We start from the raw sequence: 52836 nt of genomic DNA, 5'->3' as shown, positions 1-52836 counted from the left end.
CGGCCACCGGCCGCAATCCGCGCCGCGCAGCTTCCACTCGCGGCCGTCGCCGCGTAGGCTTCAGATCGGTGTCTCACAATCTGCGGGCGGTACACGGGTTTCCCAATGTCCGGAGACGAGCAGGATCGCGCGAGGGCGCGCCGGCAGCGAGACGGACAGGGTCTGCAGGAACCGACCCAGGCTGGTCCAGACCTGGCGCGGGTCGTCCATGAAGAAGCATGGCCCGCCACCATGGGGGATGAACAAGGTCGGCTGTTTTGCGGCGGGGGCAGGCATGGGTTCCTGTGGGCTCCTCGGACGTCTCTCCTGTGCAAATGACGATAAGCCTATCCAAAAACCGCGATAACCATGTCAATTCGAACATGAGCATGAACCCAGAGTGTGAAATCCCATGCCGGATCGTCTGACGGGCCTCGAAACCTTCATCAGCGCAGTGCGTCTCGGCAGCCTGTCCGCCGCGGCGCGGAGCCTGGGCATCTCGCCGACGATGGCGGTCAGGCATCTGGAGGCGTTGGAAGCCCGTCTCGGCACCACCCTGCTGCTGAGGACGACGCGGCGGCTGTCGCTGACGGAGGCCGGCCGCCATTTCCTCGAGAGGTCGGAGCGCGTGCTGAGCGATCTGGCTGAGGCCGAGGCCGAGGCGTCCGCGGTCACGGTCGCGGTGGAGGGACCCTTGCGGGTCACCGCCCCGGCGGTGTTCGGCATGATGCATCTCGCCGACATGCTGCCTGGCTTCACCGAGCGCTATCCGAACGTGAGCATCGAACTCGGCCTGAACGACCGCGTCGTCGATCTGCTCGACGAGCGCTGGGACATGGCGATCCGGATCGGTCATCTCGACGACAGCACGCTGGTGGCGCGCAAGCTCGCCGACATGCGCCTTGTCCTGTGCGCGGCCCCCGCCTATCTGCGGCGGCGGGGAACGCCGCGCCTGGCGAGCGAGCTCGGCGGTCACGACTGTCTGGGCTATGTGCTTTCGGAACGGACGTCGCCTTCGCTGTGGCGGTTCGGACGCGACGGCAGTATGCGCGTCGCGGTGCGCGGGCCGCTGGCGGCCGATAACGGGCATGTGCTGATGACGGCCGCGATCGGCGGGCAGGGCCTGCTCTACGGTCCGCGATTTGTCGCCGCCGATGCGCTGAGGGCCGGCCAGCTGGTCGAGATCGTCATCGACGTACCGCTAGCCGACATGGGTGCGGCCTACGCCGTCAGCCACCCGACGCGTCGGCCCACCGCCCGGCTGCGGGCCTGGATTGACTATCTTGCGGAGCGGGTCCGGGCGGCGGCCGCAGACTGGTGACGGGCGCAGGGGACCGGCCGCCAGAGCGACGCCGGCGGCACCGGATTTCACCATCATGATATGATTTTGATGGTGAATCGGATTTGAATTCGCCCGGCGGCATCTCCCACCGACCAGATCCTCCACACCAATCCAGTCTGCCAGCGATCCGCCAGGTCATCCTTGACCACATCCTTGGGTCGTCACGCGCACCATGCCTCACTGCGGCAGGCGGCTCTATCCGCCCTCGTCATGAAAAGTGCCGAATTCGTGCTCGCTACCGTGCCCTGGATCTCTCACGGGAGCCCGCGAGATCCATGTCATCCAGCCGGCTTCATATGTCGTTGATTCGCGTATTGTGCGAATACGGCTTGACCGGACTCTCTATTTATACCATATCACGCCTCAATAGTGAGGAGAGTCCAGGTGAACGATGCTGTGAAGGCGGGGGCATACCTGCATCACATGGTCCTGCGCAGTCCCGATCCGGCAAAAATGGCGGTCTTCTATGCCGACGTGATGAACATGCCCGCCCGGCAGGAGGGCGATGTCTGGATCTGCGAAGGGCCGATGCGGCGGATGGCCTTCATTGCCGGTGACCGGGGTCTGGCATCGGCGGGATTTGCCTGCCGCGATGCGGATGCGCTGGCCATGATGCGCGCGCGCGTGGAGGCCGAGCAGCTGGAAATCCTGCCGCCCGAGGGCCACTGGTTCGGTGACGAGGCGTTCGGCGTGCGCGACGACGACGGCAATCTGGTCGTGTTCGGGCTGTCCTCCCATCAGACCGCTTCGAAAGGCGTGCGTGGTCCGCTGCAACACCTCACGCTGGCCTCGCGTGATCCCGATGCGATCGAGGGATTCTACGTCGGCAAGCTTGGGTTCATCACCAGCGACTACGCGCGGGCTTCGGACGGACGTACGCTTGCGCTCTGGACGCGCTCCAATCACGAGCATCACACGCTGGCCTGCTTCCGTCGTGGCCGCCAGGGCATCGACCATTTCAGCTTCGAGGCGGGAGACTGGTCGGTGCTGAAAGAATGGTGCGATCGCATGGGCGAACATCACGTTCCCATCGTCTGGGGGCCGGGACGCCATGGACCCGGCAACAACCTGTTCATTTTCGTCGAGGATCCGGATCGCAACTGGATCGAGATCAGCGCCGAGCTGGAGGTCATCTACGACAGGCCCAGTCACACCTGGCCGGCCGAGGATCGCACCCTGAACATGTGGGGCAAGGCGATCTACCGCGACTGACGCGCGATGGGGATCAACCTGCGCGCATCGCGCGCGGCAGCAGGACGGAAACGACAGTCATGAAATTTGCCAGTGTCACCATAGCCGGGCGACCGAGCTGGGGGATCATCGAGGACAATACCTTCTGCGATCTCGGCGCGCTGCTTGCCCATCGCGTGCCCGACCTGAGTGCAGCCATCGCCACGGGCGATCTGAAGGCGCTGGCGATGCACAAGGTCGAGGCGCATCGCTATGACGTCGGGGATCTGGCGTGGCTACCCGTCATACCCGAGCCGTCGAAAATCATCTGCGTGGGCCTGAACTATGAAAAGCACCGCAAGGAAACGGGACGCGCGGAAGTTGCGCATCCGACCATCTTCCTCCGCGTCGCCGACAGCCAGACGGGCCATGGCTGTCCGATCCTGCGTCCGAAGGTCTCGACACAGCTCGACTACGAAGGGGAGCTCGCGGTGATCATCGGCAAGCCCGGGCGCTATATTCCAGCCGCCGAGGCCTGGTCGTATGTCGCCGGCTACAGCTGCTACAATGACGGCAGCATCCGTGACTGGCAGTGGCACACGCATCAGTTCAGCCCCGGGAAGAACTTTCCGCAGACGGGCGCCTTCGGGCCGATGCTGGTGACGCCCGACGAGGTCGGCGATCTCGCATCCCTGCGCCTGCAGACACGTCTGAACGGGGAGGTCATGCAGGACGCCGTCTTCGGTGACATGATCTTCGATATTCCGACGCTTATCGAATATGCCTCGTCATTCACGCCGCTGGCGCCGGGTGATGTCATCGTGAGCGGCACGCCGGGCGGGGTGGGTGCCAAGCGCAAGCCGCCCGTCTGGATGAAGCCCGGCGACGTCGTCGAAGTCGAGATCGACCGGGTCGGCCTGCTGATCAACACCATCGCCGACGAGTAAACACGAGCTCACCGCCGTTGTGCGGGAGGTGCATATGCTGGCCACTCATCATTACGACGTCATCGTCATCGGCAGCGGGCCTATCGGCTTGGCCCTTGTCAATCTGCTCGGCTGCTACGGCGTGCGATGTGCCATCGTGGAACGCAATCTGACCACGGTACAGGAGCCCCGCGCCGTCTCGATCGACGATGAATCCCTCCGTACGCTGCAGAATATCGGCATCGTCAACGAGGTGCTCGAGCACGTTGTTGCCGGCTATGGATCGATCTACTACGGCCCCGATCGCAGGCCGTTCGTCAAGGTGGAGCCGACAGGGCGACCGTATGGTTATCCACGGCGAAATGCGTTCCGCCAGCCAATCCTCGAACAGCAGTTGCGTGACGGCCTGTTGCGCTTCTCGCAGGTCGATCGGCTGTATGGCTGGACGATGGAAACATTTGAGGAAACTAGCGACGGCGTTGTCGTGCATCTCGAAGACGTCGGTGGCAGCACAAAAATCATTAAAAGCGCCTATATCGTAGGCTGTGACGGTGCGTGGAGCAAGGTGCGCGAGAAGCTCGGCTTCCAGCTGCGGGGAACGACGTTCGAGGAGCGCTGGCTGATCGTCGATCTGGAAAACAACACCAACACCATCAAGCACACCGAAGTCTACTGCGACCCGTCGCGGCCCTGCATCACGCTGCCGGGCCCCGACCGGACGAGGCGGTTCGAGTTCAAGCTGCTCAACGGAGAGAGCGATGCGGACCTCCTCGCGCCCGAGATGGTAGACCACCTGCTGCGCAGTCACGGTGCCGATCCCGGCGCGACCTTGCGTCGCAAGGTCGTCTATCGCTTCCACGCACGGGCCGCATCGTCGTGGTCGCGTGGCCGCGTGTTCCTGGCCGGCGACGCCGCGCATCTGACGCCGCCTTTCGCGGGGCAGGGCATGAACAGCGGCTTGCGCGACGCCCAGAATCTCGCCTGGAAGCTCGCCGCCGTCACCCGGGGCGTTCTTGGTCCGGGAGTGCTGGCGACATATGAACGGGAGCGGTCCCGCCACCTGTGGGAGATGATCCGTCTAGCCCTGCGCATGGGTAAGATCATGTCGCCACGTTCAAGACTGCACGGTCTTGCGACACGAAGCGCGTTTCGTGCGCTCGCGATCTGGCCCAAGGCGCGCGACTATGTCGCTGAGATGAAGTACAAGCCCAAGCCGTTCTTCGCCGAAGGCTTTATCCTTGCCGATGACGGTGCCGGTCTGGTCGGTCGGTTGATCCCACAACCCGAGATCATCACGACCGACGGGCAACGTTGCCTTCTTGACGACGTGCTGGGTGACGGATTCAGCCTCGTCCTGCGCGACGCCAATGCACTTGCCGGTCTGGTCGCGCTGGACCAGCCGGTCTGGTCGAAGCTTGGTGTTCGGCGCATCGCCCTGCTTCCTGCCGGCGCGCCGCCGCCCGACAGCCGTCTTGTCGCGGGCTCGGGCGTCACCGTCATCCTCGAACCTGGCGACACGGAACCCCGGGAGGCGGAACTGCCTTCCGGCGTGGCCTTGCTGCTGCGTCCGGACCGCTATGTCGCGGCTCGTGTCGTGCTGACACACGCCGACGCGATCGCGCGCCAGGTCGAGGCCCTTGTTGCCTCGACCTGGGCCGCCTCGGAGTTGTCGTCGACGGTCGATGACGTCCAGGTCGAGGGTGTGCCTGCTCCGGCTGCCAGCATGTCGGTAAGTTGACAACAGCAAAGAAGATGATCCGGGCGCAACCGGACTGAACACCAAGGAGAGCGTCATGAATGTCCATGTCGAACATTTACACCCGCGCCGTCCGGAACAGGCGGTGATCGAAACCAAGCTGCTGATCGGCGGTCGCTGCGTGAGCGCGCGGGACGGTGCGGTCGCGTCGCGCGCCAATCCGGTTTCCGGCGACATAGTGACGCGCTTCGCGGCGGCGACGCCGGACGATGCACGCGCCGCGGCCGATGCCGCGCAGGCGGCTTTCGAGAGTTGGTCGCAGACAGGACCTTCCGAACGGCGCCGGCTGCTGTTGCGCGCGGCCGACCTCCTCGATGCAAGCTGCGACGAGTTCATCCGGCGCGCCGCGTTGGAGACAGGTGCCACCGCCGCCTGGATCGGCTTCAATGTTGCCGAATCCGCCAACGTCCTGCGCGAGGCTGCGGGGATGACGACGCACGTCGATGGGCAGGTGATCCCGTCCGACGTACCGGGGGCACTGGTGATGACCGTTCGCCAGCCCGCCGGCGTCTGTGTCGGCATCGCGCCGTGGAATGCGCCGTTGATCCTCGGCGTTCGCGCGATCGCGATGCCCCTGGCCTGCGGCAATACCGTGGTGCTGAAGGCCTCCGAAGCCTGCCCATCGCTGCATATCCTCATCGGGGAGATCCTGGTCGAGGCCGGCCTGGGCGACGGCATCGTGAACGTGATCACCAACGCACCGGCCGACGCCGGCGCGGTCGTGGAGGCGCTGATTGACCATCCGGCGGTCAGGCGGATCAACTTCACCGGCTCGACCAAGGTCGGGCGCATCATTGCCGAGAAAGCGGCGAAGGTTCTCAAACCGGTGCTGCTCGAGCTTGGCGGCAAGGCGCCCATGATCGTGCTCGACGATGCCGATCTCGACGCCGCGGCGGATGCGGCAATCTTCGGCGCCTTCATGAACCAGGGCCAGATCTGCATGTCGACCGAACGTATCGTTGTCGACCAGCGCGTCGCCGATGCCTTCGTCGCGAAATTCGCTGCGCGTACCAACGCACTTCGCGTCAGCGATCCGCTCGTCGGTAAGGCCGAGCTCGGTGCGCTGATCGATCCGAATGCCGCTCGTCGGGTGCACGAGCTCGTCGAGGATGCGCGTGCAAAGGGTGCCTCGATTCCGGCCGGAGGGGCGAGGGACGACGGCACGCTGATGGCGGCCACCATCGTGGATCACGTCCAACCGCAGATGCGCATTTACGGCGAGGAGAGTTTTGGGCCCGTCACCACGGTGGTCAGGGTCAGCTCCGTGGAGGATGCCGTGCGCGTGGCAAATGATACCGAATTCGGCCTGTCGGCGGCGGTGTTCGGACGCGACGTTGCTCGAGCCTGGCAAGTCGCGCGGCAGATCCGTAGCGGTATCTGCCACATCAACGGGCCGACGGTGCACGACGAGCCCCAGATGCCGTTCGGCGGAACCAAGAACTCCGGCTATGGCCGCTTCGGCGGCGCGGCCGGGGTGGCAGAGTTCACCGAACTGCGCTTGCTGTCGATTCAAACAACTCCGCGACACTATCCGATCTGAATCGGCCTGCTGCGCGCGGCGCTCGATGCCGCGCGCGACTACAAAACAATCAAGAAACGTCGGAGGATATCGTGACTCTTCTCGGATCCGGGTGTGGGCGCGTCGTCGGCGCGTGCACAGCCATACTGACCTGCGCGACGGTTGTTCCGGCGGAGGCTCAAACGACGACGGGCGTGACCGCCGCCGCCCCGCTGCCGCTGACGGTGCAATTGTTCTCGGGCAACAATCAGGGGGCGACGAGCTTCTTCGACGGCTTCGGGCCGCAGAAGCCAGGCTTCACGTTTCTCGATTATCTCCACGTCAACGACTTCACCGCCATTCACGATCAGCACGGCGATGACTCGTCGCGGTTCGACCGACCATATATCCAGTCCTACACGAACGTGTTTCATTTCAGCTACGCCTCGCCGCTGAAGGTTCCGGGCGGTCTGCTCGGCGCCGAGGTGCTGGTGCCTGTCGTCGGCCTCGTCTCCGGTGCGGGTGCGGCGGGTCAGAGTCTGGAAGGCAACGGCACCGGCTTCGGTGATGTCACGTTCGGCGTCGTCTATCAGGCGTTTCCGACCCTGGCGGGGCATCGGCCGGTGTTCGACTGGCGATTTGCCTTTGACGTGATCGGCCCAAGCGGTGGTTTCGATCCGTCGAAAGACGTCAACCAGTCTTCTGGCTACTGGACGCTCAATCCCTACCTCGCGATGACCTGGCTGCCGGCTCCGCGCTGGGAGTTGAGCTCGCGGCTGCAGTATTTTCATAATTTCTCGACCGATCACGCGTCGAATCCGCCATCCTTTCCCGGTTTCTCCTTTCGTCACGGCCGGGCCGGCGACGCGATCGAGGCCAATTTCGCCGGCTCCTATGCGGTGTTCGAGCATTTCAGCCTGGGTCTGAACGGCTTTGTGCTGACCCAGGTCCAGGACAACCGGACCAACGGTGTCGCCGTCACCGACAGCCGAACAACGGTGCTCTATCTAGGTCCGGGCTTCTCGACCCAGTTCGGACCGCAGAACAAGCTGAATTTCAACGTCTATGTGCCCGTCGTGACCCGTAACGTGACGTCCGGCATGCAGATCAACATGCAGTATATTCATCCGTTCTGACTGGACTGCAGTTCGGCGATGATCCGCCCGGCTTCGGCGAAGGCGGTGTTGGCGGCCGGTACGCCGGCATAGATCGCCGTCTGCATCAGCACCTCCTTGAGCTCGTCGCAGGTGAATCCGGCCGCGGCGAGCCCGGTACGCACATGCAAGTTGAACTCCTCCCAGCGGCCAAGCGAGGCGGTGATCGCCACCACCAGCAGGCGTCGCGTGCGATCGTCCAGCCCCGGCCGGCCCCAGATCTCGTTCCACGCGACGCGGGTGATCATCGCCTGAAAATCGGCGTTGAACTCGGTCCGACCGGCGAGCGAGCGATCCACCCAGGCGTCGCCCAGCACCCGCCTGCGGTTGCGCAGTCCCGCCTCGAACAGCGCGTCCATCGCCGCGTCTCGCGCTGGATCGGCGCACAGCAGGCCGCGAAGCCCGGCCACCAGCGCGTCCGGCGCCTCGACCGGTGGCAGATGCGCCGAATCGAGCCCGAGATGGCGTGCGCCCGCAATCGCGGCCAACAGCCGCGCGCCATGCGGATCGAGCGGAGTTGAAATGTCGTTCGAGCCGGTGACGACCAGTGTCGGTACGTCGATCGCGCCCAGCCGGTCGATCAACTGCATGTCGCGGATTGCCGCCGCTGCGCCCGCGTAGCCGGCGGAGTTCTGGCGCGCGATCGCATCCTGCATCCCTGCGACGATCTCGGGATGCCGTGCGGCGAAGGCCGGTGAAAGAAACCGCCCCACCGCCATGGCCGCGATCGGACCGGTACCCTGCCGATGTACTGTCTCCACCCGCGCCGCCCATGCCGCCGCATCCATCGTCGCGGAGGTGCAGATCAGCGCCAGCGCCGATACCCGGGCGGGGTGGTCGAGCGCAAGCTGCATCGCCATCATCCCGCCGAGCGACACGCCGGCGATGGCGGCCCGGCCGAGACCTGCGTCCGCCATCACCGCCGCGGTGTCGGCAGCCAGCATCGCCAGGCTGTAGTCTTCGGCCGGCGCATCCGAGGCGCCGTGCCCCCGCGTGTCGATGCGCAGGGTGCGGAACGCCCGCAGCAGCCCCGGCATCGCCGGATCCCACAGGGCATGGTCGGTGCCGATCGAGTTCAGCAGCACCAGCGGCGGCCGATCCGGTGAGCCTTCGAGCCGCCAGTAGAGGCGTACCCCGTCGCGTATCGTGAACGGCAAGGTCAGGATCTCCGAAGGCTGGCCAGCAGGGCGTTGACGATAGCCACGCTCTCGCCGATCTCCGCGTCGAGCCCGCTCGCCTCCAGATTGGCGGCGATCGCAGCCTGATTGACCTCCAGGCCGCCGGCGACGACGGCCATCGCCGCAAGGCTTGCCGAGACCAGGCCGAACAGTTCTGCCAGCACCGGCGCTTCAGCCTGCCAGCCGCCCAGGCCGCGCTCCTGCTCCTGCGGCAGGCCGCCCAGCACAGAGGCGACCAGGCCTGGCGCGCGGATCGCCGCCGAGAGTGCGACCTGGCAGCCGGTCGGGTTGCGCTTGTGAGCCATCGCCGACGAGCCGCCCCGCCCAGCGATCCGTGGCTCCTGTGCCTCGCCGATCGCGTTCTGCGCCAGCAGCGCGATGTCGCGTGCCGGCTTGCCTACGGCGCCGATCAGCAATCCCAGTGCCGAGGCGATGGCGCCGACGCCGACGCGCTGCGCATGCCAGGGTGGCCCGGCCGCGAGTTCCAGCGCGGCTGCCACTCGTTGCGCGATCGCCGCGCCGCGTCCCTGCAGCCCGGCACGGCTTCCCGCGGCACCGCCGAGTTGCAGCCGTGCATGCGTGGCGATCGCGGCATCGAGCTGCGCCCAGGCGAAATCGATCCCGGCGAGCGCCTGCGCCAGCCGCAACCCGAAGCCCACCGCCGTCGCATCCTGCAGCAGCGTGCGGCCGATCGCTGGGCACGCCGCGTGCTCCCGGGCGAGCCCGGCCAGGGCGGCACAAAGCCGTTCGAGATCGGGGAGCAGCACGGCGTGGGCCGCCTTGACCTGGCACATCAGCACGGTGTCGGCGAGGTCCTGGCTGGTCGCGCCCAGATGGACCAGCCTGGCGGCGGGGTGGTCACCGAGGTGCTGGCGCAGACTGGTCACCAGCGGGATCGCCAGCGTGCCGGCGAAAGCGGCCTGTTCGGCCAGTTCGGCGGGGTCGGGCGCGAGCGTGTCGCATGCGGTGCCGATCGCCTGCGCGGCGCTGGCGTCAATCAGCTCTTCGGCGAGCTGGGCGCGGGCCAGGGCGGCCTCGAAGGCGAGCGCGTGACGCAGGACGTGCTCGTCGGAAAAGACGTCGCGCATCGCCGGCGTCGCCCAGGGCCGCATACCGAGATAATGGCTCACAGCGCGAAGAACGCTGTCTCGTCGGCGCCCTGCAACACGATGTCGCGCACCCAGGCGCCGCCGGGATCGCGATGGGCGATCAGCGTGGCGCGTCGCTCGGCCGGGACCGCCGCGAGCACGGGGTCGGTGTCGTTGCCCTCGCCGTCCTCGAAGTAGATCCGCGTCGCCAGCCGGGTCAGCAGGCCGCGGCCGAACACCGAAACCGCAACATGTGGCGCCTGGAGGCTGTTGCCGGGGCCGGGTACGCGGCCGGGACGGATGGTGCGGAAGCGCCAGACGCCGGTCGCATCGGTCGCGGTGCGGCCGAAACCGATGAAATTCGGATCGAGTGGCACCTCGTCTCGCGGGTCTGATGGGCTGGCATAGCGACCGTTCGCATTCGCCTGCCAGATCTCGACCATCGCATCGACCACCGCCTGACCCTCGCCATCGAGCACCCGGCCGCGCAATTCGACCACCTCGCCGAGCGGCGCGGGATGCTCGCGGGCGACGGCCAGCACATAATGCTCGGCCGGAAACAGGTCGGGGCGGGCACCCATCTCCGAGGCCCCCACCAGGTCAGCCGCGCCCTTCCATGGGAGTCCGTAGTGGAAATACGGCCCCACGGTCTGCGACGGCGTCTGTCCGAACAGGGCCGGATCCAGATTGTCCTGCCGGGGTGCCACGTTGCGCGTCTCCAGATCGGGGCTCTCAGTGTGCATGGTCGTGGTCCTCGAACGGTGTCTGCGCGCGTCCTTTCAGAATGATGTCGAACAGATAGCCGAGCGCCCAGTTCGGCACCGTGGTGGCGATGTCGAAGCGCGCCACCAGCCGGTTGCGATAGGGCATCGGTACCGCGTTGGCGATCGGGTCGATCTCGATCAGTGGATCATCGGGAAAATACAACTGCGTGACCAGCCGGGTGGCAAACGCCGGCCCGAGCAGTGACAGATGGATATGTGCCGGCCGCCAGGCATTGCGATGGTTTCCCCAAGGGTAGGCGCCGGGGCGGATGGTGACGAACCGGTAGCGTCCCTCGGCATCGGTGATCGCCCGGCCCGCGCCGGTGAAATTGGGGTCGATCGGCGCGTCCCACTGGTCGCGAATATGGATGTAGCGGCCGGCGGCATTGGCCTGCCAGATCTCGACCACTGTGTTCGGCACAGGCCGGGCGTTCTCGTCGAGCACGCGTCCGCTGACGATGATTCGCTGACCCAGGGGAGCGTCCCTGTGCTGTGTGGTCAGGTCGGCCAGTGCGGTGCCCATCAGCCGCTCCCAGCATCCGGCCGGGCCGGTGACTTCGCTCAGCGTGTATGGAATGCGGATCAGCTCGCGCTGCGGGCTGCGCCTTACCGTCGAACGGTAATCAGCAAACAGCGATGGCGTCGCGCCGGCATCCTCAGGTCTGTAGCCGATGACATCCTGCATGGTGTCCTCCCTCTGCATGTTATCCTGCTTCCTGGGGCGGCTCAGGCGGCCAGCGGCAGGCCGACATAGTTCTCCGCCAGAGCGCGCTGCGCTGCCGGCGAGCCGCTCAGATAGTCCAGCTCGGCGATCTGCACGCGTCGGTCGAAACCGTCCATGTCGGGAAAGCGATGCGTGATCGAGGTGAACCACCACGAGAACCGCTCGGCCTTCCACACGCGCGCCAGCGCCCGTTGCGAATAGGTGTCGATGCCGGCGGACGAGCCGCGATAATGCTCGCCAAGCCCCTCGGCCAGGATCAGCACGTCGGAGACAGCGAGATTCATGCCCTTCGCCCCGGTCGGCGGCACGATATGGGCGGCATCCCCGGCCAGGAACAGCCGGCCCCAGCGCATCGGCTCGCAGACGAAGGCGCGCAGCGGGGCGATGCTCTTCTCGAAGGATGGCCCCGGAGTGACGCGCGCGGCGACCTCCGGCCCGAGGCGCAGGCGCAACTCATCCCAGAACAGCTCGTCGGACCAGTCCTCGATGCGTTCGTTGAGCCCGCACTGGATATAGTAGCGGCTGCGCGTCGTCGAGCGCATCGAGGCGAGAGCGAAGCCGCGCTCGTGATTGGCATAGACCAGTTCGTGGCCGGCGGGCGGCACATCAGCGAGGATGCCGAGCCAGCCGAACGGATAGACGCGTTCGAAGCTCTGCCGCCGCTCAGCCGGGATCGCGCCGCGCGACACGCCATGAAACCCGTCGCATCCGACGACGAAGTCGCAGGCGAGCGTGTGCCGACCGTCGCGATCATTCCAGCTGACGGTTGGAGTGTTCCCCTGCAGACCTTCACAGACGACATCGGCAGCATTCCACACGATCGGCAACTCGCGCGCTTCGGCGGCATCGAACAGATCGCGCATCACCTCCTGCTGACCGTAGACGGTCACCGTTCGGCCGCCGGTCAGCGCAGCCATGTCGATGTGGATCAGCCGGCCGTCGAGGGAGAGATTGGTGCCACGATGCACCTGGCCGTGCTCGCGCAGTCGGGCGTCGATGCCGAGGCGTCGCATCAGATCGACGGTGATGTGTTCGAGCACGCCCGCCCGCACGCGGCCCTCGACATACCGGCGGTCGCGACGCTCGATGACGATGCTGGCGATGCCCTCGGCATGCAACAGATGGGCGAGAAACATGCCGGCCGGTCCGGCGCCGATGATGGCGACCTGGGTGCGCATATTGAACATCCTCCGCGGCGCCCTCGCCGCTCTTTCTCGTTGCTTGCAATTCAGCAGAAAGAGGGTCGCCCAGGAATGGACGCTCGAGCAGAAAACTTGGACTTTTCTGAGGTGAGGTCTATGCCGTGCGGAGCGACAGCGAGATGAGGAGGGCGTACGATGAACGGCGATGGCGCGCTGCCGCTGTTCTACCTTTACGGCGAGCCGCACCGGGCAGTACACGGCGATTTCGTACACATCGAATCTCTCGACGACCGCTCGCGTCCCAGCGAATGGACCATCCACCGGCACACCCATGCCGATCTGAGCCATATCTTCCATATCGCGCAGGGCGGCGGCGTCCTGCACGCCGAATCGGACACGATTACGCTCGCCGCTCCGGCGCTGATCGTCGTCCCGGCCGCCACCGCGCATGGATTCGAGTGGCAGCGCGAATCAACCGGCGCGGTGATTACCCTGTCGACGGCACATTTTCGCCAGATGATCCTCCACGACTCCGAATTGCGAGGGCTGTTCGACGATGTCGCGGTGATCGCCGTCGATGACGCCCTCGCCGCACGACTCGCCCATCGGATCGGCGATCTGCTGGCTGAATATGCCTGGGCCAAGCCGGGTCATCGTGCCGCGATCGAGGCCGGTCTGCTCGATCTGATGGTGATTGCCCTGCGCGGTCTCGATCCGGATGCCAGACGCGACCGCCCGGCGGTCGGGCCGCAACAGGCGCTGGTGGCGCGTCTGCGCGCGCGGATCGAGGAGCGTTACAGGCTGCGCGAGACTGTCGATGCTTATGCCGACGCGCTTTCGGTGAGTGTGTACCAGTTGCGTTCGGCCTGTCTCGCCGTCGCCGGTGCCCCGCCATCAGCGCTGATCGACCAGCGCACGCTGCTCGAAGCGAGGCGGGCGCTGCTGTATTCCAACCTGTCCGTCAAGGCGGTCGCCTACGGGCTGGGTTTCAGCGATCCCGCCTATTTCTCAAGGTTCTTTACCCAGCATGTCGGCCGCTCGCCGCGTCTGTTCCGCACACAGGGCGCGGCAGCCTGACTCTCATTCCCCTGGCACACCCGGCGGCATCTCGGCGACCAGTTGCACTTCTGCGGTTTCGGGCGTGGTCTCGCGCAGCAGCGAGGCGATCACCAGGCCGATCACCATCGCAGCGATGGCGAGCGCAAAAATATGCCCGATGCCCCATTGCGAGGCGACCATGCCGGCGAGCATCGGCGCCACACCACCCCCGAAGATCTCGCCGAAGCCCACCGCCACGCCGCAGGCACTGGCGACCAGGGCCGGGGGCACCGATTCCGCGCTCAAGGGCCCGGTGGTCAGGGTCAGCGCGCCAAAATTGAAAAAGCAGGCGATGGCGAGAAATATGAACACCCAGCCCGGGCTCGAAACCTGCGACAGCGCGGCCACGGCAAGTGCGGTGGCTCCTGCGCTGCCGAGCAGGACGGTCTTGCGTCCGAGCCGATCGGACAGGCCAAGCAGGACGAACGAGCCCAGCGCGCAGCCCAGCCCCATCGCCGAAAGCACGAAGCCCATCTGCTGCATTCCGTAATGCAGCCCGTCGATCAGATAGCTCGGCATCATCGCGGTCAGCACGTTGAGGCAGGTCAGCCAGCAGAACATGCCGAGGATGTTGAGCCGCACGTTCCGATAGCTGTAGACGCTCGGCAGCCTGTGGGCTTCGGGCGTGGGGTCCGCCCGGCGTGTCGCGCTCGAGGCCCCCTTGACGGTGACGGGGTTGCGGATGATCCGCGACATCGCCCAGGCAACGAGCAGGCCGGGGGGCACGACGATCAGGAAGGCATAGCGCCAGTCGAGGACATTGAGCAGTTGTGTGGCAAGGATCGGTGCCAGCGCCATGCCGAACAGTGGCATCGCCGCCTGCTGGACGCCGAGCATCAGCCCGTGACGCTGCGGCTTGGCCGCCTCCACCGTCGCAGCCAGGCTCGACGGCGTGAAGGCGCCCTCTGCGAGCCCCATGACCGCGCGGATCGCCACCAGGGCGAGCAGGCTGGTGGCCAGGCCGCTGAGGCCGGCCAGCAGGGAGAACACCAGCAGAGAGACCACCAGAACCTGTCGATGGCCAATCCGGTCGGAAATACGGCTCGCGACCAGTGCGGCGATGCCCCAGGAGATCGACAATGCCCCGGTGACGAGCCCGAGGTCGCGGTAGGACAGGTGCAGGGCACGCTGTATGACCGGGAACAGCGGCATGATCATGAACCGGTCCAGTCCGACCAGGCCGAAGCCCAGGCAGAGCAGTACGATGGCTTTCTTTTCGTAGCGTGAATCCCACGCCGCTGTGATCTGCATGTTTCTTCCCCGGAGCGTCTCGTGCGGGACGGTTCAAGCGTCACCATTGTCGTTGCACCACGCGTAGAACGGATCGGGCCCAGCAGTCAATAATGGCTTATAATGAGAAAAACATACCTACATACAGACGATAATCGCACCCAGATAGCTATTTAGCCTCAAGCCGCGGATGTTCTCTCGGACGGTCACGACCGAAGGGGCATAGCGGCGGAGCGGGGATGGTGTCCGCAGGTGCCGGCGCTGTCGCGGGCGCCCTCGCAGGCGCCCGCGGGCGGGGACACGAACTCCTAACGGAGCGAGGTGCGCGCGATCCAGTTGCCGTGGAAGCCCAGCGGCACGCGGTGATCGAGCTTGATGCGCGCCACAGGTTCGCCGTCGAAGTCCTGCGCCGCGAGGATTGTCATCTCGCTGGCATTGCGGCGCGGATCGTACCAGATCGCCATGATCCAGCCGTCATCCTCGTCTTCGCCGCCGTCGCGCGGCACGAACACCGGCTCGCCAGGCGTCATTTCGATCTCGCTGGACAGATGCTGGTATTGCGTGCGTCCGGACAGGTAGTCGTGCTTGATGAGGCAGTTGAAACCGTGTGTCTGCGGCCCGGGATTGTGGACGCCGGCCATGTAGCCGTAACGGTGCGGGCGGCCCATCACACTCTCGTTAGGCCGGACGAACTCGGCCGCAAACTCACCGATACGCCGGTCGGAAACCGTTTCCCGTGCGAGATCGATCTCGATCCGCCAGAGCTGCGGGCCGGAGAATGGCGACGGCTTATCGACCAGGGGAAAGGGAAAGAATTCCTCGGGGCGGATGTCTGCGTTCGGGTCGAGCGTCTCGGTCACCGTGGCATCCACGATGATCTTGTCGCCCAGCTCGTAGGCGTTGAGATAATGGTCACAGGTGAACGACCGCGCTTCGAGCCACTTCGCCACGCCCGTCTTGCGATGCAACAGCAGAATGCGGGTCGGGCTGCCGCGATCGAAGCTGAACGCGCTGTTGCCAGCGAGGACCGTGTCGGCCGCATACGGACGCCAGCGGATCGGGCCAAAGAAAAAGACGTAGTAATTCTCGGTAAAGATGAAATCATGCACGAAAGGTGTGATCGGCATCGACGTGCGGACATGGCTGTTGACCTGTCCCATGTTGCCAATCGACATGCACTCGACATACATCTCGTCGTAGTTCAGTCCATAGACGAGCAGGTCGCCAGTCGCCGGATCGACATGCGGATGCGCGGTCAGCATCGACTTGAAGCGTCCGCCGAAATCGAACTTTCCAAGCGTATCGAGCGAGTCCGCGTCGAGGTGCCAATAGAAGCTGTCCGCCTCGTGCATCGTCATCACGCGACCGGCAAGCGAGATGACGTTAATTCCGGCCACGGTCTTGATTCGCGGCGCGCCTGGCGGCAGCGGCGCCTGTCTGACGCCGGAATGCCCGTAGATTCCATTATAGATTGGGCGCCCGGCCGCGCGTTCGAGCTTTAGCCCGTCGGTTTCGACGAAGCGGTTGCAGTAGCCGGCCTTGCCGTCGCGCAGGTGGAAGGCATGTACCATGCCGTCCCCATCGAACCAATGAAACAGATCGGGATTCGCGGGGCGCATGTGCTGGTTGGAGCCGGTGCGGTACAGCGCGCCATCGAGCTCCATTGGAATACGGCCGATGACTTCGAGGCTGCGGATCGAAACCTCGTTGAACAGCGGTTCGAACGGCCCCTGCAGGAACGGGTTCTGCTTGCTCCAGGGCTCCGCGCTCGTGGCCCGCGGTTCGCCAGCTGACAGGCGGGCTGCACCATCCGGCATATGTCTTCTCCTTGAACGTTCGTTTATGATTCTTGGTGCGGTCGCCTCGTTTCTGGCCATGACCGTACAGTCCTGTATCATTGTGGAGGAGCAGTAAGTCAAGTGAAACCCGTCCTCCCTTCCGGTCGCCGTCGCCGCGCGAGCCCGGCGGATAGACGCCGTGACATCCTTCGCATCGCGGCCGCCGCCTTTCTCGATCACGGCTACGCCGACGTCTCGATGGCCCAAATCTCTGCCGAGCTCGGTGGCTCGAAAACCACGCTGTATCGCCTGTTCGCCTCGAAGGCCGACCTGTTCGCCGCCTTCGTGCGGGAGGTGGGCGAGGCGCCGTTCGCAGCACTGGAAGGGTTCCGGCCGGCCGGAACGTCGCTCGTGCGGGATCTCGAGGCACTCGGGGAGGTCTATCTCGATCTCGCGCTGGCTCCTGCGGTGATCGAGGTCAGCCGGCTGGTCGTCGCCGAGAGTCGCCGTCATCCGGACATCGCTCGCATCTTCTGGGAAAACGGTCCTGGTCAGGTGACGACGCATCTCGACCGCAACCTCGCAGGCATTGCCGCCCGGCATGCTCTTGCCGCGTCATGGGACGAGCTTGCCGTCGGCCACTTCAAGGCGCTGTGCGACATGTCCTTTCACGAGCAACTGCTCTGGGGTGTGATTCCTGCGCCCGCAGCGTCCGAACGCGCCCGGGTCGCGTCGCGGGCGGCGGTCGCCTTCCTCGCCGCTTACCCGCCCCGGCTCTCCGATCCGGAGCGTGGCGCGTTGACCGCGTCGGGGGCGCGTGATTGATCGAGGCATGCGTCATCGTCAAAGCATCCGGGCCCTCCCGTCGTGGGCCACCCCTGTCAGCGGAGTTGGTTATGGCCGCGCCTGATCGACTGGTCAGTGTCATCGGATTGTTCACCCTCGAGCGGCCGGTCTGGGGTGTGGATGACGCGGCCGAGGCGCTCGATGTCTCGGTCAGCAGCGTCTATCGCTACTTCGCCACACTGTGCGAGGCAGGCTTCCTCGCCACGGAGACGCCGGGCCAGTACGTGCTTGGGCCGGCCTTCATCCAGTACGACCGGCAGATCCGTCTGACCGATCCACTGCTGGCGGCGGCGCGGCCGGTGATGGCAGATCTCGTCACCTATGCTCCAGACGGCTCCACGGCCGTGCTCGCGCGCGTCTTCGAAGACAAGGTCATCTGCGTGCATCAGGTGGTGGGGCGTGGGCCGCAGCCGCAGGTGAGCTATGCGCGCGGGCGACCGATGCCGCTGTTTCGCGGGGCGACCTCCAAGATCATTCTTGCCCATTTGCCGCCACGGCAACTCAAGCGACTTTACCAGCGCAATGCAGCCACGATCGCGGAGACCGAAATGGGTAGGGACCTGGCGAGTTTCCGTGAGACTCTCGCCTCGATGCGACGAGCCGGAGTGGTCGTCACCCGTCATGAGATCGACCCGGATCGGGTCGGCATCGCGGCGCCGGTGTTCTCCTCGGACCGCCGTATCCTGGGTAGCCTGAGCGTGATCGTCGGCGAAGACGATGTCGACCAGCGGCTTGCCAGGCTACAGGCGCTTACCATCGGGTGCGCGGGAGACATCGAAACCGCCCTCGCGGCAATCAGCCCGAAGGGCAATGCCTCCGGTGCCTCAGAGGCTGTCTGAGAATGTTTGCGAAATGAGGTGACCGGGCACGGTGTAATGTCGTCGTTCCGAGGCTTGGTGGCATAATGCACTGCTGCGCCGCCGTCGTGCGGATCGCATCGGAGCGGCGTGCCGTGGCGATGCCGCCCCAGGTTTCAGCCATCGTCTGGTGACGCCCGACCGCGAACGTGAGGCGCGTGGTTCGGACCACCTCACATCCTGACGTTGTCGTTTGCGTCAGGACGGTGAAGCCGTACATTCCGTTGCGCTCCAATTGTGCGACGGGGCCGAACTCCCAGTCGAGGTAGGCCTACATCGCGGCGGCCGCATTGTCTGTACCTTCATATGGGCGCTTGTAACATCGTCGGAAGGGGACGGGGCTGTCTTTACGTCGAGTCCGGCCTCAAGCCAGCGTCCGGCATCGTGCCAGGCCCGGGTGCCGCCGCCGAGTATCCGTGCCGGGCGGCCGGCGACGATCAGCTCGGCCGCCCCGAACGCGACGTCGATGCCGTCCGGCGAGACCAGCACGACGTCGTCTGCGGGCGCTGGGCACACGCTCGCCGATGGTGCTGCCGGAGGCAGCCAACGAGCGCTGCAAAGATGGGCCTGTCATAGCACCGGCTGCGATGCCATTCTATGTCCCCACGCGACTGTCTACGGCCGCGGTGATGCAGGTGAGAGAATGGTCTTGGTCGTTGTGCGTAAGATGCTTGGCCCGGCGATCGTGCTGGCGTTGTCCGTGACCGCGGCCCGGGCCCAGCCGGCGGGCCCGGCGGATGCTCGCATCCAGCAGATTCTGAGCGTCCTGCGGGAGCGGCCTGACGAGGCGAGCCCGTCCTGCCTCGACAGCCTCAAGGAGATGCATGCGACGGAGGATGCCCTCCAGTCCGCGACATCTCGTGGCAAGTCGTCCGACATCGAGCTTGCGAACGATGTTTTGGAGACCGATTATCAGAATGTGATGCAGGTCTGCGGCGTAGATGCCACACGTGTGTGTCATGTGCCACAGGATGGGAAACTCGGGCAAGCCTGCGCCTCATTGCGGCGCGGAAATTGAATCTCCAAAAGATTACGGGTCGGAAAGACGGTTTGTTTTGCAATTTTGTTAGAGAGAACATATCATGAACTAACGGTGCCAGGAGGCATCGAACGGGCATTGTTTGACCAGCGCAAGGCGCTGCCAGAGCGGCAGCCTCGGTGCGGGAGGAAACAGGATCGCTCGAAAAACCAAATGCTGCTTGTACCGAAACTGACGCTTTGTCAGCATTAGGGCGTCAATCCTAACAGAAGGTTTACGATGCCTCGTCCGCTCGATTGGTCTGTGGAAATGGACGCCAAGCTTGCTGCGCTGCTCGATCACAAAGGCGGCACGATCCGGAAGGCGGCGAGCAATCTCGGCGTCAGCCGGAGCTTCATCCAGCGCCGGGCGAAAATGATCGCCATGAAGAAGCACAGTGACTCGTGCACGCCTGCCCGGCAGGCGGCCGGGGATGCCCCGCTTCCGGTGGGCCATCCGATCAGCTGGGAAGCCCTCATGCGGGCGCCGGCCAGGGTTTGCCTCGGCGCCCTTTGAAACGGGGTAGGTTTCCCACATATTCGATTTGATCATTTCAAAAGCAGTGACGTTCGATCGCCGGAAGTATTCGCCCTTCTCCTTTCAGGGTCATCCTAAAAAAGGGTCGTCATCTTATGGCCTACAATCAGGTCTGCCGCTTTCACTGTGGTGACGTCGTTCTTGTATCGCAAGGAAGATACGTGGTTGTGAAGAACCTCGAGGACGAGGTTCATGTACTGCCCATGCTGTGTGCCCCTCCGCAGCGACATCGCTCGGACATCGTTTCCGAAGACTGGACCGGATACGCGGACCTGCCGATGACATCGCAGGATTTGGTGATCCGCTGTTTTCCGATCTATCGCGTCGCCAAGAGCGCGTGTAGCCGGATCGGTTCGGTGTCGCGCCATCTGCTTGGCCGTGCGCAGCAGGGTCTGCGCATCGAGCTCTCGATGCGACGCTATGAGGACACCGCTGTCCTGGCCAGCAATCTTGTCGCCGCGGCGCACTCAACCGGACGTCGCCACCAGCCGCATCGAGGTGCGTGAGAATGCCGATGACCGGACTTCGCAAGACCGAAGCAAAGGAAGGCGCGATCGTGCGCTTCCTGCAGTCGCTTTCCCGGACCGGCAATGTCGGTCTGAGTTGCCGCGCGGCAGGACTCGCCCGCAAGCATGTCGGCGGACTTCTGCTCGCCGATTCCGACTTCGCCGATGCCTATGCGCAGGCGATGGAGGATGCGCAGGACCTGCTCTATGCAGAGGCGCGTCGCCGCGCGGTGACTGGCATCCTGATCGGTGCAGGCGGCCAGGCGAAGAGCAACAACGGCGGTCGTGTCCGCAAATATAGCGATCCGCTGTTGATGATGCTGATGCGCCAGAGCGGTCCTGTCGCGACCAGGGCCGCTGCAGGCAAGCCGGAGGCTGACGATCTGGGTGCAATCCTGCGCTCGATCGTCAGGGATGAGGATCCGTCTGTCATGCAGTATCCTTCTTGAGCCTGACGCGTCGGCTCACTCCGGCCCAGCACCAGATCTATTCCGCCGGATGGCAGCCGGATGCCCGCTTCCGCGTTGCGGTGTGCGGCCGTCGCTTCGGCAAGGCACTCGACGTAGAAACATTGATTCCGATCCCGGGTGGATTCCGGCGCATGGCGGAGATCGAGGTCGGCGACGTTCTGTTCGATGAGACCGGCGCGCTCTGCCGGGTGACGGCAGTCACTGGGGTGATGCTGGACAGGCCGTGCCGGGAGGTTGCGTTCTCGGACGGTAGCCGGATCGTGTGTGATGTCGATCATCTCTGGCCGGTGACGATCAACAACGCGGTCACCAGGGTGGCCGAGACCGGGGACATCGCAGACATGCTCGACCGTGGCGCATATTGCGCGGTCGCGACGGCGGCGCCGGTGATGCGCCGGAGCCTGAAAGGGCGGCAGCGGGAGCTGAGAAAGGTCATTTGCAGGGATGGCCGGTTCGTGGACGGGCGGATCGTGCTGGACGGTCGGCGACAGGACCTTGTGACACTGGCGGCGTCCTGTGGAGTGGTGGTGATGCTCAAGGGCGACGACAGCATCATTGACACCGATCCGGATGCCCATCTGAGCCGGCGGGTGGTGTCGGTGACGACTGTTGTGTCGCGCGCGGTGCGGTGTCTGCAGGTCGACAGTCCGTCGAGCCAGTATCTGTGCGGCGAGCAGTTCATCCCGACCCACAACACCTTTCTGATCGGCGAGGAATTGCGGCGCGCTGTACGGCTGGCGGTCGCGCATCGCGTACCGACGGAGAACGAGATCTGGTACGGAGCCCCGAATTTCCTTCAGGCGAGGCGGGTGATGTGGGGTCGGCTGAAGACCGTATTGCCGCGGGAGTGGATGGCGGCGAAGCCGAGTGAGTCGACCTGCTCGATCACGCTGGTCAGCGGGCATCGCGTCCGGGTGGTCGGTCTGGACGCGCATGACTCGCTGCGCGGTGCGGGACTTTGGTTTTTTGCCGGCGACGAGTGGGCCGATACGCGGCCGGAGGCGTGGTCGGAGACGATCCGGCCGATGTTGTCGACGAGCGAGGGGCATGCGCTCTTCGTCGGTACGCCGAAGGGGCACAATCACTTCCACGAGTTCTATCGACGTGGCCTCGACGGCGGCCGCGACGACCACAGATCGTTCAGATTCACGACCGAGGAGGGCGGGCAGGTCAGTGCACGCGAATTGGCGGATGCGCGGGAGCTCCTCGATGCGCGCACCTATCGTCAGGAGTACGAAGCCAGCTTCGAAAGCTTCGCCGGCCGAGTGCTATATGGATTCTCACGCGAGCACAGTGTCCGACCGGCCCCCAGAGCCGACGACGGACGCATTCACGTCGGGATGGATTTCAACGTCAATCCGATGACGGCCACGATCTGGCAGCAGGCCGGAACCGCGCTGTGGCAGACGGGCGAGATCGTGTTGGGAACGTCGAACACCGACGAGATGGTGTCGGTTCTGCGCAGCCGGCATGGTCGCCTGCGGCATGACGGTGTCGTCTCGGTCGAGCACATCTCGGTCTATCCCGATCCCGCCGGACAGCAGCGCAGGAGTTCTGCCTTCGGCCGGACCGATATCAGCATCCTGCGCGAAGCAGGTTTCAAAGTCTGTGCAATGAGTTCGCATCCATCGCTTAGGGACAGGGTAAATGTGATGAACAGGCTGTTCGAGGCCGCGGACGGCACCAGGTCGGCATTCGTCGATCCGTCCTGCGTCAAGTCGATCGATGCCTACACGAAGCTTGCCTATGTCGATGATGGCAACCAGATCGACAAGTCGTCCGGCCATGACCACCTCGCGGATGCGTCTGGCTATTTTCTGTACTGGTGGGGCACACGCCGGGATGGCCAGGCGCTGGCCGTGCCGACTTTCATGGGACGTTGAGCGATGGATTGGCTTGCTCTTCAGGACCGTATGCCGAGGGACCGTGCACTGCCGGAACGATGCTTCAGGCTGTCGGCTCTCGAAAGCGTTCTCGACGGACGGCATTACGACGTTCTGCGCTATCCGTTCTCGGCAGAGCGCAACGGCGCCGGCGAATACGTCCCGCTCGACGAGCGCCGGCCATCGGTGAGGTCGAACCTGTGTCGTGTGGTGGTGGAGGATTCCGTCTCGCTGCTGTTCAGCGAGGGGCACTGGCCGACCATCCAGGTCTCCGATGCGCGGACGGCAACCGCGCTCGAGACCATCTGTCAGGCATCGGCGCTTAAGCAGACCATGTTGGAAGCGGCCACGCGCGGATCTGTCGGATCGGTGGTGGTACTGATGCGGGTCGTCGATGGGCGCATCTTCTTCGACGTACTGCGGACAGCCTATCTCACCCCGGTCTGGAGCAGCAGTGATCCGCGCGAGCTTTCGGAACTCATCGAGCGCTATCGAGTGAAGGCCGAAGATCTGCTCGCGCAGGGTCATGCCGTCGAGCCAGGAGGTGATTACTGGTTCGAACGTCATTGGGATGACCGCGTGGAGACATGGTATCTTCCTTATCGGGACGGGGCGGATCGCAAGATCGATGTCGAGCGCAGCGGCGAACACGGTCTCGGTTTCGTTCCGGCCGTCTGGATCAGGAACCTGCCGGCGTCATGCGACATGCGGGAGGGTCCTGACGGGGGCTGCACGTTCCAGGCGGCCATCGATACCGTCATCGAGACGGATTATCTGCTTTCGCAGGCGGGGCGGGGGCTGAAATACGGATCGGACCCGACGCTCGTGCTGAAGGACCCCGGCCTCGGGATTCCGCAGGGAAGCGCGGCTCACGTCGGTGGTGCGTCCAATGCGTTGATGTTGCCACCGGAAGGGGACGCGAAGCTTCTGGAGATCAACGGCAATGCGGCCGCAGCGGTTCTCGCCCATGTTCAGCAGCTTCGGGCGATCGCGCTGGAGGCGATGCACGGCAATCGCGCGCAGTCCGACCGGTTGGGTGCCGCGCAGAGCGGGCGCGCGATCGAGCTGATGTGTCAGGGGCTGATCTGGCTGGCGGATCGGTTGCGGATTTCTTACGGCGAGTATGGGCTGGTCAGCCTGCTGCGCAAGATCTGCCTCGCGTCCAGGCGTCTGGAGGGTGGCCTGGTCGTGGGAGACGCGCATGTGACGGACCTCGACGATGCCGGTCTGTCGCTGAGCTGGCCTGACTGGTTCCCTATGGGACCGCAGGATCGGCAGGCGCAGGCCGATGCGCTGGGACGCCTGGTCGAGGGGGGCATCATGACCCAGGCGGCGGCAGAACGGATCATCGGCCGCTCGTATGGCATCTCGGTGATGCTCGGTGGCGGCACATGATTTCGCGATCGCCCGCCAGCGATGGCGGCGATCGGCGGCAACAACAAGCGATGGGGACACATGTGACGGACGTTGTGGAACATGACGGCGACGTCGCAGCCGATGACGATGTCTCGGTTGCGGCCGAACAGCCCAGAGCTGTCACTGACAGCGAGAAGCGTCTGCGCCAGGAGCTGGTGCGGGCACGTCAGCAGCTCAGGCTGGTACAGGGCGAGCGCGATGCCATCCTGACCAGTGCACATCGGGAGCGTGATCTCGCGGTGTCGCAGGCCAGGGAGGATGCGCGGCAGCGCATCGTGCAGGCCGAACTCAAGGCGCATGCGCTGCGGGCCGGGATCGTCGATCTCGATGGGCTGCGCCTCGCCGATCTGGGTGGTGTCAGCCTCGGCGAGGATGGCGAGATCCTCGGTGCGGAGGAGACCATCGCAACGCTGAGGTCGGACAAGCCCTACCTGTTCGCTGCCGCCGCCCAGGCACCGGGCGTAGCGGAGGTTGCGGCACCGCGCAGGCTGCATGCCGCTCCGGCGCCGGCCACGCCGCGCACGGTCGATGCGCGCACGCTGTCACGCGAGGCCTGGCAGGCGGAGCGGGCAAAGCTGCTCTCGCGCTAGAGCGTCATCTGATCAAACGGAATCATTCGGTCAGATAAAGGTGCTCGCTTCATCAATTGTGTAGAGCCCTGCATTCGAGGCGACAGGCTCGGAAAGTGCTCTAGGGCGGCAGCGAGCGCGCCTCCCGGCACGAGTTTCCCGCTGCGGGCATCCAGGCCTGCTCGGTTCCCCTTCATCATCGATCTCAATCAGGGATAGCAGATGTCGATTTCGAATTTTCCGGCGCAGTTGCAGCCGATCGTCCAGCAGGGCTTTCTGGCGCGCGAGTTCCAGGACGGCCTGCAGTCGCGTCTCGGCTTCCGCGCCATCGCCGATCGTGAGAGTTTCCCCAATCGCATCGGCGAGACCGTCACCAAGACCCGCAAGGGGCTCAAGGCGCCCGTCACCACGCCGCTCAACCCGTCGACAAACAGCAATTTCGACAATGGCCTGTCGCCGTCGAGCTGGTCGGTGGAGCAGTATGTGCTGTCGATCAACCAGTACGGCGATACGATCGACCTCAACGTGATCACCGACGGCGTCGGCATCGCCAGCCAGTTTCTGGCCAATGCGCGCACCAATGGCGTGCAGGCGATGCAGTCGCTCGACCGGATCGCGCGCAACACTCTCTTCGGCGGCGCGCAGAACGGGGTGGGCGGCTATCTGGGTGGCAATACACGGGTGATCTCGGCGCTGAGTTCGGCAGCGACGACGCTCCGTGTCGACGATGTCCGCGGCTTTGCCTCTGTGCTGAACACGTATGGCCAGGTGGTGTCGGTTGGCGCGACCTCGGGTATGACCGTCACGGTGGGCTCGAATGCCTATACCGTCTCGGCGGTTAGCGCCGATGCGGTCAACATCTCGACCGCGCCGGGTGGTGTGTCCGGAACGCTGACCTTCACCACCAATGTGTCGGTCTCCGACGGAGCGGCCGCCCAGCCGGTGATCGCGGCGACGGCTCCGCTGGTGCTCCGCCCAAACGGCCGACTGACCACCGCCGCCCTCACCGCACCCACCGGGACCTACGGCTCGGCGAGCTATGTGCCCGGCGACACGCTGGGCATCCAGACGGTGCTCGGCGCGGTCGCCGCGTTGCGGATGAACAACGTGCCGACCGTCGATGGTGCCTATCACTGCTACCTGGACGATCAGCAGATGCTCGGCCTGTTCCGGGACGGCGACTTCAAGTATCTGTATCGTGGCGCCTATGGTTCGGAGGCCTATCAGTCGGGCAGCGTGGTGGAGCTGCTGGGCGTGCGTTTCATTCCCACGACCGAGGCGCCGCTCCAGGCATCGCTCGGCGCCGGGCCGATCCACCGTGCAATCGTCTGCGGCAAGGGCGCACTGATCGAAGGCGATTATGCCGACATGGCCAAGCTCGACATCCCGGACGCGGAGCGTTCGCTGATCGAGCGTGTCGATGACGTGGTGATGGTGACGCGCGAGCCGCTGGACCGGCTCAAGCAGATCATCGCGCAGAGCTGGTACTGGATCGGCGGCTTCGCGCTGCCGACCGACGCGACGGCGAATACCTCTATCATCCCTACCGCGACGAACAGCTACCTCAAGCGCGGCGTCGTGATCGAGAGCCTCTGAAGGCATGGCCGCAGCGCGTCGCGCAGCGGCCGCAGCGACGCCCCGCAAGGGCGTCGCTGCAGTCCGGCTGTGCTGTCCATTCGGCTTCTTCGATGAGGACGGCGTGGAGCATTACTGGCGCACCGGACAGCGTGTGACCGATCCGGTGGAAATCGCACTGCTGAACGAACGAGGTGCCGAGATCGAGGTCGAACAATGTCCGCAACCCTGACGCTGCCGGACACCGACTTCACGGATGCGGAGCGGACGGATATCCGCCGCTTCTGTGGCTACCCTGCATATGGCGGAAGTGCCACCGCCACGGGATGGCGCTATTTCCAACAATATGGGGCGCTGGAATACCGGATGTCGAACATGTCGCCAGCCGAACGGCAGGTGACGCGGATGCTGCTGGCGACACTCGCATCGTTCGAGACCGATCTCGCGTCGTCCTCAGCCAATCTCGACACCGCTATGGCGGCGTCGTGGCGACACAATCCGAACGAGGTCGCCGATCGCTTCCGCCTGATGAGCGCGTGGGGCCAGCGCCTTGCTGCCCATTTCGGAGTGCCGTTCCTGGGTGATGCGCGCGCCTCGAACATCGTCATCTAGCTGTCGGAGTAAAGGCTCATGGTGTTTTTCTCGGGATGGATGGGCTATGCGACCTCGTATTCGCCGGGCGCCTTCGCCGAGCCGACTGACACCGCCTATGCAAGGCGGCCGGTGACGTTCTCGCAGCCCGGCGGCAGCTACAGTGTCGCGCAGAACGGCGGCACCGTGGGTCCGGCCGGCGCGAACTGGGGGCTGCTGGTCTATGTCGGACTGTTCGGAGCGTCGAGCGGCGGCCTGCCGGTGCTCGTGATGCCTCTGGCGCGGCCGGTCAACGTGCCGACAGGGTCGACCTTCTCGGAGAATGCCGCCGCCTACACGTTGCGCGTGTTCGGCGCACGCGACGGGTCGACGGTGTGGCCGCAGGGCGCGATCGTGGCGCGCACGCAATATGGCGCCGACTGCGTGACGGGAACCACCGTGCAGTACTCCGACGGTGCGATCAAGGAACTCGCCCTGGTGATGAATGCGGCGACCTCGGCCGGTAGTCTGCCGTCGCAGCCGGGCGCGAGCGGCACGCTATGGGTCAATGGTGGCGTGATCAGCGTGTCCTGAGCTCGTCATGGACCAGGCACGTCTCAGCGCCCTGACCTGTCACGGACTGCGGCAGGCGGCCGCCCGGATCGGCGCGTCATTCGCAGTGTATCGGCCGGTTGGAACCGGGTCGCCGCTCGACAGTCCGGCGATCGCTTCCGTCGACCTGGCGTATACGCAGGACTGTTCTCTCGCGTTCAGGGTGGCGCTCGCACCCGACAAGCCGATCGTGCAGCTTCTGTGCGATCCATCGTCCTTGCAGGCCGGCGATTACCTGGTCGGGACCGAGACGCTGTTCGTTCTGCGAGTGGATCCGGCGCGTCCGGCCAGCGGGGTGTTGTGCAATGCGACGCTGTCGGTGCTTCAATCGGCGACGGCAACCCAGCCTGGCACCAATGCCTATGGCGGTCTCGCCTCCAGCGCCGCGACGGCGCTGGCGACCGGCTGGCCGGCGAGCCTGCTGCTGAGAAGCAAGACCGAGGCTGATCCGACCAGGCTGCCCAGCGATACGCGTTCAGCCTACTACGCCGTGCTGCTGCCAGCCATCAGCGGCGTCACCATCACGTCCGGCATGCGCCTGCTCGATGCGGGCGGCAACATCTATCAGATCGTCGGCACGCAGCGCTCGGCCTTCGGCTGGTCGATCAGCGCAGCATTGCAGACGAGCTAGCAGGATACCAGAAATTGGCCGATATATCCGATGTCGAGAATGCGCTTTGCGACGTCGTTCTCGGCGCTGTCTATCCCGGCGGCACCCAGGGTGCGAGCATTACCGGTCAGGCCGTCAAGATCTATCGGGGCTGGCCGAATTCCACCGGCCTGAACCAGGATATCGGGGCCGGCAACCAGATCGTCACCGTCACGAGTATCGAGCGTGGCACAGTCAATACGACGCGCTATGCGCCGGTGTGGAAGACCGTGTCCGCGCGATCGCCGACGATCACGCTCGAGGTCGATGGCATGTCGTGCGCGATCTCCGGTAGCGCGAGTGCGGGCGATGTGGTCGGCATCGACATCGACGGTGTCGCCTATGCCTTTGCAGCCCAGGACGGCGAGACGGCCACCGCACTCGCAGCCAGGCTGGCACCGATGATCCCGGGCTGTGTCGCCGTCGGGGGCGTTTGGACATTCCCCTATGCGCGTGCGCTCGCGGCGCGAACTGCCGGGGCGGCGAGTTGCCTGCTGGAGACGAGACGACAGGAACAGAAACTGCTTGTCGGTCTGTGGTGTCCCGACCCGCGGACACGCGATGTGCTGGCCCGGTCGATCGATGTGGCTTTCTCCAGCCTCGACTGGCTGACACTGTCGGACGGGACCTCCGCACGCGTCGTCTATGACGGGACAGCCGAAAAAGATGACGCCGTCAACGCGAACGTCTATCGGCGCGACCTGCTGTTCCGTGTCGAGTATGCGACCACGATCACACAGGCGACGACCCGGATGCTGTTCGGCCTGGGTCATGTCGATGACGGGGTGAGCAGTCGGGTGTTCGACCAGACCTTGCCGGGTGTGCCGGTGGTGCTGCCGAGGATGGGCGCGGTCAGGTTCGATGCCTGGTACGATCCAGCCAATCCGATCGATGCGCAATGTGCGGATGCGCTGTCTGCGCCGGCGTTCCAGAACCGGTTGCCGGCCAACGCGGTCGTCACGAACGGGGTGGCGTCGTGGCCGAGAGCGACCCAGGCGACGATCGATGCCGAGATTGACGCCGCCTGCCGCGGTGGCATCGGGTTCTGGGCGTTCGACAGCTACGCGTCTGCGGACACGCTCAGCCTGGCGCTGCAACTCTATCTGTCGAGCGCGAGCCGATCACGGCTCGGCTTCTGCATGCTCGGCCAAACATCGTCGTGGAGCACACCGGAGGCCGCACAGCAGGCCATTGCGCGCGACGTCGCGCTGATGTCGCAGCCGGGTTATGTAACCGTTCTCGGCGGACGGCCACTGTATCTGCTGCTGGACGCGCAGGCTGTTCAGACAGCGGGACTGGGCAGTGGCGGCGTCGCCGGCGAGATCGCGCAACTGCGCGCGCTGGCGGCTGCCACCGGCGTGGGCGATCCGTATGTCGTGTGGCTCTCCGGCGCAGGGCTTGCAGCTTACGACAACACCGTGGCCGCGCTCGCGGACGGCGCCGATGCGGCGGGTTGCTATTGCTGTCCGTCGCTCGATGGGGACATGCAATCATATGCCGCACTGACCGAGGCGGCACGCGATGACTGGCAGCGCCGCGCACAGCAGGGAATGCCGATGATCCCGACCGCGATGTGCGGCTGGGACCAGCGGCCGCTGGTGGAGAGACCGCAACCCTTCTACCCGGTCCCGGTGGGTGTTTCCGACGGGAACTACTACCAGGCCGGCAGCCCGGCGGAAATCGGGCTGCATATCGCGGAGGCCGCATCCTTCGTGATCGACAATGCCGCGGCCTGCCCTGCGCAGGTCGGGCTGATCTACGCGTGGAACGAGCTCGCAGAGGGCGGCTGGCTGCTCCCGACCTGGACCGCGGGCGGTCCTGACGAAAGCCGGGTCGAGCTGTGCGGGGCGGCCCTGTCGGACCTTGCCGCGAAGCGCGCCGCCTCTGCATCCTGATTGACGAGCTGGGAGTCGATTTCAATGGTACAATCACAACGAGCCCTTGTCGTGACAGAAGGGTTCGGAAGCTATGGTCGCGGCGACATCATTCGCGACGAGGCGGTCATCGACGCTATCCTCAAGGGCGCCAACCGGACGAGGACCGTCGTCGTCGCACTGCCGGGCGCCGACGCAGGAGGGCAGGGCTGATGCCGCAGATCTCCCAGGCCGGACGGCTCAACTCGAGTGCACTGGTGGTGCCCGATCTGTATGTCGAGATCGTCTCGCCCCAGGCACTGACCCTCAACGGCGTGCCAAGCAATGTGATCGGACTCGTTGGCGTAGCGAGTTGGGGGCCGGTCGGGCGGCCCGTGGTGCTGGGCTCGATGGCGCAGTTCCAGCTCGCGTTCGGCACGCCGGGCGCTCGCCGATACGACCTCGGCAGCGCATGCGCCTGCGCGGTACAGCAGGGAGCGACAGCGTTCTGCTGCGTCCGCGTCAGTGACGGCACCGATCAGGCGGCGACCTATGCGCTGCTCTACAACACCGCCACCGGCAGCTATCCGGTCCTGCTGACAGCCCTCTATTCCGGCTCGGCCGGCAACACGATCTCCGTGCAGTTCGGCGCCGGCGCGAAAGCCGGAACCTGGCGCCTGACGTTGCAGACGGCCGGCCTGCTGCCCGAGGTGTTCGACAATCTCGGCGCGGCGGGCGGGGCTGCGAGCGTGTGGAGCGATCTCGTCGCCGCGGTCAATTTCGGCCAGGGCCCGACGCGCGGACCCTCGCAGCTCTGCGTCGCCACGGCGGGTCAGGCGACAACCACCACGCCGGTGGCGGTGGTCAACCAGACGCTGCTGAACGGCAGCGACGGCATCGCCGGCGTGACCGCGGCGAGCCTGGTCGGGCAGGATGCGGCGATCCGCAACGGCATGTATGCCTTGCGCGGTCAGGGATGCGCGATCGCGATGCTCGCGGATTGCGACGATCCCACCCAGTGGACGGTGCAGGCGGCGTTCGGCGAGGCCGAGGGCTGCTACATGATCCTGACCGGGCCGAGCGGGGACACGATCGCCGATGCGATCGCGGTCAAGCAGTCGAGCGGGCTTGATTCCTACGCCTGCAAGCTGATGTTCGGCGACTGGCTCTACTGGTACGATCCGAGCTCGGGACGGACGCGTCTTGTCAGCCCGCAGGCCTTCGTCGCCGGGCGACTCGCCAATCTCTCGGTCGAGCAATCGTCGCTCAACAAGTCTCTGGCCAGCATCATCGGCAGCCAGCGCAGCGGCCTGGTGTCCAGCGGGCAGTCGGCCACCTATTCGACGGCGGAGCTGCAGACGTTGTTCGAGAACGGCATCGACGTGGTCTGCAATCCGGCACCCGGCGGTGCCTACTGGGCGGTGCGCGGCGGATTCAACACCGCGAGCTCGAACACCGTCTCGGGCGACAACTACACACGGCTGACCAACTACATCGCACAGACCCTCAGTCTCGGCATGGGTGCCTATGTCGGCAGCGTGATCAATGCGAACCTGCTGTCGAACATCCGCTCCACGCTGCTGAACTATCTCTCGACGCTGCTGGGTCAGGGTATACTTGGCAGTGTCGATGGCTCGGTACCTTACGCCGTGGTCTGCGATGCCACCAACAATCCGCAGGCGAGAACCGCGCTCGGATATGTGCAGGCAGATGTACAGGTCCGATACCAGGGCATCAACGAGCGCTTCCTGGTCAATCTCCAGGGCGGACAGAACGTCGCCGTCGCCGTGACCCAGAATTCCTGAACCGGAGCGCCGAATGGTCAACGCATACACAATCGGGCGCAACTGCGAGGTCGTGCTCATCTGGAACGGCGTGCGCACCGACCTGCGCGACGTGACGGGCTTTCGCGCGCAGCAGGAAGTGCGCACGCAGAGGTCGGACCCGCTCAACAGCGCGCCGATGGAGTTCAACACACCGGCCGGCTGGCGCGGGCAGTTCCAGCTCGATCGCGGTTCCTCCGCGGTGGACGATCTCATCGTGCAGATCGAGTCCGATTTCTGGACCAAGGGATCGATCGGATCGGGGACGATCTATCAGTACGTAACCGAACCGGATGGCTCAACCAGCACCTACGAGTTTGTCGGCGTGTCGTTGACCCTGATCGATTCCGGTCATTATCACGCCGAGAACATCGTCAAGCAGGTGGTCGCGTTCTACGCCAGCCAGAGGAAGAAGCTCTGATGGCGGAGGTCGAGATCACGCTTGCCGACGGGCGCAGGCTGGGGGTACGCGAAGTGGACGCGGGCGACATGCTCGATGTCATCGAGGCAGCCGGACATGCGGCGGGCTCCGATCCGTGGATGCACTACGCGCTGACGATCTGCGCGGTACGGTCGATCGACGGCGTACCGGTGCGGCTGCCCGCAAGCAAGGACGCGATGCGCGACCTCGCGCGACGCCTCGGCGGTGATGCGCTCGATCGCGTAGCGGTCGAGCTGTCGCAGGCGGCACGTGACGAGGATCTGGCCGTCGTAAAAAACTGAGCCGGCACCCCGTTCTTCGCGAAACCCTCTATCTCGCCAAGAACGGGGTGCCGTGGATGGAAATCAACCGGATGAGTCGCGCCAGGCGCGCGGCATGCTGCGTGGCCCTCGGCGAGATCGAGGGCGGCCGATTCGACTGGAGTGCGCTGTCGTGGCTGACATGAGCGATGATCGCGCCAGACCCGGCCGTCGGGGCGGCCCGCGCGGAGTGCCCGACGCGGTGGCGTTCAGGATCGGTGCGCCCGGGCTTCGGCGTCTGCGGCAAGGCGCGGACGCGGCGCCACGTCCCGTCTGGGTGCGGCGGAGGATCCGCCTGGCCGGAAGACGCGGAGACGCGGAGATGACGACCGAGGCGGCGGCGGACTTGGACCGGCTGTTGGATTCCGGGGCGAAGCCGACGCAACAGGGGAGAAGTGCTGTGCGGTCGCAGGCTTGGGGTGGTTTGCCTTCGACGGCTGGCTTTGCAGCCTTCCGGCGCCGGGTGGGAGCGTCGATCGAGACGCGGTCGCAGCCGGTTTCTGGCAGGCTGGCGCTGCGCGCGCCGTCGCTGCGCATGCACATCGGCGCGAGGCAGACGCAGGGCCCGGCAGAGGTGGTCGGCGCCACGCCGAGAGCGGCAATGACGATGACTGGGTTCGCTCGGCCGCGGGCGGGCGGTGTCAAGCTGGCGGCGGCCGTCGGAGCGGGGCCACGGTCGTGGGGCGGCTGGAACGGCACGCAAGCTTCGGCCACGCGAATGTCGTCGGTGGCGATGCGAGCAGGCCTGTCCCGCCTGTCGTTCGTGGCGGGCAGTGATGCTGCGTCGCGGGCCATGCCGGGCAGCGCGTTCGGAGAGGCCGGTCGCATGATGCCGTTTGCCGGGCAGGGCGGGCTGGGGTTTGTGCCGCCCGTGACCGGACAGCCCGGCCTGATGGATCTGCGCCTGGCTGGTCCCGCAGGGCAGTCGCGCCGCGACGATGCTTCCGCCAATGCAACCGCGGGGAGTGGCAACGCGGGCATGACGCTGGTCGGCGAGCTCATCGTCGACGGGCGCCAACTCGGCACCGTGGTGGCGCGTGAGCAGACCCGGCAGGCGATGCTGCCATCGACCCGCGGCTCGGGCATCGATGTCGGCAGTATGCCGCTCTACCGCTCGAACTCACCTGCTTTCTGATCTTCAGCAAGAGGCATCCCGCAGCATGAGCGTCATTCCGATGTCGATCGGCACCGTCCGCCTGACGGGCGCCGGCGTGCCTGACGAGATCGTGCTGGGCGGCGACCAGCGCCTCGTCATCCACGAATTGCCGGGCGGCGGGCGCGCGGTCGACGTTCTGGGTGCGCAGGATCGCGCGATCGTCTGGACGGGCGTGTTCGTCGGCGAGGATGCGCTCCAGCGCGCGCTCGAACTCGATCAGTTGCGCCGTGACGGCGACAGCCAGACGCTGGCCTTCGAGACATTCCAGATCGATGTGATGATCGAGCGCTTCCGCTACGGCTATGCCCGGGGCGGCCATGCGATCGCCTATGAGATCCGCTGCCAGCCGCTGGACTGGGGGCCACCCGTTTCCGACCCGCTCGCTCTGGTGGGCGCCTCGCTGTCGCTGGCGTCGACGGTCCTGGCCGCGTCGGGCGAGCTGGCCAATCCGGAATTGGTGGCGCTGCCGGGGGTGATCGCCGCCGCCTCGTCGCGGCAGCTCGGGGCGAGCGACCTGCCGGCGCTTTCGCAGCTCGACGCTGGCCTGGCCGCGATCGGGACCTCCGGAGCGGCGGCGATCGCTTCCATCAGCGGTGGCTGGCCGATGACGGCGCCGGCAATCCATGCGGCCGTCTCCGGCTGCGGCCGCATGGCGTGCGGTGTCATTGCCGGAGGGCTGGTGGGCCAGGCTGGGCTTGTGCTGGGCGGTGCGGGATCGGCTGAATGACGGTCATCGAAGTGACATCGACGACACTCTTCCATCTTGCCGCACGCCTCTATGGCGATGCACGGCTGTGGCAGCGGATCGCGACGGCGAATGGGCTGAGCGACCCGATGGTCGAAGGGCTGACGCAGCTCGTCATTCCGACCGGCTCGGCCGGGAGCCAGGGGTCTTGAGCACGCTGTTGCGCAGCATCGCGATCCGGGCCGTACTGGGTGACGGATCGGTGCTGGCGCTCAGCGAGCTCGACTGGGACGTCTCGCGCTTCGCCCGCGCGGCGGCGTTCACCTTCAAGGCGCCGCTGGCGATCGCGGACGCTGCCGGCGTGATCGCGCTGTTCGGTGGCGGCGCACGCATCGCGCTGGAAATCCTTGCCGACAGCACTGGCTGGAGCCGCGTGTTGCTCGGGCGCGTCGACCGGATGCGATGGGATGCGGCCGGCGGCATGCTGATGTGCGAGGGGCGTGATCTCGGCGCCCTGCTGCTCGATTATCGTATTCCCGATGGTTATCTGAACCGAACCAGCAGCGAGATCGCGATCTCGGTGGCGAACGCCTGCGGGCTGGCCGCGCAGGTGATCCCGACCACGCGCATGGTGGGCCAGTTCTATCAGATCGAGCATCGGCGTTTGCCGCTGCTGACCTATTCGGCGCGCGCGACGGCCTGGGATCTGCTGAGCGAGCTGGCTTTGATGGAAGGCTGTCACGTCGGCTTGTCGGCCGACACGCTGGTGTTCGGCCCGCTTGCAGGCGCGGCTGGTGTATCGGCGATGTGGTCGTGTTCGCCAGGAGGCTGGACGACGCTGCTGGGACCGCCGGCCGAACAGATCCTGCTGAGCGCACTGCCGGAGATCGCCACCGACACCGCGGTTAGGGTGAGAAGCTGGAACAGCCGGCAACGCAGCCTGGTCGATACCGGCGCGGCGGGAGCGATGGGAGCCTATGACGTCATGAGGCCCAATCTGGCCGATGACGATGCGCAGGCCCTCGCACAGGCGCTGCTCGACCGCATCAGGCCGCGCTCCAGCAGCGTGCAGATCGTTCTGCCGGGCGAACTCGCGCTGTCGGCAGGCGACACGATCGGGTTGACCGGCACGCAGACCGCCTGGGACGGGCTCTACCGGCTCGACGAGATCGAGCGCTCGATCTCGGTCGCCGGCGGCTTCAGACAATACATGACCGCCAGCACGCTTGCGGAGGATTAGGAGCCATGCAGGAGTTTCTCGAACGAATGAAACTCGAGGCGATGATGGCCGACAGCCGCATCGGCCGGCTTCGGCATGCCATCGTCTCGGCTGTCGACGCAAAGACACATACGGTGAAGGTGACGATTCAGCCGGAGGGGATCGAAAGCGGCTGGATTCCGGACTCCGGCTTCGCCGCCGGCGGATTGAAGATCGCCTGTCCGTGCGAGGTCGACACCCAGGTGGTGATCGCGCCGATGGAGGGTGATGCGGAACATCCCGTCATCGTCGGTCGCCTGTTCGACGCGACCAAGACGCCACCGGTATCGCCGGCGAGCGGCGATGTGGTGCAGCCAGGAGAGATCGGCATCTTCGCCGACCAGGGTGTGTATCTGCATCTGTCGCGAAAAGGCATCGCGATCGGCGGTGACCTGCATGTCGCGGGCCGGATCACGGCGGATGGCGACATCAGCGCCGGCGGCGTGTCGCTCGAACAGCACCTCCACACCGGTGTCAAGGCCGGGTCGGATATGTCGGGCCAGCCGATCAAGTCACAGGGGTGACCATGGATCTCTCTCACGATATCGGCGGCGATCTCATGCTCGATGCCGGCAGCGGGCTGGCCACGGTCACTGCGGATGACTGGGTACGCCAACGTGTGCTGCGACGGCTGCTGACCAACCCGGGCGACTATATCTGGGATGTCGGTTACGGGGGTGGGCTGCGGAGCCAAATCGGCAACGTGGTCGCGGCCGGCCAGATCGCGGCGTCGATCCGCCGGCAGCTCCAGCTCGAGGCGGCCATCGCCACGAGTCCCGCGCCGCAGGTCAGCGTAAGCGATTCCGGCAACGGCACCATCGATACCACCATCACCTATGCGGACGCCGCCGACGGCACGACATCGCGCGTTGCACTCACCGTCGGCGGGTCTCCATGACAACCACTTTACAGAGCTTCGATGACATCGTGCAGGGCATGTGTGCTGGCTTGCAGGATGCAAGCGGGTCACTGATCGATGTCAGCAGCGGTTCGGTGGCGCGCGCCCTGCTGGAATCGGGTGCGTCGATTGCCCTTTGGGTGCAGTTTCTCAACATGCAGGTGCTGGCGTCGACGCGGCTCGCGACCAGCTCAGGCACCGATATCGACAGCTGGGTGGGCGATTTCGGTCTGACACGCCTGGCGGCGACCTCGGCGAGCGGGCAGGTGGTGATGAGTTCGCTCAACCCCGCCGGCAGCAGCGCGGTAATCCCCAACGGCGCGCAGGTCAGGACGGCCGATGGTTCGGTGAGTTTCGCGGTCGTCGGTGGGCCCTATACCCGGCCGGCCGGAACGGTCTCGGTGGCGGTCACGGTGAGGGCGCTGACGGCTGGAACTCTCGGCAATGTGGCGTCCGGGACAATTTCCCTGCAGGGCTCGTCCATCCCCGGGATCGACTTGGTCAGCAATCCGGTGGCGTTCACCAACGGTGCCGATCCGGAGACCGATGCGGCGCTGCGCGCCCGCTTCGTCGCCTACATCAACAGCCGCGCGCAGGCGACGGTGCTGGCGATCCGGACCGCGGTGCAGGCGGTGCAACTCGGGGTGAGCTGCGAGGTCATCGAGAATACCGCGCCCGACGGCACTGTCGTGCCCGGCTATTTCACCGTGGTGATGGACGATGGTAGCGGGGCGCCCCCTGCCGCGCTGCTCGATGCGGCGCAACAGGCCGTGGATGCGGTGCGTCCGATCGGCTCGCGGTTCAGTGTGATCGGACCGACGGTGATCGTCGCCAACATGCAGGTCGTGGTCGAAATCGATGCCCAGGCCGTGTTCGCCGATGTGGCGGCCGCGATCACGCTCGCGGTCGATGCATATGTGGGAGCGCTGCCGGTGGGGGCGCCGTTGCGCCTGACCCGGATCGTCGCCCTGGCCTATGCGGCAAGTGCTGCGGTGACCAATGTGGTGTCGGTGACGCTCGACGGCGGATCGTCCGATCTCGGCGGCACCCTGACGAGCGTGGTGCGCGCCGGTCAGATCTCGGTCGTGGGCGGCTGAGCGATGACCGCGGTCGATCCGACATTGCTGGGCCCGGTTGCGGGCCAGACGAGCAGCCAGATGCAGGCGCGCATGCGCGCAGTCCTGCCGTCGGGATGGTTCGCTGAGCGCGGCGCCGATCCGGTCTCGCCGACCCCGGTGCTCGACGCCGTTCTGGCGGGTCAGGCGACGGCCTGGGTCGCGATATTCGCCCAGTTGCAGGCGGTTTTCGCGCAGACTCGACTGGCCAGCGCGAGCGGCGGCCATCTGGAGATGATCAGCGCCGATTTCTTCGGTCCCGCTCTCGGACGCGGCGCGGGGGAGTCTGACGACGCCTATCGTGCCAGGATTCGGGCCGCGCTGCTGCCAACCCGCGCGACGCGCGATGCGCTGGCGCTGACACTTTCCACCCTGGCGCAGATTGACTGGCGGATCGTCGAGCCGAGCCGCACGGCCGATACCGGGGTGATCTCGAATGCAGCGGGTATGAACGCGGCCGGGGGCTACGGGATCGGACCGATGCGCTACGGATCGCGCAGTCTCGATTACGGCTTCCTGGTCGAGGGGTGGTCTGACAGTACGACGGCCACGGGCTTGCGGACCGATCGCTGGACTCCGGCCACCTTCATCGACGGATCCGGCAGCATGCACCTTGTCGGCCCGTTCAGCGTCCGGACGCAGTCGGGCGCGGTGCTGGCAGAGCCGGCGGGGTGGAACCTGATCGCCGACAGTCTCGGCTGGAATGATTTCCTGTATGGGTCGGGTCAGCCGGTCACGAGCACCCAGGCGCTCCTGAGCGGAAGCCAGGTGATGTCGTGCGCGGTGGCGGAAGGAGACACGGCCGGACCGTCGGTCAGCATTGCCGCAGGCAGCGCGGCCGCGGTGGCCAGCCTGTGGCTGCTGCTGCCTCAGGATCCGGGCTGCGTGTCGGCAGCACTCACCTGCGATGATTCGGGACAGAGCCTCTCGACCGCCGCTGACATGACGCGCCGCGGTGTGTGGCAGCGGATCAGCCTGCCGCTCCCCGGCCGAGCGGCCCCCCGGACCGTGCGGCTGCGGCTGATGCTGGTCGGACAGGGGACGACGATCCCGCCGGTGCTGACGCAATGCTGGCAGTTCGAACCCGGCACCGCGGTCACGAGCTTCATCCCGACACGATCGGGCCCCGCATTGCGGGCAGCAGACCACATCGGCACGGTTGCGCAACCGATGACCACGACACTTGGCATCGGCGCGATCTGCGCGACGGTCGCCAGCGCCATTCCGGCCGCGACGCGCTGCGGCGTGCGGCTGATCCAGTATTGAGGGACAGGTCATGGATCGACAGATCGTCTATGTCGGCAGCGTGCCGACCGACACCGATCAGCTCTTGCAGTCGCGCAACACGCTGGTGGGACTCGGATATCTCGCACAGGCGGTGTTCGGTAACGCGCACGCCTATGTCGACGGTCTGGCCTGCACGCCCGGCACGGGGCTGAACGTCCTGGTCGGCCCAGGCAGCCTGATGACACCATCGGTGGTCGATGCGGACTACTACGGCACCTTGCCGCCCTCGTCCGACCCGGTGGTCAAGCTCGCGATCAATACCACGGTGACGACACTGGCCGTGCCTGCCGCCGGTGCGACCTGGTGTGTCGCCGCGGCGTTTTCCGAACAGCAGGGTGGTGCGACGGTGCTGCCGTATTTCAATGCCACCAATCCGGGCCAGACGATGTTCGGCGTGGACGGGCAGGGGGGTGCGCAGGCGACCGTGCTGCAGGAGCGCGTCGCACTCTCCATGGTCAGCGGTACCGCGGCACCGGCCGGTGCGATCGCATTGTGGACGATCACCGTGCCGGCCGGCACGACCGCGATCGATGCGTCGATGATCCAGCCCGCACCGGGAGCGCCGTTCCTGTCGCTCAAGCTGCCGGCAGCGGCGCCGCTGGCCTCGCCGGTCTTCACCGGCACGCCGCAGGCGCCGACGCCGCCGCCCGGCGACCTCTCCGGCCGGCTGGCAACGACGCAGTTCCTGACCGGCTACGTCAATCGCACCGGCGACATCATGAGCGGCTCGCTCGGCGTACCTTTGGTCTACCAGATGGCCAACAATCTGGCGGTGCAGGACCCGGTGGCGAACGTGATCACCGGCTCGATCTACACGCCCGGGCATCTGACGATGTTCAATGTCGGCTCGAGCGTCGCCACGCTCGGGATCTCGCGGCAGTCCAATGGCAGCCCGATCGTGAGTTTCACCAGCTCGACCGACGAAGGCGCGACAGTGAATGTCGGCTCGATCTCGCTGGTGGTGACCAACGGGATCGCCAGTGGTGTGAATTACAATACGGCGTCGGATTACCGGCTCAAGGAGGATGTCGAGCCCCTGTGCGGTCTGGGCGCCCGGCAGCGGCTGGGACGATTGCGGCCGGTTTCCTATGTCTGGCGCGGATCGGTCGGCGAGGAGCGCACCGTGGGCTTCATCGCGCATGAGTTCGGCGCGGTCTATCCATCGGCGCTGGTCGGTGAGAAGGACGCGGTAGACGAGCGTGGCGCCGTCGTTCCGCAGATGATCGACCAGACCCGGGTGATCCCCGATCTCGTCGCCGCGCTCGGTGAGATGTCGCGACGCCTCGCCGCCCTCGAGGCGCGTCTCGGCGAGACCGGGCGCAGCGCCGGCACGCAGCCATGAGCCCGGCGGATGGATCGGCCTATCCGGATGCGCTGGACAGCCTGCATCCCTCCGATCCGCAATGGTGGTGGGCGAGCGTGATCGTGCCGATCGGTCTCGCGTTGCGCTGGCTGATCATGTTCGGCCGCGCCGAGCAGGCGGCACTGCTGCGCTCGCAGGGCACTCTGGTGGCGCAGCTTCTGGAAACCAATGCCACGCTGCGTCGGCGCACGCTGGAGCTGGAACACGAGGTCGAGGGCCTTAGGGTCCATCTCTGCCTGATGGAGGAAATGCCGGCAGGAACCGCGCGGCCGGGTCGCCCCTGAAGTCGGTACCGCCGGTGTGGGTGATGCGGCTGCGTCGGTCGAGCCAGATACGACCGCCAAGCGCGCGCCACAGGCGGCAGAAGTGGAAATCCTCGCTCAGATAGGTGCCGCTCTCCCGGTCGATCGAACAGTCGAACAGCGCATGGAACCGCGCCGAGGGCGACTGGTCATGCGCGTCGATGCGGCCATAGGCGAGGTCCGGATAGGCCTCGATCATCGACGCAATCACTTCGCGCGCGATCAGCATCAACCCGGTACCGGCATAGTCGGCGGTGATGAAATCGCCATCCGCTTCCGCATCGGCGGCGAACACCCCGACATAATCGAGAAGACCTGTCTCCGGCGGCTCGCCGGGCGATGAGCCCCGCTCCCAGCGATGGGTCTTGACCGGGTAGAGGCAGGCGACGATGGGCTTCGCTGCGTCGAGCAGCCGGATCGGCACCGATGGCTCGAAGGAGATGTCGGCATCGATGAACAGCAGATGCGTGGCGTTCGATTCCATGAAGCTGCGGACGAGGCTGTTGCGGCTCCGCGAGATCAGCGCGTCATGGGCGAGCATCGCCAGCGTGGTATCGATGCCGCAGCGCTCGGCCAGGTGTGTGAAGCCGATCACCGACTGCATGTAACCATGCCCGACCCAACCGCCATAGCAAGGTGTGGCAATGAAGATGTGAGGGCTCATGAGACGATCATGAGCCCCGCGGCTTAACGGCGGGTTAAGCCCGCAAAGCCCGCCGGACTCAGGGCGTGGCGAGCAGCCTGTCGATCAGCGGCGCGATCATTTCGGCCAGTTTCGCCTGGGTCTGCGCGGTGGGATGCAGCGGCGGGTCGGGCGGCGTGAGCTTCGGGTCGAGGAAGGCATCCGGGCGCACATGTCCCTCGCGGTCGGTGAACAACCCGGCCGCGTCGACCTGGTGCACCCAACCCAGCGAGCCGAGCCGCTGCGACATCAGACGATTGACCGCCTCGGTGTTGGCGCTGACCCAGGTCGAGCGGATCGACGGCAGGACATGAATCAGCACGACCTGCGCCTGCGGCTGCCGGGCATGGACGACGTCGAGCACCTTGACGATGCCATCGAACGTCTGCGCCGCATCGGTATGGATGTGGCCGAAATTGTTCGCGCCGATCAGCAGCACGATCACCTTCGGCCGGATGTGATCGAGTTCACCGTTCTCGATCCGCCAGAGCAGGTGGCAGGTGCTGTCGCCCTTGAAGCCGAGATTGATCGCGTGCAGCGGCGCGTAGAACTTTGCCCAGACAGACGCGAAGTCGCGCCACGGCTCGGGGCCGCCGCGCTCGAAATTCTGGGTGATCGAGTCGCCGAACCAGATGAGCCGAGGGTGACCGGCCTCGATCTCGGCCTGTTTCTGCTCGAAACGTGCCTTCCACCATGGCTCCGCCATCCGCGAGATCGCCGCGGTAGCGATGTTGGTGGCGGCCTGCGCCGGGGAGAGGGTGGCGGCGGCGAGCAGCGCGGCCGCGAGGAACGCGCGCCTCACAGGCTCAGCCATGCCAGGCTGAGCAGGCCGAAGCCGAGACAGTAGAAGCCGAAAGGCGCCATGGCCCAATCCTCGTGATTGCGGAAATAGCGCATCAGGATCGCCGTGCTGGCGAGTGCCGCCGCACCCGCGGCGATGCCGCCGGCAATGATCACGCCGACGGGCTGCGTCGACGCACCGGGCGGCAGGTGGCGCAACTTGAGCAACTGATGCGCGGTGGCAGCCAGGATCACGGGCTGCGCGATCAGGAACGAGAACCGCGCCGACGTCTCATGGCCGAGCCCCCGCCGCACGCCACCGATGATGGTCGCGCCCGAGCGGCTGATCCCCGGCAGGAAGGCGAGGCACTGCCACACTCCGATCACCACCGCATCGAAGACCGTCATCTCAGCCACGGACGCCAGCGCACGCGCCTCGTTGCGGCGCAGCCGGTCGGCGGCGAGCAGCAGGAGCCCGTTGAGCACCAGGAACCCAGCCGCCAGTCGTGGGGTGCCGAACAGGCGTCGCAGCGGGGCCTCGAGCGCCGCGCCCACGATCAGCGCCGGGATGGTCGCCACCACGATCAGCAGCAGGATGTGCCGCGACTGCGCGCGGTAGGCCTCGCCGTGACGGCCGAGCAGGCCGGAGAACAGCGCCACCCAGTCGCGCCGGAAGAAGAACAGCAGCGCGGCGGCGGTGGCGAAATGCAGGAACACCAGGAATGGCAGGAACCCAGCCGCACTCTGGTCGAGCGACCAGCCGAGCAGGGCAGGGACCACCACCGCATGTCCGAGGCTGCTGATCGGGAACAGTTCGGTCACGCCCTGGATCAAGGCGAGACAGACGGCTTGCAGATAGGTCATCGGGGCAGGGTCCGTCACTGGTCCGTGGTCTGGGGCGGGTTCGAGCCGAGCCCCCTGACTGACCGAACCCGCATCGCGCCGCAAGACCCTATCCGGCCCGCCGATCTGCTTGACCTGCACCAGTGCGCATGGAACATGCCCGCATGACACGCCATTCCAAGCTTGCGACACTGGCCAGCCTGCTGGTGCTGCTGGTGGCCGCGGTGTTTCTCAATTTCCTCCTGGTCACGCGTGGCAGCGAAAGCGGCGGCTACCGGCTGACGGCGGATTTCACCGCTGCGGACGGTATTTCCAGTGGCTCGAATGTCGTCCTGGCCGGGCTGCGCGTCGGCCGTGTCGCCTCGGTCACGCTGGATCCGAAGACTCTGTTCTCACATGTGGTGATGACGCTCGAGCCCGATATCCACCTGCCGGTCGACAGCAGCATCGCGGTCGGCAGCGCCGGGCTGACCAGCGGCAACCAGCTTGTCATCACCCCCGGCACGCAGGCCGCCCGGCTCGCCCCCGGTGCGGCGATCACCGACACGCACGACTACCGCAGCCTCGAAACGCAGATCGGCCAGTATATCTTCGGTGCCGGGCCCTGACGGCGGGGGAGATCAGTCCACCCCGCGGGCGCGGCCGAGCCAGCGCCCGATCAGGAAAATCGCCGCCACCAGCCCGAATGGCACCAGCCATTGCAGACGCCCGAGGACGCGCTCGATCCCCGGACCCAGCGCGACCGACAGATAGAACAGGCCCGTGGTCCAAACCGCCGTTGCCAGCGCCGACGCCAGCGCGAACCGCCCCAGCCCGAGATCGAGATAGCCGCACATCACGTAGGTCGGCAGCCGTGCGCCGGGAATGAAGCGGCTGATCGCCACGATCGGGATCACCCGGCCACCCGCCTCGTCGCGCAGCCGGGCGCGGCTGGTATCGGGCATCCACCGCCGCGCCCAGGGAACCTGGCGCCCCAGCCGGCCAAGTCCGTACAGCCCGACATCGCCCAGCACGACACCCACATAGAGCGCCGACAGCGCCAGCCGCCCCGACAGATGTCCCCCCGCCACCAGCAGCGCCGCCTCGACGGTTGCGGCATCCTCCAGCACAAAGGTCCCCAGGCACACGGCAAGCCACTGCCAGACCGGGTCGGCAAGCCAGGACAACGTCAACGGCAGGTGCATCTGCATCGGCGTCCTTCAACCACATTGCCGGCGAAGCTGCACATCCGCGCAGCGTGGGCCGGCTGACGCGCGACGCAAGCTGTGGCACACCTCATAGCATGACGACACGACGCACCCTGATATCCGGTGCGGCTTCGGCCGCGTTCCTGCCGGCCGTGGCCTCGGCCCGACCCGCCTCCCGTCGCGCCCCGGCGGGCGACTACCAGGGCTTCCTCGAGGGCGTCCGCGCCCAGGCCGCCCGCGCGGGCGTCTCGGACCGCATCCTCGCCGCCGCGCTGGACCTGTCGCAGCCGAACGCCCGCGTGCTGGAACTCGACCATCACCAGCCGGAATTCACCATGACCTGGGCGCAGTATCGCGCCCGCATCATCTCGCAGCAGAAGATGACCGCGGGGCGGCAGGCCTATGGCGCGCATCTCGACCTGCTGACCTCGGTCTGGCAGCGCTACCGGGTCGACCCGCGCATCGTCGCCGGCATCTGGGGTCTCGAATCGAACTACGGCAGCCGCATCGGCACCTTCCAGATCACCGACGCACTGGCCACGCTGGCCTATGAGGGCCGACGGGCCAGCTTCTTCCGCAACGAGCTGATCGCCGCGCTGAAGATCCTCCAGGCCGGCGACATCACACCGGCCGCGATGGTCGGCTCCTACGCCGGCGCAATGGGCCAGCCACAATTCATGCCGACTTCCTACCTGCGCTATGCGGTCGATTTCGACGGCGATGGCAAGCGCGACATCTGGCACAACCTGCCGGACGTGTTCGGCTCGGTTGCGAACTACCTCGCCGAGTCCGGCTGGACCCCCGGCGAGCCCTGGGGACAGGAAGTGCGCCTCGTCGGACCCGCCCCGGCGCAGACGGGCCGCGACGTGGTGCGCAGTCTCGGCGCCTGGGAGCAGCTTGGCGTGCGCCGCGCCGACGGCCAGCGCTTCTCGCGCCAGGACGTGCGTGGCGCGCTGCTGATGCCCGACGGGCCGGGGGGCGATGCCTTCCTCGTCTATCACAACTTCAACACCGTCCGTCGGTACAACGCCTCCGACTATTACGCGCTCGGCGTCGGCCTGCTCGGCAGCAGCTTTGCCTGAGTCCGTGATGACGCGCGGCCTGTTGCTGGCGGCCCTCTGCGGTCTCACCGCCTGCCAGCGTCACGCGCCGGAGACGGCGACGGCCGATCGCGTCCATTATCTCGTCGGCGACGCCTGGCATGCAGGGGCGAACTGGTTCTACCCGCGCGAGACGTTCGACCTGCACGCCACCTGTGTCGCCACCGTCGGCCGTTTTCACGACGGGCAGGTGCTTGCCGATGGCGTGGTCTTCCACACCGGCCTGCTGACCGGCGGCCACCAGACGCTTCAGCTGCCCTCGGTGGTGCAGGTGACCAACCTGCTCAACGGTCGACGCATCACCCTGCGCCTGGACGATCGCGGCCCGGCGGACCCGGCGCGCGGGCTGGAACTCTCGCCCGAAGCGGCCCGCCTCCTTGGCGCCTCCGGCCCGACTCCTGTGGCGATCGACGAGGATTCCGGGTGGAGCCAGGCCCTGGCCCGGCGCCTCGGCGGCGGCGACGGAACGCTTGCCGCCGCACCGGTCGGCGTGGTCAGCGTCGAGTCGCTGCCACCGCCAGGTAGCGCACTACCTACAGCCGTCACCGAAGCCGCCACCGCGGCACGACCTGACGACTCCGCAACCGCCTATCCCGACCGGCCGCCACCGGGCCCGGTCCAGATGCCGGTCGGCCCTGTTGCCTATGTGATCGATGGCGGTTCGTTCAGCGACCGACGCTATGCGGTGAACTTCGCACAGCGCATCGGCGGCCGCTTCACCGGTTCGGGCGGACGCCGGCCGAGCTTTGAGGTCATCGCCGGCCCGTACGCGCGGCTCGACGAGGCCGAGGCGGCGCTGGACCTCGCACGGCGGGTCGGGCTAACCGGTGCCAGACTTACCGTCGAACAGTAGGAACCGACGTGGCCACCAGACGCACGCTCATCGCGACCACCGCCGGCCTCTGGGCGGCATCCGCCCTGACCGGCTCCGCTTTCGCCCGCCCCAGACATGTCGGTGCTCACGCCAAGGCCACGGCCAAGGCGGCCAAGTCCGGCGGTGACGATGACGACGCCGATTCGGGCCCCGACGCGCAGGCGGCAGGCGGCGCTCCGGCGCAGACCCCGATCGGGCCGCTCGACGTGAATGCGAAATGGGCGATCATCACCGATTACAATACCGGCGGGGTCCTGCTCTCCAAGGACGCCGATGCGCGCATCCCGCCCTCGTCGCTGACCAAGCTGATGACCGCCTATCTGACCTTCGCCATGCTGCATCAGGGCCGGCTCAGGCTCGACCAGGGCCTGCCGGTCAGCGAGAAGGCCTGGCGGATGCAGGGGTCGAAGATGTTCGTCCCGCTCGGCGAGCAGGTGCCGGTCGAGCAGCTCATCCAGGGCATGGTGATCCAGTCCGGCAACGATGCCTGCATCGTGCTCGCCGAGGGCATCGCCGGTTCGGAGGACCAGTTTGTCGCGCTGATGAACGACGAGGCCCGCAAGATGGGCCTGAGCAACACGAACTTCCGCAACTGCACCGGCTGGCCAGACCCGCAGCACTACATGTCGGTGCGCGACATCGCGACCCTGGCCCGCCACATCATCGGCGACTACCCGGAATATTACCACTTCTTCAGCGAAAGATCGTTCAAGTTCAACAACATCGACCAGGGCAACCGCAACGTGCTGGTCGACAAGGGGCTGGCTGACGGCCTCAAGACCGGCCACACCGAGGCGGGCGGGTTCGGCCTGTGCGCCAGTTCCGACCATGGCGGCCACCGGGTGATCGTCGTGCTCAACGGCATGCCGAGCTCGAAGGTGCGCGTGCAGGAGGGCGAGCGGCTGATGGAGTGGGCGTTCGCCAACTTCGAGCTCGCCACCGTGCTCAAGGCCGGCACCGTGGTCGAGGAAGCCCCCGTCTGGCTCGGTACCGACAAGACCGTCGGGCTGACGGTAGCCAGCGACCTGGTGATGACGCTGCCCACCGGCTGGCGCAGCCGGCTGCATGCCCATGCGACTTACGACGCACCGGTTCCGGCCCCCATCCGCCGTGGCCAGCCGATCGGTCAGCTCGTGCTCAGCGGGGACGGCTTCGCGGGCGCGACCGTGCCGCTGGTCGCCGGCAACTCGGTGGAGCGCCTTGCCCTGCCGGCACGGGCGATGGCGGCCCTCGGCCATCTGGTGGGCGCCTCCTGAGCCTGTTCATCACGTTCGAGGGCGGCGAGGCGGCCGGCAAGTCGACCCAGATCCGCCTGCTGCGCGCCGCTCTCGAACGGCGCGGCCTCGACTGCATCGCCACACGTGAACCCGGCGGCTCGCCGGCGGCGGAGGCGATGCGCGCGGTGCTGCTTGACCCGGACCTGCCACTCGCGCCGGAGGCCGAACTGCTGCTCGTGTTCGCCGCCCGCGCCGATCATCTTGCCGCTACCGTGCTGCCGGCACTCGATCGCGGCGTGATAGTGCTGTGCGACCGCTTCGCCGATTCCACACTCGCCTACCAGGGCTTCGGAGTGCAGGCGGATGCGCGGACCCGCACGCTGATCGACGAGCTGACCGCCCGGCTGCCGCGGCAGCCCGATCTCACCTTCGTCCTCAACGTCTCGCCCGGCACCGCCGCCGAACGACTGCGTCATCGCGGCGGGACAACCGATCGCTACGAAACCCGCGACGCGGCGTTCCATGCCAGGGTCCGCGCCGGATTCCTCGCCATCGCCGCCGCCCATCCGGCGCGCTGTGTCCGCATTGACGCCGACGCGCCGGCCGAGGCGGTGCATGACGCGATCCTTTCTGTCGTCTCGACGCGCACCGGCCACAAGCGGGGCTGAGCGGATGCTGCCACCACGCGCCAATCCGATCCTGCTCGGCCAGGACGCTGCGCGCGACATGCTGCGTGCCGGCCTGCGCGGGGCACGTCCCCACCACGCCTGGCTGCTGACCGGCCCGCGCGGCATCGGCAAGGCCACGCTCGCCTATCACGCCGCCCGCTGGCTGCTGGGCGGCTTCGCCCCGGCCACCGAGGATCCGTCGGGTACGCTGTTCCGTCAGGTCGCCGCGGGCGGCCATCCCGACCTGCGGGTGCTGGAGCGCAGCCTCGACGAGAAAAAGCAGCGCCTGCGCGGCGAGATCGGCATCGACGAGGTTCGCGACGCGACCGGCTTCCTGCGCCGCACGGCCTCTGTCGATGGCTGGCGGGTCATGCTCATCGACGGGGTAGAATATCTCAACCGCAACGCCGCCAATGCCCTGCTCAAGACGCTCGAGGAGCCGCCGCCGCGCGCGATCATCCTGCTGGTCTGCCAGGCCCCGCAACGGCTGCTGCCGACCATCCGTAGCCGCTGCCGCAGCCTTGCGGTGCCGCCGCTCGAAGGGGCGGTCGTGACCCGGCTGCTGGCCGAGGCGCACGCGGAACTCGACGCGTCCGCGAGAACCGAGATCGCGCGGCTCGCCGCAGGCTCGATCGGGGCGGCGCTCGTCTACGCCGCCGAGTGGCTCAGCGGGGCGATCGCGCAGATCGACGCCGTGATCGCGCGTGCCGAGCCGGCCGCACTGCGCAGCCTGCCCGATCTCGCATCGCGCAGCGACGGCGCCTACGAGGCGTTGTTCGACATCGGCGAGAAGCGGCTGGTGGAGCGGGTGCGGGCAGCGGTCGGCGGGGCAGGGGATGGCGGTGACGCCATCGCCTTGTGCATCGACAATCTCTCCCGGCTGCGCGACATACGCACCGACACCGAACGCTACAATCTCGACCGGCGGCAGGCGATCGCGTCTGCCATCGGCCTGTTGGCAGACCGCTGAACGGACCATGACCGACCAGACCTTCATGATCACCACGCCGATCTATTACGTGAATGGCGACCCGCATATCGGGCACGCCTACACGTCGATCGCCGCTGACGTGATCGCGCGCTTCCGCCGCCTCGACGGTGCGGACGTGTTCTTCCTCACCGGCACCGACGAGCATGGGCAGAAGGTCGAACAGGCCGCCGAGGCCGCCGGCCTGTCGCCCAAGGCGTTCGCCGACGAGGTCTCGGCGAGATTCCGCGCCATGGCCGACCGGCTGGGCATTTCCTACGACCGCTTCATCCGCACCACCGACCCCGACCACTACGCCGCGGTCGCCGCACTCTGGTCGCGGCTCGAAGCCGCCGGCGCGATCTATCTTGGCGCCTATGAGGGTTGGTACGCAGTCCGCGACGAGGCCTTCTATGGCGAGGATGAACTGCGCACCGATGCGAGCGGCCGGCGCATCGCGCCCAGCGGCGCGCCGGTGGAATGGGTACGCGAGCCGTCCTGGTTCTTCCGGCTGTCCGACTGGCAGGATCGTCTGCTCGCCCTCTACGAGGAGCGGCCGGACTTCCTTGGCCCCTCGCGCAGCCGCAACGAGATCACCTCCTTCGTCCGCTCCGGACTGAAGGACCTCTCCATCAGCCGCACCTCGTTCGCCTGGGGCATCCCGGTGCCGGGCGATCCGTCGCATGTGGTCTATGTCTGGCTGGACGCGCTGGTGAACTACATCAGCGCGCTCGGCTTCCCCGACGAGAACAATCCGCTGTGGCGGTTCTGGCCGGCCGACATCCATCTGGTCGGCAAGGAGATCGCCCGCTTCCACGCCGTCTACTGGCCGGCCTTCCTGATGGCCGCCGGGATCGAGGTGCCACGCCGGATCTACTCGCATGGCTGGTGGACCAACGAGGGCGAGAAGATGAGCAAGTCGCTCGGCAACGCCATCGACATCAACGCGCTCACCGACGAGTTCGGCGTCGACGCCGTGCGGTTCTTCCTGTTGCGCGAGGTGCCCTTCGGCAATGACGGCGATTTCTCCCGTGCCTCGCTGATCTCCCGGCTCAACACCGAGCTCGCCAACGATCTCGGCAATCTCGCCCAGCGCACGCTGAGCCAGATCGCGCGCAACTGCGACGGCCGCCTGCCGGCGCGCGGCGAGGCGACCGAGGACGATTCCCTCCTCCTCGCCAGCGCCGACGCGCTGCCCGCGCTGGTCCGCGCCGCACTCGACCGTCTCGCGCTGCAGGAGGCACTGGAGGAGGTGTGGAAGGTGATCCGCGCCTCGAACGCCTATATCGATCGCCAGGCGCCCTGGGTCCTGAAGAAGACCGACATCGAGCGCATGGGCGCGGTGCTGCGTGTCCTGGTCTCGGTGCTGCGTCGGGTGGCGACCGTGCTGCAGCCTTACATGCCGGCCAGCATGGCGCGCCTGCTCGATCAGCTCGGCGTGCCGCCGGACGCCCGCAGGATCGCCGATCTCGGCTCGCCACTGCTCACTGGCACGCCGCTGCCGGCGCCGCAGGGCATCTTCCCGCGTCATGTCGCCGCAGATGCCGCCTCGTGAATGAAGCTGCCCGCGCCATGCTGATCGACAGCCACTGCCACCTCGATCATTTCGACGCACCCGAGCGCTCGGCCCTGCTCACGCGCGCCTCCGAGGCCGGCGTGCAGGGTCTGGTGACGATCTCCACCCGGCTGCGCGACGCCGAGGCAATCTTCGCCCTGCGCGACAGCCGTGCCGAGAGCGGCGCGACCCCGCGCATCTGGTGTACCATCGGTACCCATCCCGACCATGTCGATGATGACGAACCGCTCGATGCTGCCGCGATCGCCACCCTGGCCGAGCGCCCCGGCGTGGTCGGCATCGGCGAATCCGGGCTCGACTATTTCCACGGCGCACCCGACATCCGCCCGCTCCAGCAGGAGCGTTTCCGCGCCCATATCGACGCCGCGCGGCGCTCCGGGCTGCCACTGGTGATCCATGCGCGCCACGCCGATGACGACATCGCCGCCATCCTGCGCGAGGAGACGCAGATCGGCCCGTTCGGCTTCGTGCTGCACTGTTTCAGCTCCGGTCGTGCGCTTGCGGAGACCGCGATCGCGCTCGGCGGCTATATCAGCCTCTCCGGCATCGTTACCTTCCCGAAATCCGACGATCTGCGCGCCATCGCCGCCGATATTCCGCTCGACCGTCTGCTGGTGGAGACGGATTCGCCCTATCTCGCCCCGGTGCCACGGCGCGGCAAGCGCAACGAGCCGGCTTTCGTCCGCCATACCGCCGAGCGCGTCGCCGAACTGCGCGGACTCGGGCTCGACGCGCTCGCGGCGCTCACCACCACCAATTTCCATCGCCTGTTCACCCGGGCGGAAGCGTGATCCGCGTCACCATCCTGGGCTGCGGCGGCTCGGCCGGCGTGCCGATGCTTGGCGGCGAGGACGGGTCCGGCCAATGGGGCGTGTGCAACCCCGACGAGCCGCGCAACCGCCGCTCGCGATCCTCGATCGTGCTCCAGACCGGCCCCGACGACGCCCCGCATCGGCTGCTCGTCGACACCCCGCCGGATCTGCGCAGCCAGTTGCTGGCAGCCCGGATCCCCCGCGTCGACACCATCCTCTATACCCATGCCCATGCCGACCATATCGGCGGACTGGACGAGGTGAGGGGGCTCAACCGCATCGTCGGCGGTCCGATCGAGGCCTGGGGCAACCGCGCAACGCTGACTGAACTCGGCCAGCGCTTCGAATATGCCTTCCGTCCCTGGGAGGGTGGCGGCATTTTCCGGCCGCTGCTGGTGCCGCGCGAACTCGAACCCTACGCCCGCAACGGTGTCGGCGGCCTGCCGCTCGATGTCTTCCCGCAAACTCACGGCCGCGGCGAGACCCTCGGATTCCGTCTCGGCGGTTTTGCCTATTCCACCGACGTCAACGCCCTCGAGGAACGCGCGCTCGACATGCTCGCCGGCCTCGATACCTGGCTGGTCGGCTGCTTCCAGCGCGACCCGCACCCGGCCCATGCCCACATCGCCCTGGTCGCCGACTGGTCCCGCCGCCTCGGCGTCCGCCGCACCGTCCTGACCCACATGGGCACCGACCTCGACTGGTGCTGGATGACGAACAACCTGCCACCGGGCCTTGAGCCAGCCTATGATGGACTGCGCCTGGACGTTGTCTAATCCGGCTGCCCTCGAATTGGCATAATATACATTATACGCATGTCGGATGTAAGCGCCGGACAGAAGTGCCCTCTTCGAGCATGAGCAGCAGGAAAGATTGTTCCATCAGGGCAAGAGAGCAATATGCGCATCAAATACGCATGAGGGTGCTGTGGGTCACAGCCGAACGGCTTCGAAGCGACCGACCAATATCACCCTGGACGAGGATCTTGTCCGGCAGGCCCGGCTGCTGACGTCGAACCTGAGCAACACGGTGGAGAATTTCTTCGGGAGTTCGTAACCCGTGAACATGGGCTCCGCGCCGCTCAGGATGCAGCGATGGCCCAGGTCATCGACGGCTTCAACTCCTACCATACCTAGCACGGGCTGCTGAGCGACGAGTTCTCGAATCTCTGAGTCATGGCGCAGTTTGACGTTCATCGGAACCCGGGGCGCCAGCGGGAGTGACGTGACCCCCGTTTTTCATCCAGCGGAAGCGAGAGTCCTGTCTTGATCTGAGCCATCGTTGATGGCGGGTGCAAGAGGCCGAAGCGCGGAG

The 52836-nt window shown here is 66.4% G+C and carries 57 protein-coding genes; 46 read left to right on the top strand and 11 right to left on the bottom strand.

Annotated features, from left to right (window positions below; all coding sequences use genetic code 11):
- Positions 1–391: 391 nt before the first annotated feature.
- The 6 genes from FHR90_RS14230 to FHR90_RS14205 all read left to right on the top strand — a co-directional run bounded on the left by FHR90_RS14230 (position 392) and on the right by FHR90_RS14205 (position 7807).
- On the top strand, positions 392–1300 hold the full coding sequence (locus tag FHR90_RS14230; RefSeq protein ID WP_176622939.1) for a LysR family transcriptional regulator: 909 nt from the start codon (positions 392–394) through the stop codon (positions 1298–1300).
- A 405-nt stretch (positions 1301–1705) separates the two neighbouring features.
- On the top strand, positions 1706–2533 hold the full coding sequence (locus FHR90_RS14225) for a VOC family protein (protein WP_218061980.1): 828 nt from the start codon (positions 1706–1708) through the stop codon (positions 2531–2533).
- Entirely contained in the window at positions 2506–3438 is a 933-nt protein-coding gene (locus FHR90_RS14220) for a fumarylacetoacetate hydrolase family protein (RefSeq protein WP_266152826.1), read from the top strand. Before FHR90_RS14225 ends, FHR90_RS14220 begins: the two co-directional genes overlap by 28 nt.
- A gap of 34 nt (positions 3439–3472) precedes the next feature.
- Complete coding sequence (locus tag FHR90_RS14215) at positions 3473–5155, top strand: bifunctional 3-(3-hydroxy-phenyl)propionate/3-hydroxycinnamic acid hydroxylase (protein ID WP_176622941.1); 1683 nt, start codon at positions 3473–3475, stop codon at positions 5153–5155.
- 55 nt (positions 5156–5210) lie between these two features.
- Positions 5211–6713, top strand: a complete 1503-nt coding sequence (locus FHR90_RS14210) for an aldehyde dehydrogenase (RefSeq protein WP_176622943.1) — start codon at positions 5211–5213, stop codon at positions 6711–6713.
- Positions 6714–6886: 173 nt separating this feature from the next.
- Positions 6887–7807, top strand: a complete 921-nt coding sequence (locus tag FHR90_RS14205) for a SphA family protein (protein ID WP_176622945.1) — start codon at positions 6887–6889, stop codon at positions 7805–7807.
- Here the strand turns inward: FHR90_RS14205 and pcaDC are convergent.
- Genes pcaDC through pobA form a run of 5 tightly spaced genes read right to left on the bottom strand, consistent with a single transcriptional unit; the run spans position 7795 to position 12757 of the window.
- Positions 7795–8982, bottom strand: a complete 1188-nt coding sequence (pcaDC, locus tag FHR90_RS17860) for a bifunctional 3-oxoadipate enol-lactonase/4-carboxymuconolactone decarboxylase PcaDC (RefSeq protein WP_176622947.1) — start codon at positions 8980–8982, stop codon at positions 7795–7797. The genes FHR90_RS14205 and pcaDC overlap by 13 nt on opposite strands.
- A gap of 2 nt (positions 8983–8984) precedes the next feature.
- Positions 8985–10133 (bottom strand): lyase family protein, encoded by a 1149-nt coding sequence (locus FHR90_RS14195; protein ID WP_221188286.1) that lies wholly within the window; start codon positions 10131–10133, stop codon positions 8985–8987.
- Positions 10130–10834 (bottom strand): protocatechuate 3,4-dioxygenase subunit alpha, encoded by a 705-nt coding sequence (gene pcaG / locus FHR90_RS14190; RefSeq protein WP_176621625.1) that lies wholly within the window; start codon positions 10832–10834, stop codon positions 10130–10132. Before pcaG ends, FHR90_RS14195 begins: the two co-directional genes overlap by 4 nt.
- On the bottom strand, positions 10824–11540 hold the full coding sequence (gene pcaH / locus FHR90_RS14185; protein WP_176621624.1) for a protocatechuate 3,4-dioxygenase subunit beta: 717 nt from the start codon (positions 11538–11540) through the stop codon (positions 10824–10826). The genes pcaG and pcaH overlap by 11 nt, the downstream gene beginning before the upstream one ends.
- 41 nt (positions 11541–11581) lie before the next feature.
- The gene (pobA, locus tag FHR90_RS14180) at positions 11582–12757 is read right to left on the bottom strand and encodes a 4-hydroxybenzoate 3-monooxygenase (protein WP_176621623.1); all 1176 of its coding nucleotides are present in this window, start codon (positions 12755–12757) and stop codon (positions 11582–11584) included.
- 159 nt (positions 12758–12916) lie between these two features.
- Here pobA and FHR90_RS14175 point away from each other — a divergent pair, with 159 nt between their 5' ends.
- On the top strand, positions 12917–13798 hold the full coding sequence (locus tag FHR90_RS14175; RefSeq protein ID WP_176621622.1) for a helix-turn-helix domain-containing protein: 882 nt from the start codon (positions 12917–12919) through the stop codon (positions 13796–13798).
- A gap of 3 nt (positions 13799–13801) precedes the next feature.
- Here FHR90_RS14175 and FHR90_RS14170 read toward each other — a convergent pair whose 3' ends face one another.
- Together FHR90_RS14170 and FHR90_RS14165 are read right to left on the bottom strand one after the other, a co-directional pair.
- Positions 13802–15070, bottom strand: a complete 1269-nt coding sequence (locus FHR90_RS14170) for an MFS transporter (RefSeq protein WP_176621621.1) — start codon at positions 15068–15070, stop codon at positions 13802–13804.
- 287 nt (positions 15071–15357) lie between these two features.
- Positions 15358–16866: a carotenoid oxygenase family protein gene (locus tag FHR90_RS14165; RefSeq protein WP_221188285.1), complete on the bottom strand. Its 1509-nt coding sequence runs from the start codon at positions 16864–16866 to the stop codon at positions 15358–15360.
- 102 nt (positions 16867–16968) lie between these two features.
- Here FHR90_RS14165 and FHR90_RS14160 point away from each other — a divergent pair, with 102 nt between their 5' ends.
- From FHR90_RS14160 to FHR90_RS14020, 29 genes are all read left to right on the top strand, one after another.
- The gene (locus FHR90_RS14160) at positions 16969–17652 is read left to right on the top strand and encodes a TetR/AcrR family transcriptional regulator (protein WP_176621619.1); all 684 of its coding nucleotides are present in this window, start codon (positions 16969–16971) and stop codon (positions 17650–17652) included.
- 71 nt (positions 17653–17723) lie between these two features.
- A complete protein-coding gene (locus FHR90_RS14155) occupies positions 17724–18512 on the top strand; it encodes an IclR family transcriptional regulator (RefSeq protein WP_176621618.1) in 789 nt (262 codons plus the stop codon).
- Positions 18513–19179: 667 nt separating this feature from the next.
- Positions 19180–19548, top strand: coding sequence for a hypothetical protein (locus FHR90_RS14150; protein WP_176621617.1), 369 nt, complete (start codon positions 19180–19182; stop codon positions 19546–19548).
- Between the two features lie 240 nt (positions 19549–19788).
- Complete coding sequence (locus FHR90_RS14145; RefSeq protein WP_176621616.1) at positions 19789–20064, top strand: hypothetical protein; 276 nt, start codon at positions 19789–19791, stop codon at positions 20062–20064.
- A 116-nt stretch (positions 20065–20180) separates the two neighbouring features.
- Complete coding sequence (locus FHR90_RS14140; protein WP_176621615.1) at positions 20181–20591, top strand: hypothetical protein; 411 nt, start codon at positions 20181–20183, stop codon at positions 20589–20591.
- Between the two features lie 8 nt (positions 20592–20599).
- Entirely contained in the window at positions 20600–21040 is a 441-nt protein-coding gene (locus FHR90_RS14135) for a hypothetical protein (RefSeq protein ID WP_183275435.1), read from the top strand.
- Positions 21037–22944: a hypothetical protein gene (locus FHR90_RS14130; protein ID WP_176621613.1), complete on the top strand. Its 1908-nt coding sequence runs from the start codon at positions 21037–21039 to the stop codon at positions 22942–22944. Before FHR90_RS14135 ends, FHR90_RS14130 begins: the two co-directional genes overlap by 4 nt.
- Before the next feature lie 3 nt (positions 22945–22947).
- The gene (locus FHR90_RS14125; RefSeq protein ID WP_176621612.1) at positions 22948–24339 is read left to right on the top strand and encodes a phage portal protein; all 1392 of its coding nucleotides are present in this window, start codon (positions 22948–22950) and stop codon (positions 24337–24339) included.
- A 62-nt stretch (positions 24340–24401) separates the two neighbouring features.
- Positions 24402–24950: a phage scaffolding protein gene (locus tag FHR90_RS14120; protein ID WP_176621611.1), complete on the top strand. Its 549-nt coding sequence runs from the start codon at positions 24402–24404 to the stop codon at positions 24948–24950.
- Between the two features lie 201 nt (positions 24951–25151).
- Positions 25152–26525 (top strand): DUF4043 domain-containing protein, encoded by a 1374-nt coding sequence (locus FHR90_RS14115; protein ID WP_176621610.1) that lies wholly within the window; start codon positions 25152–25154, stop codon positions 26523–26525.
- 4 nt (positions 26526–26529) lie between these two features.
- Complete coding sequence (locus tag FHR90_RS14110) at positions 26530–26736, top strand: hypothetical protein (protein ID WP_176621609.1); 207 nt, start codon at positions 26530–26532, stop codon at positions 26734–26736.
- Positions 26721–27116: a hypothetical protein gene (locus FHR90_RS14105; RefSeq protein ID WP_176621608.1), complete on the top strand. Its 396-nt coding sequence runs from the start codon at positions 26721–26723 to the stop codon at positions 27114–27116. Before FHR90_RS14110 ends, FHR90_RS14105 begins: the two co-directional genes overlap by 16 nt.
- Positions 27117–27134: 18 nt before the next feature.
- A complete protein-coding gene (locus FHR90_RS14100) occupies positions 27135–27668 on the top strand; it encodes a phage tail fiber protein (protein WP_176621607.1) in 534 nt (177 codons plus the stop codon).
- A gap of 7 nt (positions 27669–27675) precedes the next feature.
- Positions 27676–28317 (top strand): hypothetical protein, encoded by a 642-nt coding sequence (locus FHR90_RS14095; RefSeq protein ID WP_176621606.1) that lies wholly within the window; start codon positions 27676–27678, stop codon positions 28315–28317.
- Between the two features lie 14 nt (positions 28318–28331).
- On the top strand, positions 28332–30230 hold the full coding sequence (locus FHR90_RS14090; RefSeq protein ID WP_176621605.1) for a glycoside hydrolase family 71/99 protein: 1899 nt from the start codon (positions 28332–28334) through the stop codon (positions 30228–30230).
- Positions 30231–30281: 51 nt separating this feature from the next.
- Positions 30282–30422: a hypothetical protein gene (locus FHR90_RS14085; protein WP_176621604.1), complete on the top strand. Its 141-nt coding sequence runs from the start codon at positions 30282–30284 to the stop codon at positions 30420–30422.
- Positions 30422–31993 carry a phage tail sheath protein gene (locus FHR90_RS14080; protein ID WP_176621603.1) on the top strand — a complete coding sequence of 524 codons (1572 nt, stop codon included), beginning with the start codon at positions 30422–30424 and terminating at the stop codon, positions 31991–31993. The genes FHR90_RS14085 and FHR90_RS14080 overlap by 1 nt, the downstream gene beginning before the upstream one ends.
- A 70-nt stretch (positions 31994–32063) precedes the next feature.
- A complete protein-coding gene (locus tag FHR90_RS14075; protein WP_266152825.1) occupies positions 32064–32432 on the top strand; it encodes a hypothetical protein in 369 nt (122 codons plus the stop codon).
- Complete coding sequence (locus tag FHR90_RS14070) at positions 32432–32734, top strand: hypothetical protein (RefSeq protein WP_176621601.1); 303 nt, start codon at positions 32432–32434, stop codon at positions 32732–32734. The genes FHR90_RS14075 and FHR90_RS14070 overlap by 1 nt, the downstream gene beginning before the upstream one ends.
- 340 nt (positions 32735–33074) lie before the next feature.
- Entirely contained in the window at positions 33075–33887 is an 813-nt protein-coding gene (locus tag FHR90_RS14065; RefSeq protein ID WP_176621600.1) for a hypothetical protein, read from the top strand.
- 25 nt (positions 33888–33912) lie between these two features.
- Positions 33913–34635 carry a hypothetical protein gene (locus tag FHR90_RS14060; protein WP_176621599.1) on the top strand — a complete coding sequence of 241 codons (723 nt, stop codon included), beginning with the start codon at positions 33913–33915 and terminating at the stop codon, positions 34633–34635.
- Complete coding sequence (locus FHR90_RS14055) at positions 34632–34805, top strand: hypothetical protein (RefSeq protein ID WP_176621598.1); 174 nt, start codon at positions 34632–34634, stop codon at positions 34803–34805. The genes FHR90_RS14060 and FHR90_RS14055 overlap by 4 nt, the downstream gene beginning before the upstream one ends.
- On the top strand, positions 34802–35833 hold the full coding sequence (locus tag FHR90_RS14050) for a hypothetical protein (protein WP_176621597.1): 1032 nt from the start codon (positions 34802–34804) through the stop codon (positions 35831–35833). Before FHR90_RS14055 ends, FHR90_RS14050 begins: the two co-directional genes overlap by 4 nt.
- Before the next feature lie 5 nt (positions 35834–35838).
- Positions 35839–36375 carry a phage baseplate assembly protein V gene (locus FHR90_RS14045; protein WP_176621596.1) on the top strand — a complete coding sequence of 179 codons (537 nt, stop codon included), beginning with the start codon at positions 35839–35841 and terminating at the stop codon, positions 36373–36375.
- Positions 36376–36377: 2 nt separating this feature from the next.
- On the top strand, positions 36378–36749 hold the full coding sequence (locus FHR90_RS14040; protein WP_176621595.1) for a hypothetical protein: 372 nt from the start codon (positions 36378–36380) through the stop codon (positions 36747–36749).
- Positions 36746–37846: a baseplate J/gp47 family protein gene (locus FHR90_RS14035; RefSeq protein ID WP_176621594.1), complete on the top strand. Its 1101-nt coding sequence runs from the start codon at positions 36746–36748 to the stop codon at positions 37844–37846. Before FHR90_RS14040 ends, FHR90_RS14035 begins: the two co-directional genes overlap by 4 nt.
- Positions 37847–37849: 3 nt before the next feature.
- On the top strand, positions 37850–39130 hold the full coding sequence (locus FHR90_RS14030; RefSeq protein WP_176621593.1) for a phage head spike fiber domain-containing protein: 1281 nt from the start codon (positions 37850–37852) through the stop codon (positions 39128–39130).
- Between the two features lie 10 nt (positions 39131–39140).
- Positions 39141–40493, top strand: coding sequence for a tail fiber domain-containing protein (locus FHR90_RS14025; RefSeq protein WP_176621592.1), 1353 nt, complete (start codon positions 39141–39143; stop codon positions 40491–40493).
- On the top strand, positions 40490–40798 hold the full coding sequence (locus FHR90_RS14020; RefSeq protein WP_176621591.1) for a hypothetical protein: 309 nt from the start codon (positions 40490–40492) through the stop codon (positions 40796–40798). The genes FHR90_RS14025 and FHR90_RS14020 overlap by 4 nt, the downstream gene beginning before the upstream one ends.
- On the opposite strand, the gene FHR90_RS14015 is transcribed toward FHR90_RS14020, so the two are convergent.
- The 3 genes from FHR90_RS14015 to FHR90_RS14005 are packed head-to-tail and all read right to left on the bottom strand — an operon-like array spanning position 40734 to position 43142.
- Positions 40734–41480, bottom strand: coding sequence for a hypothetical protein (locus tag FHR90_RS14015; protein WP_176621590.1), 747 nt, complete (start codon positions 41478–41480; stop codon positions 40734–40736). The genes FHR90_RS14020 and FHR90_RS14015 overlap by 65 nt on opposite strands.
- 58 nt (positions 41481–41538) lie before the next feature.
- Positions 41539–42312: a GDSL-type esterase/lipase family protein gene (locus FHR90_RS14010; protein WP_176621589.1), complete on the bottom strand. Its 774-nt coding sequence runs from the start codon at positions 42310–42312 to the stop codon at positions 41539–41541.
- The gene (locus tag FHR90_RS14005; protein WP_176621588.1) at positions 42297–43142 is read right to left on the bottom strand and encodes an undecaprenyl-diphosphate phosphatase; all 846 of its coding nucleotides are present in this window, start codon (positions 43140–43142) and stop codon (positions 42297–42299) included. Before FHR90_RS14005 ends, FHR90_RS14010 begins: the two co-directional genes overlap by 16 nt.
- Before the next feature lie 143 nt (positions 43143–43285).
- On the opposite strand from FHR90_RS14005, the gene FHR90_RS14000 reads away from it, so the two are divergent.
- A complete protein-coding gene (locus tag FHR90_RS14000) occupies positions 43286–43729 on the top strand; it encodes an MlaD family protein (protein WP_176621587.1) in 444 nt (147 codons plus the stop codon).
- Between the two features lie 12 nt (positions 43730–43741).
- On the opposite strand, the gene FHR90_RS13995 is transcribed toward FHR90_RS14000, so the two are convergent.
- Positions 43742–44305, bottom strand: coding sequence for a DedA family protein (locus FHR90_RS13995; protein ID WP_183275434.1), 564 nt, complete (start codon positions 44303–44305; stop codon positions 43742–43744).
- A gap of 98 nt (positions 44306–44403) precedes the next feature.
- Between FHR90_RS13995 and FHR90_RS13990 the strand changes: the two genes are divergently transcribed.
- The 9 genes from FHR90_RS13990 (at position 44404) to FHR90_RS17810 (ending at position 52578) form a co-directional block, all read left to right on the top strand.
- Positions 44404–45390 carry a lytic murein transglycosylase gene (locus FHR90_RS13990; RefSeq protein ID WP_183275433.1) on the top strand — a complete coding sequence of 329 codons (987 nt, stop codon included), beginning with the start codon at positions 44404–44406 and terminating at the stop codon, positions 45388–45390.
- A gap of 7 nt (positions 45391–45397) precedes the next feature.
- Positions 45398–46261, top strand: coding sequence for an SPOR domain-containing protein (locus FHR90_RS13985; protein ID WP_176625916.1), 864 nt, complete (start codon positions 45398–45400; stop codon positions 46259–46261).
- An 8-nt stretch (positions 46262–46269) separates the two neighbouring features.
- On the top strand, positions 46270–47538 hold the full coding sequence (locus FHR90_RS13980; RefSeq protein WP_266152824.1) for a D-alanyl-D-alanine carboxypeptidase family protein: 1269 nt from the start codon (positions 46270–46272) through the stop codon (positions 47536–47538).
- Positions 47535–48167 (top strand): dTMP kinase, encoded by a 633-nt coding sequence (tmk, locus tag FHR90_RS13975; protein WP_183275436.1) that lies wholly within the window; start codon positions 47535–47537, stop codon positions 48165–48167. Before FHR90_RS13980 ends, tmk begins: the two co-directional genes overlap by 4 nt.
- Positions 48168–48171: 4 nt before the next feature.
- Positions 48172–49137, top strand: a complete 966-nt coding sequence (locus tag FHR90_RS13970; protein WP_246330287.1) for a DNA polymerase III subunit delta' — start codon at positions 48172–48174, stop codon at positions 49135–49137.
- A gap of 7 nt (positions 49138–49144) precedes the next feature.
- A complete protein-coding gene (gene metG, locus FHR90_RS13965) occupies positions 49145–50689 on the top strand; it encodes a methionine--tRNA ligase (RefSeq protein ID WP_176624972.1) in 1545 nt (514 codons plus the stop codon).
- 17 nt (positions 50690–50706) lie between these two features.
- On the top strand, positions 50707–51501 hold the full coding sequence (locus FHR90_RS13960; protein ID WP_176624974.1) for a TatD family hydrolase: 795 nt from the start codon (positions 50707–50709) through the stop codon (positions 51499–51501).
- Positions 51501–52298: an MBL fold metallo-hydrolase gene (locus FHR90_RS13955; RefSeq protein WP_176624977.1), complete on the top strand. Its 798-nt coding sequence runs from the start codon at positions 51501–51503 to the stop codon at positions 52296–52298. Before FHR90_RS13960 ends, FHR90_RS13955 begins: the two co-directional genes overlap by 1 nt.
- Before the next feature lie 151 nt (positions 52299–52449).
- Positions 52450–52578 carry a type II toxin-antitoxin system CcdA family antitoxin gene (locus FHR90_RS17810; RefSeq protein ID WP_176624976.1) on the top strand — a complete coding sequence of 43 codons (129 nt, stop codon included), beginning with the start codon at positions 52450–52452 and terminating at the stop codon, positions 52576–52578.
- Positions 52579–52836 lie beyond the last annotated feature (258 nt).

This window comes from Endobacter medicaginis (assembly GCF_014192375.1).
GTDB classification, from domain to species: domain Bacteria; phylum Pseudomonadota; class Alphaproteobacteria; order Acetobacterales; family Acetobacteraceae; genus Endobacter; species Endobacter medicaginis.
Note: the sequence above shows the minus strand (reverse complement) of the source record. Positions and strands in the feature narration are given on the sequence as shown.

What these genes read in the sequence shown, in the direction of transcription:
- FHR90_RS14125 (WP_176621612.1), top strand. Translation starts at nt 22,948, where the DNA reads ATGGATTGGCTTGCTCTTCAGGACCGTATGCCGAGGGACCGTGCACTG.
- FHR90_RS14155 (WP_176621618.1), top strand. Translation starts at nt 17,724, where the DNA reads ATGGCCGCGCCTGATCGACTGGTCAGTGTCATCGGATTGTTCACCCTC.
- FHR90_RS14030 (WP_176621593.1), top strand. Translation starts at nt 37,850, where the DNA reads ATGACCGCGGTCGATCCGACATTGCTGGGCCCGGTTGCGGGCCAGACG.
- FHR90_RS13970 (WP_246330287.1), top strand. Translation starts at nt 48,172, where the DNA reads ATGCTGCCACCACGCGCCAATCCGATCCTGCTCGGCCAGGACGCTGCG.
- pobA (WP_176621623.1), bottom strand. Translation starts at nt 12,757, where the DNA reads ATGCGCACCCAGGTCGCCATCATCGGCGCCGGACCGGCCGGCATGTTT.
- FHR90_RS14020 (WP_176621591.1), top strand. Translation starts at nt 40,490, where the DNA reads ATGAGCCCGGCGGATGGATCGGCCTATCCGGATGCGCTGGACAGCCTG.
- FHR90_RS14100 (WP_176621607.1), top strand. Translation starts at nt 27,135, where the DNA reads ATGGTGTTTTTCTCGGGATGGATGGGCTATGCGACCTCGTATTCGCCG.
- FHR90_RS14040 (WP_176621595.1), top strand. Translation starts at nt 36,378, where the DNA reads ATGGATCTCTCTCACGATATCGGCGGCGATCTCATGCTCGATGCCGGC.
- pcaG (WP_176621625.1), bottom strand. Translation starts at nt 10,834, where the DNA reads ATGCACACTGAGAGCCCCGATCTGGAGACGCGCAACGTGGCACCCCGG.
- FHR90_RS14210 (WP_176622943.1), top strand. Translation starts at nt 5,211, where the DNA reads ATGAATGTCCATGTCGAACATTTACACCCGCGCCGTCCGGAACAGGCG.
- FHR90_RS14035 (WP_176621594.1), top strand. Translation starts at nt 36,746, where the DNA reads ATGACAACCACTTTACAGAGCTTCGATGACATCGTGCAGGGCATGTGT.
- FHR90_RS13960 (WP_176624974.1), top strand. Translation starts at nt 50,707, where the DNA reads ATGCTGATCGACAGCCACTGCCACCTCGATCATTTCGACGCACCCGAG.
- FHR90_RS13985 (WP_176625916.1), top strand. Translation starts at nt 45,398, where the DNA reads ATGACGCGCGGCCTGTTGCTGGCGGCCCTCTGCGGTCTCACCGCCTGC.
- FHR90_RS13995 (WP_183275434.1), bottom strand. Translation starts at nt 44,305, where the DNA reads ATGCACCTGCCGTTGACGTTGTCCTGGCTTGCCGACCCGGTCTGGCAG.
- FHR90_RS14115 (WP_176621610.1), top strand. Translation starts at nt 25,152, where the DNA reads ATGTCGATTTCGAATTTTCCGGCGCAGTTGCAGCCGATCGTCCAGCAG.
- FHR90_RS14095 (WP_176621606.1), top strand. Translation starts at nt 27,676, where the DNA reads ATGGACCAGGCACGTCTCAGCGCCCTGACCTGTCACGGACTGCGGCAG.
- FHR90_RS14215 (WP_176622941.1), top strand. Translation starts at nt 3,473, where the DNA reads ATGCTGGCCACTCATCATTACGACGTCATCGTCATCGGCAGCGGGCCT.
- metG (WP_176624972.1), top strand. Translation starts at nt 49,145, where the DNA reads ATGACCGACCAGACCTTCATGATCACCACGCCGATCTATTACGTGAAT.
- pcaH (WP_176621624.1), bottom strand. Translation starts at nt 11,540, where the DNA reads ATGCAGGATGTCATCGGCTACAGACCTGAGGATGCCGGCGCGACGCCA.
- FHR90_RS14045 (WP_176621596.1), top strand. Translation starts at nt 35,839, where the DNA reads ATGCAGGAGTTTCTCGAACGAATGAAACTCGAGGCGATGATGGCCGAC.
- FHR90_RS14015 (WP_176621590.1), bottom strand. Translation starts at nt 41,480, where the DNA reads ATGAGCCCTCACATCTTCATTGCCACACCTTGCTATGGCGGTTGGGTC.
- FHR90_RS14000 (WP_176621587.1), top strand. Translation starts at nt 43,286, where the DNA reads ATGACACGCCATTCCAAGCTTGCGACACTGGCCAGCCTGCTGGTGCTG.
- FHR90_RS14175 (WP_176621622.1), top strand. Translation starts at nt 12,917, where the DNA reads ATGAACGGCGATGGCGCGCTGCCGCTGTTCTACCTTTACGGCGAGCCG.
- FHR90_RS14105 (WP_176621608.1), top strand. Translation starts at nt 26,721, where the DNA reads ATGTCCGCAACCCTGACGCTGCCGGACACCGACTTCACGGATGCGGAG.
- FHR90_RS14135 (WP_183275435.1), top strand. Translation starts at nt 20,600, where the DNA reads ATGACCGGACTTCGCAAGACCGAAGCAAAGGAAGGCGCGATCGTGCGC.
- FHR90_RS14055 (WP_176621598.1), top strand. Translation starts at nt 34,632, where the DNA reads ATGACGGTCATCGAAGTGACATCGACGACACTCTTCCATCTTGCCGCA.
- FHR90_RS14080 (WP_176621603.1), top strand. Translation starts at nt 30,422, where the DNA reads ATGCCGCAGATCTCCCAGGCCGGACGGCTCAACTCGAGTGCACTGGTG.
- FHR90_RS14230 (WP_176622939.1), top strand. Translation starts at nt 392, where the DNA reads ATGCCGGATCGTCTGACGGGCCTCGAAACCTTCATCAGCGCAGTGCGT.
- FHR90_RS14025 (WP_176621592.1), top strand. Translation starts at nt 39,141, where the DNA reads ATGGATCGACAGATCGTCTATGTCGGCAGCGTGCCGACCGACACCGAT.
- FHR90_RS14140 (WP_176621615.1), top strand. Translation starts at nt 20,181, where the DNA reads ATGGCCTACAATCAGGTCTGCCGCTTTCACTGTGGTGACGTCGTTCTT.
- FHR90_RS14170 (WP_176621621.1), bottom strand. Translation starts at nt 15,070, where the DNA reads ATGCAGATCACAGCGGCGTGGGATTCACGCTACGAAAAGAAAGCCATC.
- FHR90_RS14005 (WP_176621588.1), bottom strand. Translation starts at nt 43,142, where the DNA reads ATGACCTATCTGCAAGCCGTCTGTCTCGCCTTGATCCAGGGCGTGACC.
- FHR90_RS14010 (WP_176621589.1), bottom strand. Translation starts at nt 42,312, where the DNA reads ATGGCTGAGCCTGTGAGGCGCGCGTTCCTCGCGGCCGCGCTGCTCGCC.
- FHR90_RS14110 (WP_176621609.1), top strand. Translation starts at nt 26,530, where the DNA reads ATGGCCGCAGCGCGTCGCGCAGCGGCCGCAGCGACGCCCCGCAAGGGC.
- FHR90_RS14145 (WP_176621616.1), top strand. Translation starts at nt 19,789, where the DNA reads ATGCCTCGTCCGCTCGATTGGTCTGTGGAAATGGACGCCAAGCTTGCT.
- FHR90_RS13990 (WP_183275433.1), top strand. Translation starts at nt 44,404, where the DNA reads ATGACGACACGACGCACCCTGATATCCGGTGCGGCTTCGGCCGCGTTC.
- FHR90_RS14065 (WP_176621600.1), top strand. Translation starts at nt 33,075, where the DNA reads ATGACGACCGAGGCGGCGGCGGACTTGGACCGGCTGTTGGATTCCGGG.
- FHR90_RS14070 (WP_176621601.1), top strand. Translation starts at nt 32,432, where the DNA reads ATGGCGGAGGTCGAGATCACGCTTGCCGACGGGCGCAGGCTGGGGGTA.
- FHR90_RS14165 (WP_221188285.1), bottom strand. Translation starts at nt 16,866, where the DNA reads ATGCCGGATGGTGCAGCCCGCCTGTCAGCTGGCGAACCGCGGGCCACG.
- FHR90_RS14060 (WP_176621599.1), top strand. Translation starts at nt 33,913, where the DNA reads ATGAGCGTCATTCCGATGTCGATCGGCACCGTCCGCCTGACGGGCGCC.